Annotated in this window: 55 protein-coding genes (1 of these 55 cut by a window edge); 26 read left to right on the forward strand and 29 right to left on the reverse strand. The window is 67.0% G+C overall.

The annotated features are described in order from the left end of the window. Positions 1-211: 211 nt before the first annotated feature. Positions 212-1,831, forward strand: coding sequence for a glutamine-hydrolyzing GMP synthase (gene guaA, locus G3N62_RS10095; RefSeq protein ID WP_124669728.1), 1,620 nt, complete (start codon positions 212-214; stop codon positions 1,829-1,831). Between the two features lie 150 nt (positions 1,832-1,981). Here guaA and G3N62_RS10100 read toward each other — a convergent pair whose 3' ends face one another. Continuing rightward, on the reverse strand, positions 1,982-2,878 hold the full coding sequence (locus G3N62_RS10100) for a LysR family transcriptional regulator (RefSeq protein WP_124669727.1): 897 nt from the start codon (positions 2,876-2,878) through the stop codon (positions 1,982-1,984). A 117-nt stretch (positions 2,879-2,995) separates the two neighbouring features. Here G3N62_RS10100 and G3N62_RS10105 point away from each other — a divergent pair, with 117 nt between their 5' ends. Together G3N62_RS10105 and G3N62_RS10110 are read left to right on the forward strand one after the other, a co-directional pair. Next, positions 2,996-3,925 carry an NmrA family NAD(P)-binding protein gene (locus tag G3N62_RS10105; RefSeq protein ID WP_124669726.1) on the forward strand — a complete coding sequence of 310 codons (930 nt, stop codon included), beginning with the start codon at positions 2,996-2,998 and terminating at the stop codon, positions 3,923-3,925. Next, positions 3,922-5,079, forward strand: coding sequence for an epoxide hydrolase family protein (locus tag G3N62_RS10110; protein ID WP_124608939.1), 1,158 nt, complete (start codon positions 3,922-3,924; stop codon positions 5,077-5,079). Before G3N62_RS10105 ends, G3N62_RS10110 begins: the two co-directional genes overlap by 4 nt. 301 nt (positions 5,080-5,380) lie before the next feature. On the opposite strand, the gene G3N62_RS10115 is transcribed toward G3N62_RS10110, so the two are convergent. Next, positions 5,381-5,944: a TetR/AcrR family transcriptional regulator gene (locus G3N62_RS10115; RefSeq protein WP_124669725.1), complete on the reverse strand. Its 564-nt coding sequence runs from the start codon at positions 5,942-5,944 to the stop codon at positions 5,381-5,383. Positions 5,945-6,103: 159 nt separating this feature from the next. Here G3N62_RS10115 and G3N62_RS10120 point away from each other — a divergent pair, with 159 nt between their 5' ends. Beyond that, a complete protein-coding gene (locus G3N62_RS10120; RefSeq protein WP_069706314.1) occupies positions 6,104-6,541 on the forward strand; it encodes an ester cyclase in 438 nt (145 codons plus the stop codon). Positions 6,542-6,659: 118 nt separating this feature from the next. Here G3N62_RS10120 and G3N62_RS10125 read toward each other — a convergent pair whose 3' ends face one another. The 9 genes from G3N62_RS10125 to G3N62_RS10165 all read right to left on the reverse strand — a co-directional run bounded on the left by G3N62_RS10125 (position 6,660) and on the right by G3N62_RS10165 (position 13,763). Next, positions 6,660-7,277, reverse strand: coding sequence for a 3'-5' exonuclease (locus tag G3N62_RS10125; RefSeq protein WP_049032646.1), 618 nt, complete (start codon positions 7,275-7,277; stop codon positions 6,660-6,662). 390 nt (positions 7,278-7,667) lie between these two features. Further along, positions 7,668-8,117 (reverse strand): acetyltransferase, encoded by a 450-nt coding sequence (locus G3N62_RS10130; protein WP_049032644.1) that lies wholly within the window; start codon positions 8,115-8,117, stop codon positions 7,668-7,670. Between the two features lie 97 nt (positions 8,118-8,214). After that, positions 8,215-8,703, reverse strand: a complete 489-nt coding sequence (locus tag G3N62_RS10135) for an NUDIX hydrolase (RefSeq protein ID WP_049032643.1) — start codon at positions 8,701-8,703, stop codon at positions 8,215-8,217. A gap of 8 nt (positions 8,704-8,711) precedes the next feature. Next, positions 8,712-9,590 (reverse strand): NAD(P)-dependent oxidoreductase, encoded by an 879-nt coding sequence (locus G3N62_RS10140; RefSeq protein WP_049032642.1) that lies wholly within the window; start codon positions 9,588-9,590, stop codon positions 8,712-8,714. Between the two features lie 107 nt (positions 9,591-9,697). Further along, complete coding sequence (locus G3N62_RS10145; protein ID WP_034188815.1) at positions 9,698-9,976, reverse strand: DUF971 domain-containing protein; 279 nt, start codon at positions 9,974-9,976, stop codon at positions 9,698-9,700. Further along, the gene (locus tag G3N62_RS10150; protein ID WP_124669724.1) at positions 9,973-10,968 is read right to left on the reverse strand and encodes a HEAT repeat domain-containing protein; all 996 of its coding nucleotides are present in this window, start codon (positions 10,966-10,968) and stop codon (positions 9,973-9,975) included. Before G3N62_RS10150 ends, G3N62_RS10145 begins: the two co-directional genes overlap by 4 nt. A gap of 31 nt (positions 10,969-10,999) precedes the next feature. Then, positions 11,000-11,245, reverse strand: a complete 246-nt coding sequence (locus G3N62_RS10155) for a ferredoxin family protein (protein WP_034188813.1) — start codon at positions 11,243-11,245, stop codon at positions 11,000-11,002. Positions 11,246-11,256: 11 nt separating this feature from the next. Then, on the reverse strand, positions 11,257-12,996 hold the full coding sequence (locus G3N62_RS10160; protein ID WP_124669723.1) for a fumarate reductase/succinate dehydrogenase flavoprotein subunit: 1,740 nt from the start codon (positions 12,994-12,996) through the stop codon (positions 11,257-11,259). After that, positions 12,993-13,763: a GntR family transcriptional regulator gene (locus G3N62_RS10165; RefSeq protein WP_034188811.1), complete on the reverse strand. Its 771-nt coding sequence runs from the start codon at positions 13,761-13,763 to the stop codon at positions 12,993-12,995. The genes G3N62_RS10160 and G3N62_RS10165 overlap by 4 nt, the downstream gene beginning before the upstream one ends. 289 nt (positions 13,764-14,052) lie before the next feature. Here G3N62_RS10165 and G3N62_RS10170 point away from each other — a divergent pair, with 289 nt between their 5' ends. The 11 genes from G3N62_RS10170 (at position 14,053) to G3N62_RS10220 (ending at position 24,219) form a co-directional block, all read left to right on the forward strand. Continuing rightward, the gene (locus tag G3N62_RS10170; protein WP_059561799.1) at positions 14,053-15,270 is read left to right on the forward strand and encodes an MFS transporter; all 1,218 of its coding nucleotides are present in this window, start codon (positions 14,053-14,055) and stop codon (positions 15,268-15,270) included. Positions 15,271-15,550: 280 nt separating this feature from the next. Continuing rightward, positions 15,551-15,952, forward strand: a complete 402-nt coding sequence (locus G3N62_RS10175; RefSeq protein ID WP_034188809.1) for a DnaJ family domain-containing protein — start codon at positions 15,551-15,553, stop codon at positions 15,950-15,952. Beyond that, entirely contained in the window at positions 15,949-16,545 is a 597-nt protein-coding gene (tadA, locus tag G3N62_RS10180) for a tRNA adenosine(34) deaminase TadA (protein WP_069706307.1), read from the forward strand. The genes G3N62_RS10175 and tadA overlap by 4 nt, the downstream gene beginning before the upstream one ends. An 82-nt stretch (positions 16,546-16,627) precedes the next feature. Next, complete coding sequence (gene ldcA, locus G3N62_RS10185) at positions 16,628-17,566, forward strand: muramoyltetrapeptide carboxypeptidase (protein WP_124669722.1); 939 nt, start codon at positions 16,628-16,630, stop codon at positions 17,564-17,566. 307 nt (positions 17,567-17,873) lie between these two features. After that, a complete protein-coding gene (locus G3N62_RS10190; protein WP_034188807.1) occupies positions 17,874-18,578 on the forward strand; it encodes a GntR family transcriptional regulator in 705 nt (234 codons plus the stop codon). A 149-nt stretch (positions 18,579-18,727) separates the two neighbouring features. Beyond that, the gene (locus G3N62_RS10195) at positions 18,728-20,212 is read left to right on the forward strand and encodes an NCS1 family nucleobase:cation symporter-1 (protein ID WP_034188806.1); all 1,485 of its coding nucleotides are present in this window, start codon (positions 18,728-18,730) and stop codon (positions 20,210-20,212) included. A 10-nt stretch (positions 20,213-20,222) separates the two neighbouring features. Further along, complete coding sequence (locus G3N62_RS10200) at positions 20,223-21,014, forward strand: aspartate/glutamate racemase family protein (RefSeq protein ID WP_124669721.1); 792 nt, start codon at positions 20,223-20,225, stop codon at positions 21,012-21,014. Between the two features lie 148 nt (positions 21,015-21,162). Further along, complete coding sequence (gene puuE / locus G3N62_RS10205; protein WP_034188804.1) at positions 21,163-22,116, forward strand: allantoinase PuuE; 954 nt, start codon at positions 21,163-21,165, stop codon at positions 22,114-22,116. Further along, positions 22,113-22,634, forward strand: coding sequence for a 2-oxo-4-hydroxy-4-carboxy-5-ureidoimidazoline decarboxylase (uraD, locus tag G3N62_RS10210; RefSeq protein WP_124669720.1), 522 nt, complete (start codon positions 22,113-22,115; stop codon positions 22,632-22,634). Before puuE ends, uraD begins: the two co-directional genes overlap by 4 nt. Before the next feature lie 62 nt (positions 22,635-22,696). After that, positions 22,697-23,710: an allantoicase gene (alc, locus tag G3N62_RS10215; RefSeq protein ID WP_034188802.1), complete on the forward strand. Its 1,014-nt coding sequence runs from the start codon at positions 22,697-22,699 to the stop codon at positions 23,708-23,710. Then, positions 23,707-24,219, forward strand: coding sequence for an ureidoglycolate lyase (locus G3N62_RS10220; protein WP_034188801.1), 513 nt, complete (start codon positions 23,707-23,709; stop codon positions 24,217-24,219). Before alc ends, G3N62_RS10220 begins: the two co-directional genes overlap by 4 nt. Positions 24,220-24,301: 82 nt before the next feature. Here G3N62_RS10220 and G3N62_RS10225 read toward each other — a convergent pair whose 3' ends face one another. Next, entirely contained in the window at positions 24,302-25,264 is a 963-nt protein-coding gene (locus G3N62_RS10225) for a LysR family transcriptional regulator (RefSeq protein WP_049032051.1), read from the reverse strand. A 152-nt stretch (positions 25,265-25,416) separates the two neighbouring features. On the opposite strand from G3N62_RS10225, the gene G3N62_RS10230 reads away from it, so the two are divergent. Next, on the forward strand, positions 25,417-25,821 hold the full coding sequence (locus G3N62_RS10230; protein ID WP_124669719.1) for a RidA family protein: 405 nt from the start codon (positions 25,417-25,419) through the stop codon (positions 25,819-25,821). 16 nt (positions 25,822-25,837) lie between these two features. Here G3N62_RS10230 and G3N62_RS10235 read toward each other — a convergent pair whose 3' ends face one another. After that, positions 25,838-26,653: an aminotransferase class IV family protein gene (locus G3N62_RS10235; protein WP_124669718.1), complete on the reverse strand. Its 816-nt coding sequence runs from the start codon at positions 26,651-26,653 to the stop codon at positions 25,838-25,840. A gap of 131 nt (positions 26,654-26,784) precedes the next feature. On the opposite strand from G3N62_RS10235, the gene G3N62_RS10240 reads away from it, so the two are divergent. Together G3N62_RS10240 and G3N62_RS10245 are read left to right on the forward strand one after the other, a co-directional pair. Next, positions 26,785-27,705 carry a LysR substrate-binding domain-containing protein gene (locus tag G3N62_RS10240; RefSeq protein ID WP_124669717.1) on the forward strand — a complete coding sequence of 307 codons (921 nt, stop codon included), beginning with the start codon at positions 26,785-26,787 and terminating at the stop codon, positions 27,703-27,705. Positions 27,706-27,775: 70 nt separating this feature from the next. Beyond that, a complete protein-coding gene (locus G3N62_RS10245) occupies positions 27,776-28,186 on the forward strand; it encodes an ACT domain-containing protein (RefSeq protein ID WP_034188796.1) in 411 nt (136 codons plus the stop codon). A gap of 100 nt (positions 28,187-28,286) precedes the next feature. On the opposite strand, the gene G3N62_RS10250 is transcribed toward G3N62_RS10245, so the two are convergent. Further along, positions 28,287-29,480: a urate hydroxylase PuuD gene (locus G3N62_RS10250; RefSeq protein WP_034188795.1), complete on the reverse strand. Its 1,194-nt coding sequence runs from the start codon at positions 29,478-29,480 to the stop codon at positions 28,287-28,289. 52 nt (positions 29,481-29,532) lie between these two features. Further along, positions 29,533-29,886, reverse strand: a complete 354-nt coding sequence (gene uraH, locus G3N62_RS10255; protein WP_034188794.1) for a hydroxyisourate hydrolase — start codon at positions 29,884-29,886, stop codon at positions 29,533-29,535. A gap of 509 nt (positions 29,887-30,395) precedes the next feature. On the opposite strand from uraH, the gene G3N62_RS10260 reads away from it, so the two are divergent. After that, positions 30,396-31,808, forward strand: coding sequence for an 8-oxoguanine deaminase (locus G3N62_RS10260; RefSeq protein WP_049030961.1), 1,413 nt, complete (start codon positions 30,396-30,398; stop codon positions 31,806-31,808). 106 nt (positions 31,809-31,914) lie between these two features. Here the strand turns inward: G3N62_RS10260 and G3N62_RS10265 are convergent, their stop codons facing one another. Together G3N62_RS10265 and G3N62_RS10270 are read right to left on the reverse strand one after the other, a co-directional pair. Further along, positions 31,915-32,844: a LysR substrate-binding domain-containing protein gene (locus G3N62_RS10265; RefSeq protein ID WP_034188792.1), complete on the reverse strand. Its 930-nt coding sequence runs from the start codon at positions 32,842-32,844 to the stop codon at positions 31,915-31,917. A 221-nt stretch (positions 32,845-33,065) separates the two neighbouring features. Further along, positions 33,066-33,275 carry a dodecin gene (locus tag G3N62_RS10270; RefSeq protein WP_006493215.1) on the reverse strand — a complete coding sequence of 70 codons (210 nt, stop codon included), beginning with the start codon at positions 33,273-33,275 and terminating at the stop codon, positions 33,066-33,068. A gap of 135 nt (positions 33,276-33,410) precedes the next feature. Between G3N62_RS10270 and G3N62_RS10275 the strand changes: the two genes are divergently transcribed. Next, positions 33,411-34,304 (forward strand): NAD(P)-dependent oxidoreductase, encoded by an 894-nt coding sequence (locus tag G3N62_RS10275; protein WP_034188791.1) that lies wholly within the window; start codon positions 33,411-33,413, stop codon positions 34,302-34,304. A 66-nt stretch (positions 34,305-34,370) separates the two neighbouring features. Here G3N62_RS10275 and G3N62_RS10280 read toward each other — a convergent pair whose 3' ends face one another. From G3N62_RS10280 to G3N62_RS10295, 4 genes are all read right to left on the reverse strand, one after another. After that, entirely contained in the window at positions 34,371-34,817 is a 447-nt protein-coding gene (locus tag G3N62_RS10280; RefSeq protein WP_027784713.1) for a hypothetical protein, read from the reverse strand. Between the two features lie 331 nt (positions 34,818-35,148). Beyond that, positions 35,149-35,580, reverse strand: a complete 432-nt coding sequence (gene mscL / locus G3N62_RS10285; protein WP_006487991.1) for a large conductance mechanosensitive channel protein MscL — start codon at positions 35,578-35,580, stop codon at positions 35,149-35,151. 238 nt (positions 35,581-35,818) lie between these two features. Continuing rightward, positions 35,819-37,000: a tetratricopeptide repeat protein gene (locus G3N62_RS10290; RefSeq protein ID WP_034188790.1), complete on the reverse strand. Its 1,182-nt coding sequence runs from the start codon at positions 36,998-37,000 to the stop codon at positions 35,819-35,821. Positions 37,001-37,080: 80 nt separating this feature from the next. Further along, on the reverse strand, positions 37,081-37,761 hold the full coding sequence (locus tag G3N62_RS10295; protein ID WP_034188789.1) for a PspA/IM30 family protein: 681 nt from the start codon (positions 37,759-37,761) through the stop codon (positions 37,081-37,083). A gap of 442 nt (positions 37,762-38,203) precedes the next feature. Between G3N62_RS10295 and G3N62_RS10300 the strand changes: the two genes are divergently transcribed. Further along, positions 38,204-40,720 (forward strand): penicillin-binding protein 1A, encoded by a 2,517-nt coding sequence (locus tag G3N62_RS10300; protein ID WP_124669716.1) that lies wholly within the window; start codon positions 38,204-38,206, stop codon positions 40,718-40,720. Positions 40,721-40,806: 86 nt separating this feature from the next. Here the strand turns inward: G3N62_RS10300 and G3N62_RS10305 are convergent, their stop codons facing one another. From G3N62_RS10305 to mfd, 4 genes are all read right to left on the reverse strand, one after another. After that, positions 40,807-41,334: a DUF3574 domain-containing protein gene (locus G3N62_RS10305; protein WP_124669715.1), complete on the reverse strand. Its 528-nt coding sequence runs from the start codon at positions 41,332-41,334 to the stop codon at positions 40,807-40,809. Between the two features lie 46 nt (positions 41,335-41,380). Continuing rightward, positions 41,381-42,400 carry a threonine/serine dehydratase gene (locus G3N62_RS10310; protein ID WP_034188787.1) on the reverse strand — a complete coding sequence of 340 codons (1,020 nt, stop codon included), beginning with the start codon at positions 42,398-42,400 and terminating at the stop codon, positions 41,381-41,383. A gap of 59 nt (positions 42,401-42,459) precedes the next feature. Next, positions 42,460-43,680, reverse strand: a complete 1,221-nt coding sequence (gene argE, locus G3N62_RS10315; protein ID WP_069706297.1) for an acetylornithine deacetylase — start codon at positions 43,678-43,680, stop codon at positions 42,460-42,462. 105 nt (positions 43,681-43,785) lie between these two features. Further along, positions 43,786-47,256, reverse strand: a complete 3,471-nt coding sequence (gene mfd / locus G3N62_RS10320) for a transcription-repair coupling factor (RefSeq protein WP_124669714.1) — start codon at positions 47,254-47,256, stop codon at positions 43,786-43,788. A 107-nt stretch (positions 47,257-47,363) separates the two neighbouring features. On the opposite strand from mfd, the gene ispD reads away from it, so the two are divergent. Both ispD and ispF read left to right on the forward strand, forming a co-directional pair. Next, a complete protein-coding gene (gene ispD / locus G3N62_RS10325) occupies positions 47,364-48,074 on the forward strand; it encodes a 2-C-methyl-D-erythritol 4-phosphate cytidylyltransferase (RefSeq protein ID WP_059561773.1) in 711 nt (236 codons plus the stop codon). Positions 48,075-48,102: 28 nt separating this feature from the next. Further along, positions 48,103-48,588 (forward strand): 2-C-methyl-D-erythritol 2,4-cyclodiphosphate synthase, encoded by a 486-nt coding sequence (gene ispF, locus G3N62_RS10330; RefSeq protein ID WP_034188783.1) that lies wholly within the window; start codon positions 48,103-48,105, stop codon positions 48,586-48,588. Between the two features lie 96 nt (positions 48,589-48,684). Here ispF and G3N62_RS10335 read toward each other — a convergent pair whose 3' ends face one another. The 4 genes from G3N62_RS10335 to ompR form a co-directional block, all read right to left on the reverse strand. Next, positions 48,685-49,212 carry a carboxymuconolactone decarboxylase family protein gene (locus tag G3N62_RS10335; protein WP_011352388.1) on the reverse strand — a complete coding sequence of 176 codons (528 nt, stop codon included), beginning with the start codon at positions 49,210-49,212 and terminating at the stop codon, positions 48,685-48,687. A 76-nt stretch (positions 49,213-49,288) separates the two neighbouring features. Beyond that, on the reverse strand, positions 49,289-49,837 hold the full coding sequence (locus G3N62_RS10340) for a peroxiredoxin (RefSeq protein ID WP_034188782.1): 549 nt from the start codon (positions 49,835-49,837) through the stop codon (positions 49,289-49,291). Between the two features lie 189 nt (positions 49,838-50,026). Further along, positions 50,027-51,388, reverse strand: a complete 1,362-nt coding sequence (locus G3N62_RS10345) for an ATP-binding protein (RefSeq protein WP_034188781.1) — start codon at positions 51,386-51,388, stop codon at positions 50,027-50,029. A 40-nt stretch (positions 51,389-51,428) separates the two neighbouring features. Continuing rightward, the gene (gene ompR, locus G3N62_RS10350) at positions 51,429-52,154 is read right to left on the reverse strand and encodes a two-component system response regulator OmpR (protein ID WP_004199523.1); all 726 of its coding nucleotides are present in this window, start codon (positions 52,152-52,154) and stop codon (positions 51,429-51,431) included. A gap of 266 nt (positions 52,155-52,420) precedes the next feature. On the opposite strand from ompR, the gene G3N62_RS10355 reads away from it, so the two are divergent. The 3 genes from G3N62_RS10355 to G3N62_RS10365 form a co-directional block, all read left to right on the forward strand. Next, entirely contained in the window at positions 52,421-52,699 is a 279-nt protein-coding gene (locus tag G3N62_RS10355) for a hypothetical protein (RefSeq protein ID WP_069706296.1), read from the forward strand. Positions 52,700-52,834: 135 nt separating this feature from the next. Next, a complete protein-coding gene (locus G3N62_RS10360) occupies positions 52,835-54,337 on the forward strand; it encodes a DUF1800 domain-containing protein (protein WP_034188983.1) in 1,503 nt (500 codons plus the stop codon). Positions 54,338-54,404: 67 nt separating this feature from the next. Then, a protein-coding gene (locus G3N62_RS10365) for a DUF1501 domain-containing protein (protein WP_034188779.1) crosses the window boundary here: on the forward strand, positions 54,405-55,294 show its 5' portion. 331 nt of this gene lie beyond the right edge of the window; 890 of the gene's 1,221 nt are visible here — the first part of the coding sequence; it begins with the start codon at positions 54,405-54,407; the stop codon falls past the right edge of the window.

Below are 55,294 nucleotides of genomic sequence, written 5' to 3' on the forward strand. Positions count from 1 at the left end.
GACGTTCGCGAAGTTCATGGCGAGCTTCTATCTGGCGCTCGCGCTGCTGTGGGGCGTGCTGACGCTCGCCGGCGTGACGTTCCTCGGCAAGCGTGCGTTCACGCTGATCCGGCTGATTCGCGAGCCGCCTGCCGCCCGACGCCGCTGTCCATGCTTTTGACGCAGCGCTCGATGCGCTGCTTTTCTTATTCTCTTCATCCCGTCCGCAGCCATGCACGACAAAATCCTGATTCTCGACTTCGGTTCGCAAGTCACCCAACTGATTGCGCGGCGCGTGCGTGAAGCGCACGTCTACTGCGAAATCCACCCGAACGATGTGTCCGACGACTTCATCCGCGAGTTCGCGCCGAAGGCGGTGATCCTGTCGGGCAGCCACGCGAGCACGTACGAAGACCATCAGCTGCGCGCGCCGCAGGCCGTGTGGGATCTCGGCGTGCCGGTGCTGGGCATCTGCTACGGCATGCAGACGATGGCCGTGCAGCTCGGCGGCAAGGTCGAGTGGAGCGACCATCGCGAATTCGGCTACGCGGAAATGCGTGCGCACGGCCATACGCGCCTGCTCGACGGCATCGAGGATTTCACGACGGCCGAAGGCCACGGGATGCTGAAGGTCTGGATGAGCCACGGCGACAAGGTTGCCGAGCTGCCGCCGGGCTTCGCGCTGATGGCGTCGACGCCGAGCTGCCCGATCGCCGGCATGGCCGACGAGGCGCGCGGCTACTACGCGGTGCAGTTCCACCCGGAAGTCACGCACACGGTGAAGGGCCGCCAGATCATCGAACGCTTCGTGCTGCAGATCGCCGGCGCGAAGCCCGACTGGATCATGAAGAACCACATCGAGGAAGCCGTCGCGAAGATCCGCGAGCAGGTCGGTGACGAGGAAGTGATTCTCGGCCTGTCGGGCGGCGTCGATTCGAGCGTCGCGGCCGCGCTGATTCACCGCGCGATCGGCGACCAGCTCACCTGCGTGTTCGTCGACCACGGCCTGCTGCGCCTGAACGAAGGCAAGATGGTGCTCGACATGTTCGAGGGCCGCCTGCATGCGAAGGTCGTGCACGTCGATGCGTCCGACCAGTTCCTCGGCCACCTGGCCGGCGTGACCGATCCGGAAGCGAAGCGCAAGATCATCGGCCGTGAGTTCGTCGAGGTGTTCCAGGCCGAGGCGAAGAAGCTGTCGAAGGCGAAGTGGCTCGCGCAGGGCACGATCTACCCGGACGTGGTCGAATCGGGCGGCACGAAGACGAAGAAGGCAACGACGATCAAGAGCCACCACAACGTCGGCGGCCTGCCGGAAACGCTCGGCCTGAAGCTGCTCGAGCCGCTGCGCGACCTGTTCAAGGACGAAGTGCGCGAGCTGGGCGTCGCGCTTGGCCTGCCGCCGGAGATGGTGTACCGCCATCCGTTCCCGGGCCCGGGCCTTGGCGTGCGGATTCTCGGCGAAGTGAAGCGCGAGTATGCGGACCTGCTGCGCCGCGCGGACGCGATCTTCATCGAGGAACTGCGCAACACGACCGCGACCGCGCAGGACGCGGCGGCCGGCCTGTGCGGCGAAGCCGATGTCGGCAAGAGCTGGTACGACCTGACGAGCCAGGCGTTCGCGGTGTTCCTGCCGGTCAAGTCGGTCGGCGTGATGGGCGATGGCCGCACGTACGACTATGTGACGTCGCTGCGCGCGGTGCAGACGACCGACTTCATGACCGCGCACTGGGCGCACCTGCCGTACGCGCTGCTCGGCCGTGCGTCGAACCGGATCATCAACGAAGTGCGCGGGATCAATCGGGTCGTGTACGACATTTCGGGCAAGCCGCCGGCGACGATCGAGTGGGAGTGATTCACAATCGGCTCACGTCGTCTCGAGCAGTATCAAAAATCGACCGTGAGCCTTTTGTGTCAAGGGATTGAGTGATTCAGCGCGCATCCTGTTTCACTCAATCCCGGTCATTCGGGCGGTACGAATGACGGTACCGCATGAGACGGCTGGCTAGTCGCGCGAGGACGTTAGCCTGACCGTATCAAGGTGACCGATCAGGGCATCGATGAAAGCCCGGACCTTTGCCGACATGCTGCGGTGCGTCGGATACAACGCGTGAAGCTCGATGGGTTCCCGTCGCAATGACGGAAGGACCCGCACCAGGGTGCCCGCCGTCAAGGCGGGAGCCGCGAGGTAGCTTGGAAGAAAACCAATCCCGCCGCCGCCTTCAAGAACGATCTTCTGCGCAGCCGCGTCCGGGATGATTGCCCTGCCACGCGGCTGTATGGTCAATTCCGCTTTGCCATCCTGAAAAATCCAGTTCGTGGGCGCCTCCCGAACGATGAGCGCATGTCCGTGAAGTTCAGCTGCCTCCATCGGAACGCCCGCTCGCGCCAGGTAGGACGGACTTGCGCATAACCACAATTCAACGGGTGGCAGCCTGCGAGCGATGAGCGACGAGTCAGGCAGTGTGCCGACGCGCACCGCCACGTCGATACCGTCGCGCGCAATGTCGACGTAGTTCGAGTCCGTGGTCAGCTCCACGGCGAGTTCCGGATAGCGGTCGAGAAATTCAGGCAGCATGGGCGCCACGAGTCCCTGCGCGAACGATTGCGTCGTGTTGATCCGTAGAAGCCCGCGCGGTTTTCCCGCGTAGCCATCGATGATCGCCTGCGCTTCCTGTAGGTCCTGAACTGCCCGCGACGCGTAGGGCAGCAGCAGTTTTCCCGCGTCAGTCAGCCGGAAATGTCGTGTGGACCGGTCGAAGAGCGCCGATCCAATCTCCGTCTCCAATCGGACGAGCGCCCGGCTGACGGACGATTTGGGCGTCTTCAGCGCCCGTGCGGTGCCGGAAAGGCTGCCGCTATCGGCTAACCGAAGAAAGATGATGAGGTCGGCCTGATCCATTTCGTATCGTTTTCCGGAACAGCGAGTCGCGATTCAGCCATCTTATATTCAAACCCGGAACAACCTAGACTTCTTCTCAACGACGTACACCGCGCGTCATGACGAACCGAGGAAGTCATGGAGAACACGCAAACGAGCTATCTGGTCGCCGGCGCCGCCGGCAATCTTGGGCGCAGGGTCATTGATGCGTTGCTTCGCACGCGGCCCGCCAGTGAGATCCGTGCGGGTGTTCGCGGCGGTTCGGCAGGCAAACATGCCCATCGTGCAAAGGGGTGGGCAGCGAACGGCGTAACCGTCGTCAATATGGATCTGGACGACCCGCTTAGCCTCAGGCACGCCTGTGCCGGCGTCGGTACCGTCATTTCGGCAGTTCAGGGCGGACCTGACACCATCATTGACGGCCAGTCCCGTTTGCTCGATGCAGCGCTCGCGGCGAACGTCGGGCGATTCGTCCCGTCGGACTTCTCGGAGAACCTGTTCTCGATTCCTGAAGGCATTAACCCTTACCTCGACATGCGGCGGACCTTCGATCGCAAGGTCGCCCCGAGTGGCATCGGCTATACCCACATCCTGAACGGTGGATTCATGGAGGCCGTGTTCTCCCATCCCGGCCTGATCGATGCCAACGCGGGCACGATCACTTATTGGGGTGACGACGAGGTGCCGCTCGATTTCACTTCCATGAGCGACGTCGCGGCCTGGACGGTGGCGGTCGTCGAGGATCCGGCATCGGCCAACCGGGTGGTGTCCGTGGCAGGTGACTGCCGCACCATTGCCCAGATCGCAGGTGACTATGCAGCAGCGACGGGCAGGGCGCTTCATCGGATTCGTCGAGGCTCGATCGCGGACGGATACGCCGAACTACGGCGAATGGCGAAGGCCGGTGCTCATCCGACGGCGATGCTGTCGCTCCAGTATCTGCTACCGATGATGTCGGGCGAAGGGACTTTGCGCGACATCGCGAATGACCGATATCCGGCGGTGCGGCCGACATCGCTCGTCGACTTCATGAAACGTCGCTACGCAACTAAAGGCAGCAAGTCATGAGTGATCTGATCAAGCCGTTTCATCTCGATGTGCCCGAGCACGAATTGTCCGATTTGCGCGAGCGACTGCGGCGGGTGCGCTGGCCCGACCCTGAGACCGTCAATGACACGAGTCAGGGTCCGCGGCTTTCAAAGCTGCAGGCATTGGTCGCGCATTGGATAGAGGGTTACGACTGGCGTCGCTGCGAGTCGATGTTGAATGACTTCGGGCAGTTCAAGACGACCATTGACGGCCTTGACATCCACTTCCTCCACATTCGGTCACCTGAACCCGATGCCGTTCCATTGCTGATGGCGCATGGTTGGCCCGGTTCCGTGCTTGAGTTCCGCAAGGTGATAGGGCCGCTCGGCAATCCCGCCGCACATGGCGGCGATCCGAGGCAGGCGTTTCACCTCGTCATTCCGTCGATGCCGGGATTTGGTTTTTCCGACAAACCTGATGAACCCGGATGGGACATGTCGCGCATTGGGCGCGCTTACGTTCAGCTGATGCACCGACTGGGCTATGACCGTTGGGTCATGCAAGGTGGTGATCTTGGCGCAGGCGTGACGGACGAAGTCGCGTCACTGGCGCTCCCCGAGCTTATGGGTATCCATCTGAACTTCGCGATGTTCATGCCCACGCCGGACGAAATGCGCGACGCGACGCCGGATGAGCAGGGCATGCTCGACAGTGCCCGGTATTTCTGGAGCACGCTATCCGGATACGCTCAACAGCAGCAGACGCGACCGCAGACGATAGGCTACGCGCTCGCGGATTCTCCGGTTGCGCAGGCAGCGTGGATTTACGCGATGTTCCAGGACACGTGCGGCACCGCGGGCAACGCGGAAGCTTCCTTCACGCTCGACGACATGCTCGACGACATCATGTTGTACTGGATACCCAATACGTCGGCTTCGTCAGCACGACTGTATTGGGAACTGAAGCGATCCAGCTGGTCCTCCGCGGCTCGTATCGATCGTCCCATTGCCGTGCCGTCTGGATTCACCATGCTTGCTGGCGAACACGTACGAAAATCGCGGCGGTGGATCGAACGACGCTACCGCGATGTGCGGCACTTCGGCGAGCACGAGCAGGGTGGCCATTTCGCCGCGTTGGAAAATCCGAATGCGCTGGTAAGCGATATTCGCGCGACATTTGCGAGCATCCGTTAAAGAAGAGCCAATGGCACATCTGCTTCCGAACGTTGTTCGGAAGGGATTTAGCTCGGCCGCAAAAGCCTGGACGGCGAACACGATTGCGGCGGACGCAGACGAAGCAGTGGGTTCCTGGCCGGCCGATACCGCAATCGTGCGTCAATCAACGTAGGGGGGGGGCGCCGCACGAATTTCATCCGCCACCTTTGGCGGACTGTCACGCCGTCCAAACCGAGCGGCGTGAACGGCTTGATCGGACCGGCCTGAAATAGCAGGAGGATCGCTCATCCGAACAGGCCTGAAATAGCAGGAGGATCGCTCATCCGAACAGGCCGCGAATAACCAATGCTACCCGCGCCAGCCGCGTGCTGTGCTTGATCCGGCCTGAGCTTTCGAGCTGAACCAGCCCATGAAGGGTTGCCCAAAACGTCTCCGTCGCCACGTCGACATTCAGACTCGACGGCACGACAGCGGCAAGCACCTCGAAGGCTTCTCTCAGTTCAGGCCTGGTGTCGGCCTCTGCGAAAAGCAAGTCGGTCGGCATCGTGAACATCGCCTCGTAGAGCGCGGGATTGTCGCGAGCGAAGTCGAGATAAGCGATCGCAACACTTTCGCACGCCTGGCGGGGATCGGTTGATCGCTGCGCCGCTTGATGAAGCGCCGTCTTGATTTCCCGAAAGCCTTCGAGCGCAACGGCGCCGACGATCGCGTCCCGGTTCTTGAAGTGCGAATAGAGGACGGGCTGGCTGTACTCGATCTCGTCAGCCAGGCGGCGAACGGTAACGGCGCTCCAGCCCTCTGCCTCCGCAATCTGTCGGGCCGCTGCGGTGATGCGCTGCTCGCGTGCGTCCCGGTCCCTGTTCTTGCGCTCGGCGACCCCCATCACTGATTCCCCCAAAAGCCTCTTTGACCCGTAATTATACCGACGCTTGAAGAAATAGCGTTGCTAGACTATGATTCTAGCGTTGCTAGATATTTTTTCTCGGATAGAACTTCGAAGCAGGCAGTGATGTGACTCCCTAACCGCAAAAGGACTTCATCCATGAACAGCGCTCCTTCCCCTGATCTGGCCACGCTCGGCTACCTCTTTGCCGAGATCATGTCCAACCACGATGTATCGCGCCTCGACGAGATCAAGGCCCCGAACTACGTGAACCACAACGCATTCGCTGAACCCGGACGGGAAGGTTCCAAGAAGGTGCTTGGGGCCATCATCGCGGGCGTTCCCGACCTGAAGGTCACCGCGGAGGACGTTTTCGTGTCGGCCGACGGCTCCCGCGTGGTCGGTCGCTATCGTTACGAGGGCACCCACACCGGCAACCTTCTCGGCTACCCCGCGACCGGCAGGCCCTTCGTCATGCGCTCGATCGACATCTGGCGGGTGGAGCACGGCCGCTTCGTCGAACACTGGGACGAACTCAACACCCTCGAGGTCTTCATCCAGATCGGCGCCGTCCAGCCGCCCAAGCAGCCTGCGTAAGCTTCCGGGTCGGGTTCACGTCCGGGCAAAAAAAACGGCTTGGCGCTTGCCAAGCCGTTTTTGCATTCACGCATCGCGTGGAACGGGACGCGTCGTGTCAACGGGCGCGACCGGATGCCTACGCGTGCGCGCACCCGAGCGAACGCAGATACGTCGGCACCTTCGCCTTGCTCGTTGCCTGGACTCGCGACATCAGCGCGTGATCGATGCGATCCAGCCCGTACGTCCGGGCGATGTCGTGCTGCAATCGGCACCACAGATGGCCGGCCATTTCGGCATCGACCATCGCCCGGTGCGCGCGGCCCGATTTCGGTAACCGCAGCATCTCGACCAGGCTCGACAGGCGATGACTGCGAGCGTCCGGGTAGATCCGTCTCGCCACCAGCATCGTGCAGGCGAACGCATGCTCGGCCGGCATGCCGAGCTGCCCGAGCTCCGACTGCCAGAAGCGTTTGTCGAAACCGGCGTTGTGGGCGACGACCGCATGCTTGCCGACGAACGCCGCGGCTTCCTTCATCACTTCGGACGCCGGCGGTGCCGACGCGATCATGTCGTTCGTGATGCCGGTGAGCGCGACGACATCGGACGGGATGCGCCGGCCCGCATTCATCAGGCTCTGGAAGCGGTCGACGATCTGCCCGTCACGCAGAAGGATGACGGCGATTTCGGTCGCGCGGTCGCCCATGTTCGGCGACAGTCCGGTGGTTTCGAAGTCCAGTACCGCGACGGTCTGCATGGTTGAATCCTGCTGCTTCATGGGGTGACGTTTGGGTTGGCCGAGAGAGTAGCATCATCGGGGCGGAGATAGGCTCGTTTGGCCCGAGAAACGCGCGTTCTCGCTATTGCACCGTTTGTGACTGGCTGCGATGCAGGGGCGTGATCCGACTGACGTTGTTCCACGCGTGATCGTCGCGCGGCAAGCTCACCCGGACCTTCGGCCATCCGGATCAAGATCGGATGACGGCAGGAAATCCGGGCTTGCCAGCGCGGCGGCTATCCGTTACCTGCGCTCGAGAACGACATGGCATCGGCGCGATTGGCGTCCGACAGCGGGCCGCGAACGGGAATCGAGATGTCATCGCTCGGATAACGTGCGAATGGATGTCGCACCGGTTCCCGATCCTGCTCAGGATCGTTCGCTACCGCGATAACGAAGGTGAATCAGCGGATACGGCCGCCCTTGTCCGTCGCAGGCCGATCGTCCGCAGCGCTCGAACCCGAGCCGCTCGTAGAATGCCGTGGCCGCTTCGTTCTGCTCGTTGACGTCGGTCGTCAAATCGGGGTGGCGCCCGAGCGCAGCTTCGACAAGCCGCCGACCGACACCCGTCCCATGATGGGCGGGATCGACGAACAGCGCTTCCATGTGACTGCCGTCGAGCAGCATGAAGCCGATCGGCCGATCGTGCGCGTCGACAGCGAGGTCGAGCGGCGCGGCCGGCAGGAACGTGACGACTTCGGCTTCGATGGCGCGGCGGTCGTCGTCGCTCAGGAAGGGGTGGGTTGCGTCGACGGCACGGCGCCAGATATCCAGCACGCGTGTGCCGTCGGCCTCGGTGGATTGGCGAATTCTGATCATGATTGGATAGGTTGTGATCCGGTGCCCGGCGGGTAGCCCGCACCGCGATGGATCGGGCGCATCGTCCGCACGGTAGCGCGGAAACGACGGCGAAGCGTCAAACGGGCGAGCGCCGCGCGTCGCCCAGGGATGCCGACCGTTCGATCGCCCGTCGCGCGACGTCGCGCACGCCCGCACTCATCGGCACGTCATCACGATCGAGCTCGTCGAGGGCGAACCAGCGCGCATCGAGCGCATCGTCGCCGGCGGCGGGCGTGCCGCGCAGCCATCGGCACAGCACCGCGACCATGATGAAATGCTGGCGCACGGCGCCGCCCGCATCGTAATCGAACGCATCGAGCGCGGTAAAGGCGTCGAGTGCATCGACCGCGACGGTCGTCTCTTCGGCGATCTCGCGAACGACCGCGTCCGCGATCGGTTCGCCCGGTTCGATCTTGCCGCCGGGGAACCCCCAGCAGCCCGCGTCGGGCGGATTCGCGCGGCGCACGAGCAAAACGTCGCGTTCGCGCAGCACGATGCCGATCACGGCGGGAACGGGGCGCACGGTTGCGGCGGCGCCGATTGCGGAGGGCTGCGTTCCGGACATGGGCGCGCCTATGCGTCGGTGCGTCGTTCGATCGCGCGAATCACCGCGACCATGTCGTCCGATCCATGTCCGGCTTTTTCGGTCTCGCCGTAAAGCGCGTGACAGACGTCGAGCAGCGGCGACGCGATGCCGGTGCCGCGCGCGGATTCGGCGACGAGGCGCGCGTTCTTCAGCACGTCGGTGATCGCGGCCTGCACGGAGAAATCTTCCGCGACGAGCTTGCCGAGTTTCACGCGCGATACGTCGCTTGCCATCGGGCCGGCGTTCAGCACGTCGGCGAAACGTGCGAGATCGATACCGTGACGTTGTGCGAAATGCGTGGCTTCGGTCAGGCCGGTGACCATCGTGATCAGGAACAGGTTGACGGCCAGCTTCATCGTCAGCGCCGACGGCACGTCGCCGCACACGAAGCTGTCGCGGCACAGCGGCTTGACGAGCGCGCGCACGGCGTCGACGTCGTCCGGCGCACCGGCCAGCATCACGACGAGCTGGCCCGCTTCGGCCGGCTTGCGCGACCCCGATACGGGCGCCTCGACGTAGCGGCCCGACGCGGCGGCGATTTCATCGGCGAGCGCACGCGAATACCCGGGTGCGTTGGTGCCCATGTTCACGATCGTGTGGCCGCCGACGCGCGCGGCAAAACCGGGTGTGCCGCGCGCGAGGACGGCGTCGATCGCCGCGTCGTTCGCGAGCATCAGGATCACGGTGCGGCACGCCGCGAACACGTCGTCGACGTGCTCGGCGATGCGCGCGCCGGCGGCGCGCAGCGCATCGTCGCTGCCGCGCGACCGGCTCCACGCGACGAGCGGCGTGCCGGCACGCGCGAGATTGAGCGCCATCGGCGTGCCCATCACGCCGAGGCCGATGAATCCGACTGCGGTTTGCATGTCCTTGCTCCCACGGTGGGTGGAGACGTTCGTGGGCGTCAGTATCGCAGCGTTTCCACACGCGTGCCATCGCGCCCGCGAACCCGCGGGAAGCCGCACGGCGGCTGCTAGTCGATGTCCGCCAGATAGGGCCACGGATAGATGCCGCGCGCGTGGCCGTCGCCGAACATGAAGCGCACGCCGTAGCCGGCCGGCTCCACGCCTTCGAGCGTCAGGTCGGGCCGGGCATCGATGCGACCGCCGTCACGCCGGATGCGTCGGCATGCCGCGCACGGGCATTCGGAGCGCAATCGCGCATAGCCGATGCGCTGCGTTGCGCCGTCGGGCCAGCGCAGCATGAGCGCGCCTGCCGGATGGTCGAGCGCGATTTCGGTCGGCGCGATCATCGGGGCGCGTCGCCGATTTGCCGGATCGCGATCCGTACGGCCTTGCGGACTTCCGGGTCGCGATCCTCGAGCACATCGTTCAGGGCGGGCAGCGTCGCAGGGTCGCGCAATTCGCCGAGCGCGAGCGCGGCTTCCTTGCGCAGATTGCTGATCGCATGCGAGAGCAGCGCGACGACGGCCGGCGCCGCAGCCGCGTCGCGCAACTGCCCGAGTGCGCGTGCTGCGCGCAGACGCACCTGCCAGTAGTCGTCGTCGAGCGCGGCGACGAGCGGCTCGCGCGCCAGCGTCACGCGCAGCTTGCCGAGCGTGGTGGCTGCTTCCTCGCGTACTTGCCATGCGCGATCGCGCAGCGCGGCGAACAGCGCATCGATGACGGCCGCATCGCCGGCTGCCGCGAAGCCGATCGAGCCGACCGCGGCACGTCGCACGTCCGCATCGGTATCGGCCGTCGCGATGCGCGCGAGCGGCGAAAGCGCGCGCGGATCCTTGAGCCAGCCGAGCACCGTGACGGCTTCGGCGCGCACGGCGGGGGGCTCGGCCTCGAGCGCATGCAGCGCGGGTGCGAACGCACCGGGGTCGCGCAACTCGCGCAATCCGCGCAGCACGGCACGGCGCACGAACGGCTCGGGCCGGCCGGCCCAGCGGCACAGTACGGGACCCGACGCCGGGTCCTTCAGTTCGGACAGGCTCTGGGCGGCGGCGGCGCGCACGTCGTCGTCCGGATCGAGCAGCGCGCCGCACAGCGCCTCGACGACGTCGGGCTGTTCCCACGCACCGAGTACGCGGGCGGCTTCGCCGCGCACGTCGGCCGACGGGTCGGTGCGCAGCGCGGCGACGAACGCCGGCACGCGTTCGGGATCCTCGAGATCCGCGAGTTCGAACAGCGCGACGCGGCGCACGGATGCGTCGGGCGCGGCGAGGCGGGCGACGAGCGCGGCCGGGTCGCGCTCGTGTGCGCCGGGTAGCGGGGCGGCGAAAGGAGAGTCGGTCATGAGCGAAGAAAAAGGGCGTTGACGTACGCGGTCAGCGCAGCAGGTAGGGGATTTCGACCTTGACTGCGCCGGTCGGACAATCGCGCTCGCACGGCATGCAGTACCAGCATTCGTCGAACTGCATGTAGGCCTTGCCCTTGGTCACGTCGATCGCGAGCAGGTCGAGCGGGCACACGTCGACGCAGACGGTGCACCCCTTGTCGGCGATGCAGCGTTCCTCGTCGATCGTCACGGGTGCGCTGCTGCGCAGGAAGATGTCGTGCGGGGTATGGGGCACGGTAGGGCTCCTTAGAGGGCAGTCGCGAGCGCGGCCGGTTCGCGGATGCGCAGATTCGTGTAGGCACCGCGATCGTCGTCGGCCAGCGGCACGACGTACGGTTCGACCGGCCGCTTCTCGCTGCGCATCGCGCCATCGGCATCCTTGCGCAGCCACGTGTGGCAGAACCATTCGGCGTCGTTGCGACGCGGGAAGTCGACGCGATGATGGTACAGCCCCCAGCGGCTCTCGGTGCGGAACAGCGACGCGCGCGCGGCCATTTCCGCGCAGTCGCGGATCGCGCGCACTTCGGCCGCCCGCATCAGTTCGTGCGGATGACCGGCCTTGATCTGTTCGATATCCTCAGTAATATCGTCAAGGCGTTGCAGCCCGATTTCCATCTTGCGCGTCACCTTCGGCGGTTGCAGGTAATCGTTCACCATGCGGCGCAGCTTGTATTCGACCTGCGCCGGCGCGAGGCCGTGTTCGCGCAGAAGCGGTGCCATCACGCGGGCGCGTTCGGCCTCGACCTGTTCGTCGTCCACCGGCGCAAGGTCGCGTCCGGCCACGTCGTCGGCCGCGTTCTGCCCGGCGAACCAGCCGTACGTGAACGCGCCGAGCATGTAGTTGTGCGGGACGGCCGCCATGTCGCCGGCCGCGTAGAGCCCCGGCACGGTCGTCTCCGCGCGCGCGTTCACGTACACGCCCGATGCGCTGTGACCGCTGCAGAAGCCGATCTCGGAGATGTGCATCTCGACCATCTGGCTGCGGTAGTCGGTGCCGCGCCCCGCGTGGAAGCGGCCGCGGCTCGGCCGTTCGTTCGTATGCAGGATCTGCTCGATGGTCTGGATCGTTTCTTCCGCGAGATGGTCGAGCTTCAGGAACACCGGGCCGTTGCCGCTCTGCAGTTCCTGGTAGAACTCCCACATCATCTGGCCGCTCCAGTAGTCGCATTCGATGAAGCGCTCGCCCTTGCCGTTCGCGGTGAAGCCGCCGAGCGGGCCCGTCACGTACGCGCACGCCGGGCCGTTGTAGTCCTTGATCAGCGGATTGATCTGGAAGCATTCGAGATTCGCGAGCGCGGCGCCCGCGTGATAGGCCATTGCGTAACCGTCGCCCGCGTTGGTCGGGTTCTCGTAGGTGCCCATCAGGTAACCCGATGCCGGCAAGCCGAGGCGGCCGGCCGCGCCGCAGCAGAGGATCACGGCCTTCGCGCGGATCACGTGAAACTCGGCGGTGCGGCAGTCGAAACCGAGCACGCCGCTTGCGCGGCCCTGCGTATCGGTCAGCACGCGCGTCGCGACGATCCGGTTCGTGATCGCGATGCGCGCGCGCTTCAGTTGCCGGTACAGCACCTTCTTGATGTCGTGCCCCTCCGGCATCGGCAGCACGTACGAGCCCATGTGATGGACCTTCTTCACCGCGTAGTCGCCGGTGCCGTCCTTCTCGAACTTCACGCCCCAGCGGTCGAGCTGCTCGATCGTCGTGAAGCTGTGCGCCGCGTACGCGTACACGGCTTCCTGGTCGACGATGCCGTCGTTGGCGATCGTGATTTCGCGCGTGTACTGTTCGGGCGTCGCATGACCGGGGATCACCGCGTTGTTCAGGCCGTCCATGCCCATCGAGATCGCGCCGCTGCGCTTCACGTGGGCCTTCTCGAGCAGCAGCACACGCAGGGACGGGTCGCGCTCCTTCGCCTTGATCGCCGCCATCGGCCCGGCCGTGCCGCCGCCGACCACGACGACGTCGTATTCGTGAACCTGGGTTGTCATCGCTGTTTCCTTGCAGATTTGCGTGGTTTTTGCCGGTCGATGCGCAGCCGGTACTGGAATGCGTCGCCACGGAAGTAGAGGTATTCGTAGTCGATCGGGGCGCCCGACGCGTCGTGCGTGAGGCGCTCGATGCGCAGCACGGGGCTGCCGTCCTCGACGTGCAGCGCATCGACGATCTCGTCGTCGGCGAGGATCGCGTCGATCGACACGTCGGCATGGCCGAGCGGGATGCCGCAGTCGTTTTCCAGCACGAGGAAGATGTCGCGGGTCGCGAGATCGGCGCCCGCGAGGCGCTTGCCGAGCGCTTCCGGCACCCAGGTCTGTTCGAGCGACACCGGTTCGCGGTTCAGCAGCCGCACGCGGTGGATCTCGACGAGCGGCGCGCCTTCCGGCACGTTCAGCTTGGTCGCGAGATGGCGGTCGGCTTTCACGGTGCGCAAGCTGCGCAACTGGTTGACGATCTCGTAACCCATCGACGACATCGCCTCGGCGAAGCCCTGCAGCGACGTCACGTTCTGGAACGCCTTCGGCTTCGACACGAACGTGCCCTTGCCGTGCAGCTTGAACAGCAGTCCTTCCTTCTGCAGGTCGCCGAGCGCCTGGCGCACCGTGATGCGGCTGACGTCGAACATCGCGCACAGCTCGTGCTCGGACGGCATCCGGCTGTGCGGCGCATAGGTGCCGTCGAGAATGCGCGCGCGCAGCATGTCCTTGATCTGTACGTAGAGCGGGGCCGCCGACAGCGGCACGACGTTGGATGCGGTCATCGATCAACTTGTTATGACAAGATGGACCGAGTGTAGTCAGCGTGGCCGCGCGGCCAAACCAACCATTTCCGATAACGAATTTCCGATTCCGGCAAAGCGGGGCGAACGCGTGACCGGTTCGTTGCCGGCCGCGCGGATTGGCCGACAATGAAAAATCGCCGGCCCGTGACCCGCGGATGTCGATTTCCCGATGATTCGCCCGTCGTATCCATGTCGACCGGGTATGGCGCCGCACATGCGGCCTGTACCCGGTTTCCGAGGATGGCCGAAACGGACAAGGAGACGCCAAATGACGGATTCCCGTTACCGCTGGGTGATCGTCGCCGCGGGCGGCCTGATGGGCTGCGTCGCGATCGGCGCGATGTTTTCCCTGCCGGTGTTCCTGCGCGCGATTGCGCGCGACACGGGCTGGTCGATGACCGGCATTTCCACGGCGATGACGCTCGGCTTCATTGCGATGGCCTTCGCGAGCATGGCGTGGGGCAGCCTGTCGGACCGGATCGGCACGCGGCCGGTCGTCCTCGCGGGCGCGGTGCTGCTGTCGGCGAGCCTCGCGCTGGCGAGCCGCGCGCCGTCGCTGTTCGCGTTCCAGCTGACCTTCGGCCTGGCCGTCGGCGGCGCGACCGCCGCGATATTCGCGCCGATGATGGCGTGCGTGACGGGCTGGTTCGACACGCACCGCAGCCTCGCGGTGTCGCTCGTGTCGGCCGGCATGGGAATGGCGCCGATGACGATGGCGCCGCTCGCCGCGTGGCTCGTGTCGGTGCGCGACTGGCGCACGTCGATGCTGCTGATCGCCGGGTTGGCGGCCGTCGTGATGATTCCGGTGTCGCTCCTGGTACGGCGGCCGCCCGCGCTCGACCCTGCCTCCGCGCACGCCGCGCCTTCGGCTGCCGGCGCTCCGGCGGCGATGTCGGTCGCGGATGCGCTGCGCTCGCCGCAGTTCATGATCCTGCTGCTGACCAACTTCTTCTGCTGCGCGACGCACTCGGGCCCGATCTTCCACACGGTCAGCTACGCGGTCACGTGCGGCATCCCGCTGATCGTCGCGGTGTCGATCTACAGCGTCGAGGGGCTCGCCGGGATGGGCGGCCGGATCGCGTTCGGCATGCTCGGCGACCGCCTCGGCGCGAAGCGCATGCTGGTGGCGGGGCTGCTCGCGCAGGCGCTCGGCGCGCTCGGCTATTACTTCGTGCGCTCGCTCGACGGGTTCTACGCGGTCGCGACGCTGTTCGGCTTCATCTATGCGGGCGTGATGCCGTTGTATGCGGTGCTCGCGCGCGAGAACTTCCCGCTGCGGATGATGGGCACCGTGATCGGCGGTTGCGCGATGGCCGGCAGCCTCGGGATGGCCGCGGGCCCGGTCGCCGGCGGCCTGATCGTCGATACGTTCGGCAGTTACGGCTGGCTGTACCTCGGTTCGTTCGCGATCGGCCTCGGCGCGTTCCTGATCGCGATGATGTTTCGCCCGTTCGCGAAAACGCGGCCGGAAACGGCGGCCGCTTGATGCGGCGGCGGAAACGGAACGGCTGCCGTTTCGTCGGACCGGCGCGGTCCGGCGCGCCTCGTCACGAATAGAAAACAGGGCCCGACGCCGTTTGCGTCGGGAGCGGCCCGCACGGCGCTCGGCCCGCTGCGGCGCAGCAGAGCGGCATTTGACGGTGATCGGCGTGCATGCGTGGCGATTCGGCCCCTAAAAAGCACAATATCGAGCATATATTCGAAGGGCCTGTCATAGCCGCGTCACCCTGCTAGAATTCGGCCTGCCGCATTGTTCCGATTGACTGATGAGATTGCTTGACGCCCTGGTCGAACAACGTATCGCCGCCGCCGCCGCGCGGGGCGAGTTCGACGATTTGCCGGGTACCGGCGCGCCGCAGGCGCTGGATGACGACCTGCTCGTGCCCGAGGAGGTGCGGGTGGCCAACCGTATCCTGAAGAACGCGGGCTTCGTGCCGCCGGCCGTCGAACAATTGCGCGCGCTGCGCAACCTGCATGACGAAGTGCAGGCGGTCAGCGACCGTGCCGCGCGCTGCCGGCTGCAGGCGAAGATCCTCGCGCTCGACATGGCGCTCGAATCGCTGCGCGGCGGCCCGATGGTGATGCCGCGCGACTACTGCCGGCGCATCGCGGAGCGCCTGTGCGAGCGCGGGCTCGATGAAGCGCCCGCCGACACGGGGCCGATGTGACGTCCGACGCGCTGCACGACGCAGCCCGGTCGGCAACCGCTCCGACGGCCGAACCGGCCACCGATACACCTGTTCCCGAAGCCACGCCCGTGTCGGCGCGCGACCTGCATTTCATGCGGCTCGCGCAGGCCGCCGCCGAAGAGGCGCGCGCGGCCGGCGAGGTGCCGGTCGGCGCGGTGCTCGTGCGCGGCGACGAAGTGATCGCGCGCGGTTTCAACCATCCGATCGGCGGGCACGACCCGTCCGCGCATGCGGAAATGGCCGCGCTGCGGATGGCCGCGCAGCATCTGCGGAATTACCGGATGCCCGGCTGCGAGTTGTACGTGACGCTGGAGCCGTGCCTGATGTGCGCGGGCGCGATCATGCATGCGCGCATCGCGCGGGTCGTCTACGGCGCCGCCGATCCGAAGACGGGCGCGTGCGGCAGCGTGATCGACGCGTTCGCGAATCCGCAGCTCAACCACCATACCGAAGTGACGGGCGGCGTGCTCGCCGACGAGTGCGGCGCCGCGCTGAAGTCGTTCTTCGCCGAGCGCCGTCGCGCGCTGCGCGAGGCGCGGCTCGCCCGCGATGCCGCACCCGGCGCGTCATAAGCCCACCCGTCAGGCACGACGCCGTGAACCGGAGACGGTTCGGACCCTCTAAGCAGGTTTGACGACCCGACACCTTTCCCCCATGTCCTTCCAGCCCGCCGCGTCCTATACCATCCGCCTGCTGGCGCCGTCCGGTTATCCGCACGACCCGGACGCGATCAATCGCGCGCTCGAACGCCTCAGCACCGCGCAGCATCGCATCGAGAACATCGAGGCGACGCAGCGGCGCTACCAGCGGTTCGGCGGTACCGACGGGGAGCGGGCAGGCGACCTGAACCGCCTCGCCGATCCCGAGCGGCCGCTGCCGGACATCGCGCTCGCGGTGCGCGGCGGCTACGGCGCCGCGCGGATCCTGCACGGGCTTGACTACCGCGGGCTCGAGCGCCGGCTGCGCGACCAGCCGGTCGCGCTCGTCGGCCACAGCGACTTCACCGCGATCCAGCTCGCGCTGTATGCGAAGGCGCGCATCAAGACGTTCGGCGGCCCGATGCTGTCCGCCGACTTCGGCGCGGAAACGCCGAGCGACTTCACGATGCAGCACTTCTGGCAGACGCTGACGCAGCCGGGCGCGACGATCGTCACCGAGGCGCCGCAGGTGCAGGCGGCGAACGTGACGGGCACGCTGTGGGGCGGCAACCTCGCGATCCTGACGTCGCTGATCGGCACGCCGTACATGCCCGACATCGAAGGCGGCATCCTGTTCATCGAGGACGTCAACGAGCAGCCGTTCCGGATCGAGCGGATGATCTACCAGTTGCACCTGTCGGGGCTGCTCGCGCGCCAGCAGGCGCTCGTGCTCGGCCAGTTCACCGGCGCGCGGCCGTTCGAGTACGACAACGGCTACGACATGCAGGCCATGATCGACCAGGTCCGAGCGGTGATCGGGATCCCGGTCGTCACGGGGCTCCAGTTCGGCCATGTGCCCGACCTGCTGACGCTGCCGTTCGGCGCGCAGGCGCAACTGGTCGCGAATGCGCACGGCTTCCGGCTGACCTTGTCGGACTACCCGCATCTCGGCTGATGCAGGCGCGATCGATCGAAAGGCGGGTTTTCCGCCTTTTTCTTTATGTAAATGCGCAACTAACGGTCGAAAATTTTCGTCGACGCACGACCGATTGTTGCCCGCGTATGCACCAGTTTTGTCAACAAAATGGCCGGTCGGGTATACGACAGGAAAGGCCTCAGACAGGCATGTGAGGCTTGTCTTGCATGGAATGAGCGCATCCTGCACCGAACCGGGTCGCGTCGATGCACGCCGATTGTGCGAAATCCCGGAAAAGAATTGTTGACAATCTTTATGTCCGCCCTAGGATGAGGACCATCACACGATGCAGATCATGAACGAGCCCGATTCCCAGCCGTCCGGCGCAGCCGGTCCCGAAGCGATCGCCGAGCGGATCCGCACCGCGATCCTCGAGCATCGGCTCGCGCCCGGCGCGAAGCTGACGGAGGCGCAGCTCTGCGACGTGTTCGGCGTGAAGCGCGGGACGATCCGCCAGGCGCTCGCGCAGCTCGCGACCGACAAGCTGGTCGATCTCGAGCCGAACCGCGGCGCGTTCGTCGCGAGCCCGACGCTGCAGGACGTGCACGAGGTGTTCGAGATGCGCCGGATCATCGAGCTGGCGGTGGTCGAGCGGCTGGCAACCGGGCCCGGCGCGAAGCGGCTGAAGGGCGTCGCTGCGCTGATCGACAAGGAGCGCAAGGCGTTCGAGCGGCACGACTTCGCGGCGTGGATCCGGCTGTCGGGCGAATTCCACACGGCGCTCGCCACGCTGATGGGCAATGCGACGCTCAGCGCGTGCCTCGAAGGGCTCGTCGCACGCTCGACGCTGATGTCGGCGCTGTACGAATCGCACGGGCGCAGCCCGTGCTCGTGCGACGACCACGACGAGATCCTCGCCGCGCTGGAGGCGGGAGACCCGAAGCAGGCGGTGACGCTGATGGCGCGCCACCTGCAGCATGTCGAACTGAAGATGCTGGACCGGCCCGCGCAAGGGCAGGTCGATTTGCGCGAAGTGTTCGGCGGCGCCTGAGCGGCGACGCGAACCCGGCCGCGCGCCACAGAACGAGCGAAATGCAGGCCCGCGGTATTTGCCGCGGGCCGCTGGTCCGACTCCGGGCGACGATCCGGAGCGATATCGATGACGGTGGAGCGGCCGCCCGGCCGCGTCAAGGAGAAGTCATGGCTCAGTTCAGTGTGGCGCACGAGAGCGCCTTTCCGGCGAAAGAAGGCGGCGAGGGCGGTGATCCGACGCTGCCGGATGGTTACAGCGAACGTCTGTACAACGAAGATTTGGCACCCCTGAAGAATCAGACGTGGGGCGCGTACAACATCTTCGCGTTCTGGATGTCGGACGTGCACAGCGTCGGCGGCTACGTGTTCGCGGGCAGCCTGTTCGCGCTCGGGCTGACGAGCTGGCAGGTGCTGATCGCGCTGATCGTCGGCATCGGCCTCGTGAACGCGCTGTGCAACCTGATCGCGCGGCCGAGCCAGCAGATCGGCGTGCCGTATCCGGTCGCGTGCCGCGCGACCTTCGGCGTGCTCGGCGCGAACGTGCCGGCGGTGATCCGCGGGCTGATCGCGATCGCGTGGTACGGCATCCAGACCTATCTCGCGTCGAGCGCGCTCGTGATCGTCGTGCTGAAGTTCTTCCCGCAATGGCTGCCGTACGCGGACGTCCATCGCTACGGCTTCCTCGGGCTGTCGGCGGTCGGCTGGGCCGGCTTCATGCTGCTGTGGGTGCTTCAGGCGTTCGTGTTCTGGAACGGGATGGAGACGATCAAGAAGTTCATCGACTTCGCCGGCCCGGCGGTCTACGTCGTGATGTTCATCCTCGCCGGCTACATGGTGTGGCGCGCGGGCTGGCGCAACATCGGCATCAACCTCGGCGGCGTCAAGTATCACGGCGCGGAAGTGATCCCGGTGATGATCACGGCGGTGTCGCTGGTCGTGTCGTACTTCTCCGGGCCGATGCTGAACTTCGGCGACTTCTCGCGCTACTGCCGCTCGTTCGGCGACGTGAAGCGCGGCAATTTCTGGGGGCTGCCCGTCAACTTCCTCGCGTTCTCGCTCGTCACGGTGATCACGACGGCGGCGACCTTGCCGGTGTTCGGCGAACTGATCACCGACCCGGTCGAGACGGTCGGCCGCATCGACCATCCGACCGCGGTGATCCTCGGCGCGCTGACGTTCACGATCGCGACGATCGGCATCAACATCGTCGCGAACTTCGTGTCGCCCGCGTTCGACTTCTCGAACGTCGCGCCGCGGCTGATCAGCTGGCGTGCGGGCGGGATGCTCGCGGCCGTCGCGTCGATCTTCATCACGCCGTGGAACCTGTTCAACAACCCGGCCGTGATCCACTACACGCTCGACGTGCTCGGCGCGTTCATCGGCCCGCTGTACGGCGTGCTGATCGCCGACTTCTATCTCGTCAAGCGCGGCCGGCTCGTGCGCGACGACCTGTACACGATGTCGGAGAGCGGCAGCTACTGGTATACGGGCGGCGTGAACCGCCGCGCGCTCGCCGCGCTGCTGCCGGCGGCCGTGATCGCGGTCGTCTGCGTGATGGTGCCGGGCTGGCAGGCCGCCGCGAATTTTTCCTGGTTCATCGGCGCGGGGCTCGGCTTTGTGTTCTACCGGCTGCTCGTGAGCGCGAAGGCGTGAGGAGCGTGCGATGAAGATCCGACTGATCAATCCGAATACGACGCAGCGGATGACCGACGCGATGGGGTGCTGCGCACGCGAGGTCGCGGCCGCGGGCACGGAGATCGTCGCGGTGAGCCCGCCGATGGGGCCGCCGTCGATCGAAGGTTATTACGACGAGGCGCTCGCGACGCCGGGGCTGCTCGCCGAGATCGCGCAGGGCGAGCGCGACGGCTGCGACGCCTACGTGATCGCGTGCTTCGGCGACCCGGGCCTGTACGCGGCGCGCGAACTCGCGCACGGGCCGGTGATCGGCATCGCCGAGGCCGCGATGCATGCGGCGAGCGTGCTCGCGCCGGGCTTCTCGGTCGTCACGACGCTCGCGCGCACCTGCGGGATGGCGTGGCACCTCGCGGAGCGCTACGGGATGAAGCGCTTCTGCCGCAACGTGCGCGCGACCGACGTCGCGGTGCTCGAACTCGACCGGCCGGGCTCGGCCGCGCGCCGGATCATCGTCGACGAATGCCGGCGCGCGCTCGACGAGGACGGCGCCGACGCGATCGTGCTCGGCTGCGCGGGGATGGCCGAGTTCGCGCACGAGATCGAGCAGCAGATCGGCGCGCCGGTGGTCGAAGGCGTCACGGCGGCCGTCAAGTGGGCCGAGGCGCTCGTCGCGCTGCGCCTCGCGACCGCGAAACGCGGCGATTACGCGCGGCCGCTGGCGAAGCGCTACGACGGCGCATTCGCCCGCTTCAGCCCGCCGGACGGGGAGGCGGCGGAGCCGGTCCCGAATTTGCCGCAACCGCACATACACACCGTCTGACACGCACTATCTGCGTCGCTGTATGGGCGCGTATGAACGTTTTCGCTACACTGGGCCGTCATCGCATCGGCTCGTGCGGCCGGCTTCCGGCGCCGCGCGGTCGATGCGAACCCATTATTTCAGCCCGCTTTCGCCGTACTTCGAACCCATGTCACTCGATCCCAACTATCCTCGCGACCTGATCGGCTACGGCCGCCATCCCGTTCAGGCGAACTGGCCGGGGCGCGCCCGCGTCGCCGTGCAATTCGTGCTGAACTACGAGGAGGGCGGCGAGAACTGCGTGCTGCACGGCGATCCGGGCTCCGAGCAGTTCCTGTCCGAAATCGTCGGCGCGGCCGCGTATCCGGACCGCCACATGAGCATGGAGTCGATCTACGAATACGGTTCGCGGGCCGGCGTGTGGCGCATCCTGCGCGAATTCGAGAAGCGCGGGATGCCGCTGACGGTCTTCGGCGTCGGCATGGCGATCGAGCGTCATCCGGAGCTCGCGCGCGCCTTCGTCGAGCTCGGCCATGAAATCGCGTGCCACGGCTGGCGCTGGATCCACTACCAGAGCATGACGCCGGAACTCGAAGCGGAGCACATGCGCCTCGGGATGGAAGCGATCGAGCGCGTGACGGGCGAGCGTCCGCTCGGCTGGTATACCGGCCGCGACAGCCCCAATACGCACCGCCTGGTCGCGGAATACGGCGGCTTCCTGTACGACTCCGACAACTACGGCGACGACCTGCCGTTCTGGATGGACGTCAAGGTGTCGGGCGGCGGCACGTCGCCGCAACTGATCGTGCCGTACACGCTCGACACGAACGACATGCGCTTCGCGACGCCGCAGGGTTTCAACACCGGCGATCACTTCTTCGACTACCTGCGCGACGCATTCGACGTGCTGTACGCGGAGGGCGACGAGGCGCCGAAGATGCTGTCGATCGGCATGCATTGCCGGCTGCTCGGCCGGCCGGGCCGGTTCCGCGGGCTGCAGCGTTTCCTCGATCACCTCGAGAAGCACGATCGCGTTTGGGTGACGCGCCGTGTCGATATCGCGCGTCACTGGCGTGAACATCATCCGTATCAGCCCAATCATCAAGACGAAGGGAAAGCATGAAGGCGATGCGCTACACGTTGGAACAACTGAACACGATGGCGCCGAGCGCATTTGTCGCGGCGCTGTCGGGGATCTTCGAACATTCGCCGTGGGTGGCCGAGGTCGCCGCGGGCGAGCGGCCGTTCGCGAGCATCGACGCGCTGCACAAGACGATGGCGGACGCGGTGGAAACGGGCGGCGAAGCGCGCCAGCTCGCGCTGATCAACGCTCACCCGGAATTGGCCGGCAAGGCCGCCGTGCGCGGCGAGCTGACGGCCGAGTCGACGCGCGAGCAGAGCGGTGCGGGCCTCGACCAGTGCACGCAGGAAGAATTCGACAAGCTGCTGACGCTGAACCGCACGTATCGCGAGAAGTTCGGCTTCCCGTTCATCCTCGCGGTGCGCGGTTATGACCGGCACGGCATCATCGCGAACTTCGAGTCGCGCGTGAATCATTCGCGCGCCGAGGAACTGCGCGCGAGCCTCGACCAGATCTACCGGATCGCGCGCTTTCGCCTCGACGACCTGATCGACGCCTGACACCGCGCACGGCCCGCTGCGTCGCGGCGGCCGGATCGCAATCACTGAAACAAGGAAACATCATGGCTGTTCCGCTTCTCGATCCCAACGCACCCGAATTCACGCGGCGCTACGTGAATCTTGCCGACCCGCGTCTCGGTGCGCAGGCGCTCGAGGCCAGCGACGATTTCTTCGCGCCGAAGGACCGGATGCTGAACCCCGAGCCGGCCGTCTTCATCCCCGGCAAGTACGACGACCACGGCAAGTGGATGGACGGTTGGGAAACGCGCCGCAAGCGCACGACGGGGTACGACTGGTGCATCGTCAAGCTCGCGCGCCCGGGCGTGATCAAGGGCTTCGACATCGACACGAGCCACTTCACCGGCAACTTCCCGCCGGCCGCGTCGATCGAGGCCGCGTTCGTGGCCGACGGCGCGCCGACGCATGCGACCGAGTGGGTCGAGATCGTGCCGTCGACGACGCTGCAGGGCAACAGCCATCACTACGTCGAAGCGAGCGACGCACGCGCGTTCACGCACCTGCGCGTGAACATCTACCCGGACGGCGGTATCGCGCGCCTGCGCGTGTACGGCCAGCCGCAGCTCGACTGGGCCGGCGCGAGCGCGACCGAGCAGTTCGACCTCGCGGCGATGGAAAACGGCGGTTACGTCGTGGCCGCGAACAACCAGCACTTCGGCGTCGCGTCGAACCTGCTGCTGCCGGGCCGCGGCGTGAACATGGGCGACGGCTGGGAAACCCGCCGCCGCCGCGAGCCGGGCAACGACTGGGCGATCATCGCGCTCGCGCAGCCGGGCGTGATCCGCAAGATCGAAGTCGATACCGCGTTCTTCAAGGGCAACTACCCGGACCGCTGCTCGATCCAGGCCGCGTACGTGTCGGGCGGCACGGACAGCTCGCTGATCACGCAGTCGATGTTCTGGCCGGTGCTGCTCGGCGAACAGAAACTGCAGATGGACAAGCAGCACTATTTCGAACAGGACATCGCGTCGCTTGGCCCCGTCACGCACGTGCGACTGAACATCATTCCGGACGGCGGCGTGTCGCGCCTGCGCCTGTGGGGAACGCTCGACAAATGAAGACGCTCGTTATCGAACCGCTGACCAGGGAAGCCTTCGCGCCGTTCGGCGACGTGATCGAAACGGACGGGGCGAAGCAGATCCCGATCAACCTCGGCACGACGATCCGTTTTCACGATCTCGCGAAAGTCGACGTGACGGACGAGGGCGGCCGCACGCTCGTCAACCTGTTCCGCGGCCAGCCGCGCACGCTGCCGTTCGAAGTGAAGATGCTGGAGCGGCACCCGCTCGGCAGCCAGGCGTTCGTGCCGCTGAACGACCAGCCGTATCTCGTCGTCGTCGCGCCCGCGGGCGATCTCGATCCGGCGAAGATCCGTGCGTTCGTGACGAGCGGCTGGCAGGGCGTCAACTACGCGAAGGGGGTGTGGCATCATCCGCTGATCGCGCTCGGCGGCGTCAGCGATTTCATCGTCGTCGATCGCGGCGGTGACGGCCTGAACCTGAACGAGCAGGATCTGCAGGAATCGCTTTGGCTCACCGACGAGGCGCTGCATGCGCTGACCGCCTGAGTCGTCGACGCTTCCGTTGCCTGCCCGCCGAAACCCGCGCAAGATGCGCGGGTTTTTTTATGTGCGCTCGCTTTGTCGCGACTCAGGTCAACACGGCCTTGCGCGCGTCGCGCGAACCGCCGCCGCGACGACGGTTCGCGACCGGCGCATGCTCGGCCATCAGGTCGGCGACCCAGTCGACGAACACGCGCAGCTTTGCGCTGACGTGGCGGTTCGGCGGGAATGCGACGTACATCGGCATCGGTTCGAGTTGCCATGGCTCGAACAGCGGTACGAGTTCGCCCCGCGTGCGATACGCGGCGGCCATGTAGTCGGGCAGCCACAGGATGCCGAGCCCGGCGAGGCCGGCTTCGAGGTACGCATTGCCGTCGTCGACGGCGAGCACGTAGCGGCCGCGTACGGTGATCTGCTCGCCGTCGCGCGCCATCGCAAACGGCAGTGCCTTGCCGGTGCGCGCCCACAGAAAGCCGACGATGCGGTGATGCGTGCCTTCGAGTTCGCCCGGGTGCGTCGGTGTGCCGGCGCGCGCGAGGTAAGCGGGCGATGCGTATACGCCGAGCCGCAGGTCGCCGATGCGGCGCGCGATCAGCGAGCGGTCGGCCGGCTCGCCGCCGCGCACGACGCAGTCGACGTTCTCGCCGATCACGTCGACCACGCGGTCGCTCACGCCCATGTCGAGCTGGATGTCCGGATAGCGCGCGTGGAACGCGGGCAGCGCGGGGATCAGGATCAGGCGCGCGAGCGGGGTCGGCACGTCCACGCGCAGCCGCCCCGTCGGCGACGCCGACGCGGCGGACAGGCTCGTTTCGGCATCGTTCATGTCGGCCAGCAGCCGCACGACGCGCTCGTAGTACGCGGCACCGTCGGCCGTGACGACGACCTTGCGGGTCGTGCGGTGGAACAGCTTCACGCGCAGCCGCGCCTCGAGTTGCTGCACCAGTTGCGTGACGGTGGTGCGGCTCATGTGCAGCGTGTCGGCTGCCTTCGTGAAGCTGCCGGCCTCCACCACGCGGGCGAACGCCTGCATTGCGTCGAATCGATCCATCGGGTCAGGACTCCGCGGCGCCCGGACATTGTTTGGCGCGCGCAAACAGTGTTGGACAAGGTTGCCGGTTTATCCGCCGTGCAACGGTCCTTAAAGTGCCTTCATCGTTGAGACCGGGGCGGCGACGCCCCACCGACCGATGGAGGGGTTGAATGGCAAAGCGTAGCGTAGTTTTTCCGCCCGGTCGCCGGGCGCTGTATGACCGCAATCGCTATTCGCCGGCGGTGCGCGCGAACGGCTTCCTGTTCGTGTCCGGGCAGGTCGGCAGCCGCGACGACGGTTCGCCCGAGCCGGAGCTGGGCGCGCAGGTCCGCCGCGCGTTCGACAACCTGAATGCGGTGCTGCGCGCGGCCGGCTGCACGTTCGACGACGTCGTCGACGTGACGGTGTTCCTCGTCGATCCCGAGGAGACGTTCGAACGGATCTGGACGATCGTCCCCGAATACTGGGGCGATGCACCGCATCCGGCGCTGACCGCCGTCGGCGTGACCTGGCTGTACGGTTTCCAGTTCGAGATCAAGGCGATCGCACGGCTGCCGGAGTCGGCCGATGCGTGAGCGGGGCGCGTGCGTATCACGGCGCGACGGGCGGCTCCTGTTCATACGCGCGATGCAGTCGTGCGGCCAGCGACGGCGAATCGGGCAGCGTCGCCGTGCCGAACCGGCGCACGGCGATGCCCGGCGTCCACGAATTCATCACGACGGCGCCGGCCATCGACGGCAGGTCGGCCGGCGTCACTTCACGGTCGTGCTGTACGATGCCCAGACGTGCCAGCTGCCGCCGCAGGATGCCCATCGTGACACCGCCGAGCATGCCGGCCACCGGCCACACGAGCGCGTCGCCGGTCCAGAACGCGATGTTCCAGATCGAGCCTTCGCTGATGCGTCCACGGCGATCGATGAACGCCGCGTCGTCGAACCCTTGCGCCGCCGCACGGCGCAGGAAGTGCGTTTTCGCGACTTCGCCGACGTGCTTGATGTCCGGCAGCACGCGCTCGTGTTCGAACAGCGCGAGATCGAGCGGGCCGGCCGGCCCCGACGACGGCGCGGCGGTGCGGATCAGCACGTCGAGCGCTTCGTCGTCGCGCGGCGCGGCGAATTCGCCGGTCGTCGCATGGACGGTCGCGCTCAGCGACAGCGCCGACGGCGCACGATCGAGCGCGGCGCGCAGGAACGCGCGAATCCGTGCATCGGGCAGCGCATGCCCGAACAGCGCGTTCGATGCATCGCGCAGCCGTGCAAGGTGCAGGTCAAGGCCGCGTACGCGGCCGTCGCGAACCTGCATCGCGGTGAAATGTGCGTGGCCCGCGAAAGCCAGCGCGGCAAGCGCATCGGGTGTGGCGGCCACGCCGTTGATGTGGGCGACGGACGGGAACGGTGCAGCGGTCATCGGCGAATCTCCAGGTTGGCCGCGGGCGCGGGGCGGCGCGGCATCTTCAAGAAAACCTATTGTTTGCCGATTGATGGTGTCGTGAAAAACGAGTAGTTTTGGAACGGTCGTCAAATTCTGTTTGAAGATCGATGGAACGCATGTGGCCTGGCACGCGCGCGCTGAGGACGTTCGAGGCGGCGGCGCGGCACCTGAATTTTTCGCGGGCGGCCGACGAGGTCGGGCTGACGCCGGCCGCCGTCAGTCACCAGATCAAGGAAATCGAGGCGCAACTCGGCCTGGAACTGTTCGTCCGGACGAGCCGCAGCATCCGGCTGACGCCGGCCGGCGCGGTGCTGGTTGCGGCCGCCGCCGATGCGCTGGCGGGCCTGCGGCACGCGACCGCGCGGGCACGGCGCATCGCGCGCGAGCGGGCGGAGCTGCGCGTGTCGGTCGGCGCGCGCTTCGCGACGCACTGGCTGCTGCCGCGCCTGCCGCGCTTCAAGGCCGCGCATCCGGCGCTCGAACTGACGTTCGACATCACCGACCGGCTGCGCGATTTCGACGGCGACGACGTGGATGTCGCGATCCGCTTCGGCACCGGGCGTTATCGCGACGCGTGCGTGCAGCGCCTGTTCGGCACATCGGTCGTCGCGGTCTGCAGCCCCGCGCTGGTGTCGGCCGGCCCCGCGTTGCGCAAGCCGCGCGACCTGCTGCGCCACACGCTTTGCCACGCCGACTGCGAAGTCGACGGCGTGACCTGGCCGCGCTGGTCGGCGTGGATGGCCGCCGCCGGCGTCGACGGTTTCGACGACAGCCGGTGCGTTGCGTTTCCGGATTCGAGCCACGTCGTGCAGGCCGTGATCGACGGTACGACGATCGGCCTGGCGGAGCCGCACATGATTGCGCGCGATCTCGCGGACGGGCGCCTCGTCCGGCTGTTCGACGTGAACGTCGAGGTGGCGCCGGGGCTCGCGTATCACGTCGTGTATCCGGCGCACACGCAGGACGATCCGCGCATCGTCGCGTTGCGCGACTGGCTCGCGGACGAAGCGGCGATGGAGCACGCGTAGCGCGTCGTCGTGCGTGCTATCGTGCCCGGATTACCACCGCACGACGTCCGGCGCCGGACGTGCCCCTTCGATGAGCCAACCTGAAAACGACCTCAGGGTCCTGCTACGGACGATGCAACCCGAACTGCATCCGGGCGCGTTCGCCTTCGTGTCGCTGCCGACCGGTGCGGACGTATCGTTATCCGAAGTCATCGCGACGTTCCGCGAAGCGGAAGGGCTGACGGTCGTGGTCGAAGAGGCAACGGCAGCACGTCGCGGCTGGCCCGTGCTGTTCCGCGCCGCATGGATCACGCTCACCGTCCATTCCGATCTCGCGGCCGTCGGTCTCACGGCCGCCTTCGCGCGGGCGCTCGGCGCGGCCGGCATCAGCTGCAACGTGATGGCCGCCGCATGCCACGATCACATCTTCGTACCGGTCGACGACGGCCCGCGCGCGCGCGATGCGCTCGTTGCCCTGCAGCGCGACGCGATGCGCGGCTAGTGCCCGAAGTGCATGCGGCGCACGCGGCGCATGAAAAAAACGGGCCCGTCACCGGGCCCGCGAACGGAGAGGATCGCGCCGGCGACCGGCGCACGGCGGCTTACTTGACCGCGCCACCCTCGAACCAGGCGGCGAGCTTGGTCCGCTCGTCATCGGTCATGTGCGTGACGTTGCCGATCGGCATCGCCTTCAGGCGCACGGCCTGTTCGTAGATACGCTGCGCGTTCTTCGACACTTCGTCCGGCGTGTCGAACATCACGCCTGCGGGAGCGCTGCCCATCAGCGTCGGCTTCGACGAGTGGCACTCGACGCAGCGCTGCTGCAGGATCGGCATGATGTCGTTGATCGCGATCTTCGGCGCGTTCGCGGCCTGCGCTTCCGGTGCGACCGGCTTCGGCATCGTCCACACCAGCGCGCCCGACAGCAGCGCGACGCCGCCGATCGGCAGGTACCACAACTGCTTGCCGCGGTGGCGCATCACGAAGAACTGGCGGATCAGCGCGCCGGCCAGCATGATCAGCACGAGCACGACCCAGTTGAACTTGTTCGTGTACGTCATCGCATAGTGGTTCGACAGCATCGCGAACACGACCGGCAGCGTGAAGTACGTGTTGTGCACCGAACGCTGCTTGCCGCGCTTGCCGTAGATCGGGTTCGGTTCCTCGCCCTTGAGCATCTTGTCGACCATCTTGCGCTGGCCGGGGATGATCACGAAGAACACGTTCGCCGACATGATCGTCGCGAGCATCGCGCCGACGATCAGGTAGGCGGCACGGCCCGAGAAGATGTGGCACGCGAGGTACGCGGCGACGACGACGTAGAGGCCGACGCAGATGCCGAGCACGCGGTCGTTGGTGCCGAGGATGCGGCACAGCGAGTCGTAGACGATCCAGCCGGCCGCGAGGAAGCCGAGCGCGGAGGCGACGGCGACCACCGGGCCCATGTCGAGCACGCTCTTGTCGATCAGGTACGTGTTCGGCGCGAGCAGGTACAGCACGAAGAACAGCGAGAAGCCCGACAGCCAGGTGGTGTACGACGGCCACTTCGACCAGTGCAGGTCATCGGGCATTTCCGGCGGGGCCACCGTGTACTTCTGCATGTTGTAGAACCCGCCGCCGTGGACGTGCCACAGCTCGCCGAACACGCCGCGCTTGCGCTGGTTCGCGTCGGTCGGCGGTTTCAGGCTGTTGTCGAGCGCGACGAAATAGAAGGACTCGCCGATCCACGCAATGGCGACGATGACGTGCAGCCATCGCAGCGCGAGGTTCAGCCAGTCGGTGATGAAGCCTTCCATGAAACTCCTCCAGACTCAATTCGTTTGTTCGATGCGGGCGCTGATTCGTCTGTCAGCTGCCGCGATAGGTGCTGTACGACCACGGCGACACGAGCAGCGGCACGTGGTAGTGCGAGCCGGCGTCGGCGATGCCGAAGCGGAGCACGACGCGGTCGACGAAGCGGGGTTCGGGCACCTTCACGCCGAGCGCCGCGAAGTAGTCGCCGGCATGGAACACGAGTTCGTATTCGCCGGTGGCGAGCGCGGCGCCTTCGAGCAGGGGTTCGTCGCAGCGACCGTCGCTATTGGTCAGCACGGTCTTGATCGCGCGGCGCGATTCGCCGTCGAGCGCGTAGAGGTCCACCTTGATGGCCGCGCCGGGACGGCCGTGCGCCGTATCGAGTACGTGGGTAGTGAGCTTTCCCATTCGTTGTGTCCTTGTGTGAATGCGAGGTTCGGCGGCGACCCGATCCATTGACTATGCGGCGGATCGAGGCTCCACGTCACACGTGGCTACATACCCGTCGGCGAGATTGAAGCGAGCGCCGTGCAGGCATTGTAAAAAGGTTCCCCGTGCAAATACGTGCGCGATATCGAAGATAATGCGCCGAGCATGAGCGGCTGTCGACGGCCCGCCGGGCAAGGCTGCCGGCCCGGTTTCGGGCGCCGGGCGGCGCCGCGGGCGGCGTACCATATCGAAACCCTGAGGTACGGTATTCCGGTTCGCGCATTGTGCGCGGCGCGCGCGTGGGCGATCCTCCCGCCGTGCGCGTCGGCCCGTGGCCCGCGCGTACCCCGAAGACGGCGAGCACGCCGGGTAACCGGGCCAGGGCGTTCGAACGGACGCAGGCACCGGGGCGTGCCGCGATTCAGCGTTCGAACGGCTGTGTGACCGCCTCCAGGCAGCGCCTGGAGGCAGACCGACGCGGAGAACGCATGAACCTCGAGCAGCACGCTGGCGCACGCGCGCCGAACCCCACCTCATCCCGCCCGACCACCCTGCTGGTCAAGCACGCCGACGTGCTCGTGACCATGGACGACACGCGCCGCGAACTGCGCGATGCCGGGCTCTACATCGAAGACAACCGGATCGTCGCGGTCGGCCCGACCGCCGAGCTGCCCGACACGGCCGACGAAGTGCTCGACCTGCGCGGCCACCTCGTGATCCCGGGGCTCGTGAACACGCATCACCACATGTACCAGAGCCTCACGCGCGCGGTGCCCGCGGCGCAGAACGCCGAACTGTTCGGCTGGCTCACGAACCTGTACCGGATCTGGGCGCACCTGACGCCCGAGATGATCGAGGTGTCGACGCTGACCGCGATGGCCGAGCTGCTGCAGTCGGGCTGCACGACGTCGAGCGATCACCTGTACATCTACCCGAACGGCAGCCGGCTCGACGACAGCATCGGCGCCGCGCGGCGGATCGGCATGCGTTTTCACGCGAGCCGCGGCGCGATGAGCGTCGGGCAACGCGACGGCGGGCTGCCGCCCGATTCGGTCGTCGAGCGCGAGCCCGACATCCTGCGCGACACGCAGCGCCTGATCGAAACCTATCACGACGAAGGCCGCTACGCGATGCTGCGCGTGGTGGTCGCGCCGTGCTCGCCGTTCTCCGTGAGCCGCGACCTGATGCGCGATGCGGCCGTGCTCGCGCGCGAATACGGTGTGTCGCTGCACACGCACCTCGCGGAGAACGTCAACGACATTGCTTACAGCCGCGAGAAGTTCGGGATGACGCCGGCCGAATATGCGGAGGATCTGGGCTGGGTCGGCCACGATGTGTGGCATGCGCACTGCGTGCAGCTGGACGACGCGGGCATCGGCCTGTTCGCGCGCACCGGCACGGGCGTCGCGCACTGTCCGTGCTCGAACATGCGGCTCGCGTCGGGCATCGCGCCGGTGAAGAAGATGCGTCTCGCGGGCGTGCCGGTCGGCCTCGGCGTCGACGGCTCCGCGTCGAACGACGGCGCGCAGATGGTCGCGGAAGTGCGGCAGGCGCTGCTGCTGCAGCGGGTCGGGTTCGGGCCCGACGCGATGACCGCGCGCGAAGCGCTCGAGATCGCGACGCTCGGCGGGGCGAAGGTGCTGAACCGCGACGACATCGGCGCGCTGAAGCCCGGCATGGCCGCGGACTTCGCCGCGTTCGACCTGCGCCAGCCGCTGTTCGCGGGCGCGCTGCACGATCCGGTCGCGGCGCTCGTGTTCTGCGCGCCGTCGCAGACGGCCTACACGGTGGTGAACGGGAAGGTGGTGGTGCGGGAAGGGCGGTTGGCGACGCTCGATCTGCCGCCCGTCATCGAGCGCCACAACGCGCTGGCGCACGCGCTCGTCGAGGCCTCGCGCTGACGCGGGACCGACGTCGGGCGGCCGCCGCCCGACGGGGCGTGCCGCCGGCCGTCGTCGCGCCCTGAGCGGCCGCGGCGCGCGACGGCGGCGCGTGCCGCGCGTGCCGTTACGGCTCGATCAGCGTGCGGGTGGCTTCGGCGACGAGGCCGCGCAGCCAGCGCACTTCGTCGGAGTAATGGCAGCGTTCGTGCCACAGCTGGTAGTACTGCATCGGCGGGAAGTCGAGCGGCGCAGGCACGACCGACAGCGGCAGGAACTTCGCATAGTGATCGGCGAACAGGCGCGTGGTCGTGAAGATCAGGTCCGACTTCACGAGCACGTACGGCGCGAGGTTGAAGTACGGCAGCGTGACGACCACGTGGCGCTTGAGCCGCTCGCGCGCGAGATGCACGTCGATCGCGCCGCGCTGGCCGACCGAGTACGGCGTCGGCGCCAGATGCGGCGCGTTCAGGTACTGGTCGAGCGTGAGCCCGCCGCGCTTCGCGAACGGGTGCGTGTTGCTCATCAGGCAGACGATTTCGTCGACGAACAGGTTCGACAGGTGCAGCTGCTCGGGCGGCTCGGGCCAGTTGCCGACGACGATGTCGAGCTTGCCGTCTTCCAGCGCGAGCTCGTAGTCGAACGCCGGGCCGAGCGAATGGAACTCGAGCGTCGCGTTCGGCGCGGCCAGGCGGAAACGCTCGACGACGGTCGGCACGAACAGCACGTTGAGGTAGTCGGGGCAGCCGATCCGGTAGCAGCGGATCGACGTGGCCGGGTCGAAGTTGTGCTGCTGGAACTTGATGCGCTCGATTTCACGCAACGCGTTCTGCACGGGCTCGAGCAGGCGCAGCCCGTATTCGGTCGGCACCATGCCGGATTTGCCGCGCACCAGCAGCGGATCGCCGGTGATGTCGCGCAGGCGTCGCAGCGCGGCGCTGATCGCCGGTTGCGACTGGTTCAGTTTGACGGCCGCGCGCGTGACGCTGCGCTCCATCAACAAGGTGTGCAAGACGCGCAAGAGGTACGTGTCGATCGCCTCGCGTTGCTGACTCATGTTATCTCCGGTTTATATGGCTGGGCTGATCGAGGGATGGGGTGGGTATATCGTTTTTAATATGAACGAAAAGCAGCGTCAAGAGATGGATACCCGCGGCTACCCGCCGGTCGGGCCGCGACAAGGGGCCCGAACGAGGTGAAATGCGGGACGCGCCGCGCCGCGCGGGTCTGTATTGCGCGGATCCGGATCGCGACGCGGCGGGTGAGGCGACGGATGCGTCAGTCGTCGATGCGCATGCCGACCTTCAGCGTGACCTGCCAGTGCACGACCTGGTCGCCTTCGATGTGGCCGCGCGTTTCGGTCACCTGGAACCAGTGCAGGTTGTGCAGCGTCTTGCCGGCTTTCGAGATCGCGTTGCGGATCGCGTCGTCGCTCGATTGCCGCGACGAACCGGTCAGCTCGATCATCTTGTACACGTGGTCGCTCATGATGCGCTCCCTGGGATATCGGTCCGTATTGCCGGTGCAAGCCGCGGTCCCGAAGCGGTGCCGCGCGTGCCCGGCTTCTTGAGTGATAGGTATGATGGGCGGCAAGTGCAACCCGTATTGGAGACGAGGAACATCGTGGAAGTCGGATTTTGCGGACCGGGATTGATGGGCGCGCCGATGATTCGGCATTTGCTGGCGGCGGGGCACCGCGTCAGCGTGTGGAACCGCTCGCGCGACAAGGCCGAGGCGCTGGTCGGGGACGGTGCGCAGGTGGCCGGCACGCCGCGCGAACTGGCCGAACGTGTCGAGACGGTATTCGTGTGCGTGCTCGACGGCCGTGCGGTCGGCGACGTCGTGTTCGGCGAGCACGGGCTGCTCTCCGGTGACGCGGCGGCGCGCCGCCTGCTGCGCATCGTCGATCATTCGAGCATTCCGCCCGCGGCGACGCGCGACTACGCGGCGCGCGCGGCCGCGCTTGGGGTCGGCTGGGTCGATGCGCCGGTGTCCGGCGGCGTGCCGGGCGCGCAGGCCGGCACGCTCGCGGTGATGGCGGGCGGCCGCGCGGCCGATCTCGACGCGGTGCGGCCGCTGATCGACTCGTACGCGTCGCGTGTCACGCACATGGGCGACGCGGGCGCGGGCCAGACGGCGAAGCTGTGCAACCAGGCGATCGTCACCGCGACGGTCACGGCGATCGCCGAGGCCGTCGGTCTCGCACAGGCGAGCGGCATCGACGCCGCTCGCCTGGCCGAGGCGCTGGCCGGCGGCTGGGCCGACTCGGTGCTGCTGCAGACGTTCGTGCCGCGCATGACGTCGGGCGGTCATCCGCCGATCGGCGCGCTCGGCACGTTCCAGAAGGATGTCGATGCGATTGCCGATGCCGCGCGCGACACGGGCGCGGTGATGCCCGTGTCGGCCACCGTCCAGCAGGTGCTGCGGCTCGGTGCCGCGCAGGGGCTCGCGGGCGCGGATTTCGCCGCGTTCATCGACATCGTGCGGCCGGGCAACGGCCGCGGCCAGGCATCGTGACGGGCAAGCGGAGCGCGTGAATGACAGATGGGCCGCCCGGAGGCGGCCCATCGAATGGCTGGCGAATCAGCCGAGCGAGCGGGGTGTCGTGTCGCCGGCGTTCTGGCGGCCGAGCCCGCCGCGCAGGCTCGCTTTCGTGCCTGCACCAAACTCGGGCAGGATGCGCGCTCGCGCGCGGCTCGCGAATACGAGGAAGCCGAAGCCGTTCGCCTCGTACCAGTAGCCGCCGTTTTCGAGGCCGTCGAGCGGCTGCTCGAGCGCGTTGGCGATCGATTCGATGCAGCGCTTGCGCAGCTCCGCGATCGCCGGATAGGGCGGCTGGGCACCGCGCACGCTGCACAAGAGCACGTCGAGACCGGGCAGCACGTGCGCATAGAGGACGGGTTCGTCCTGCGCACGGGCGCGGGCAATCTTGGTGTCGAGTTGCGCAAACGGTTTCGAGTGGCGCAAGACCGCGAGGAACGACTCCTGGCCATCCTGTTGCGCACGCCGACGTTTTTTCGGGAAGGACATAAACACTCGCCTCAAAAACAATTGCAAGAAATGCGGCACTTTCATGCGACCCACTCCCGGCTATGTACGCCGCATGTCGATCCTTTATAGCACACGAAAATGCTGCATTCGTGCAGTACGACGATCAATGTCTCCCGTCGACCTGCTCGCCATGATCGACACAGCCAGCGTCTTGGCGCCCGTACTGTCGTTTAGTCTCCATCATAGACCTGCTTTTCCCGCGCGTGCATTCGCCCGTCACAAAAAAGTGAGATAGGCCGCTTGCGGCGGTGCGACGCGCGCAATAAAAAGGCCCGCACGCGGCGGGCCTGGCGGGCGGAGCGCTCGGCGCTCAGCGTTGCTTGAGCGAATCGCGGATCTCGCGCAGCAGCACGGTGTCTTCCGGCGTCGCGGCCGGCGCGGCTTCTTCCGGCTTGCGCAGCTTGTTGATGAATTTCACCATCAGGAAAATGATGAACGCGAGGATGACGAAATTGATCGCCACGGTGATGAACGAGCCGTAACCGAATGCGGCGACACCGGCGGCCTGCAGGTCCTTGAACGAATCGGGATTACCCTTGAACGTCGGGGGGATGGTGCCGAGCAGAACGAACTTGTTCGAGAAATCCAGACCGCCGGTCAGCACGCCGATGACCGGCATGATGAGGTCTTTCACGACCGAGTCGACGATCTTCGAGAATGCGCCGCCGATGATCACGCCGACGGCGAGATCCATCACGTTGCCCTTGACGGCGAACTCCTTGAATTCCTTGATGATGCTCATGAGCGGCTTTCTCCTGGTTGGGGCGAGGGGAGGCGTGCCGCGACGCGCAGGATTGCTTTGCGTCGAATGAGGGTCGGTGGCACGCCGATGGCCGCATGATAACGAACGCTCCCCATTGCCGGTAGTCCATCTTGAAATGATTGACAAATCCGCGCGTGGGCGCGGCCGGCCGTGCAGCGGAGCATGGCGTGCGTGACGGAGCGCCGGCATGCGCGCCGGCGCCCGGTGCGTGGGTGGCTCAGGTGTTGTCGTCGGTCCAGCCGTCGTCGTTGCTGCCGAGGTCCATGCCGCCGCCGCTACCGCTGCCGTCGCTCCAGTTCGAATCGTCGCCGCGGCCGAGGTCGAAGCCCGGGTCGGCTTCCTGCCGGCGGCGCTCGCCGTCGACGATCACGTCGCGTTCGACGACGCGCTCGCGGCCGCCCGACATCGCCTCGCCGAGCAGCACGCCGGTCAGCAGCCCGCCCATCCCGCCGCCGAAACCGCCGCCGCCTTGCTGGATCACGACGGGCGGCTGCTGTTGCGGATACGGCTGTTGCGGCGGGTAGGGCTGCTGATACGGCTGGCCCTGCGCGCCCGTCATGCGATCGGCTTCCTGCGCGTACACGGAGCCGCTGCCGTTCGCCGGTGCCGCGGGTTGCGCGGCCGGGTCGGGCCGGCCTTCGACGCGGGCCTTCACGCTCGCATGGCGTTGCTCGAGTTCATCGACGCGATACGGCGGCACCGGATTCTTGCCGTTCGACAGCGTCTCGACGAGCGTGCGCGCGTCGGCCTCGATCGTTTCGAGTTCGCCCGTGAGCGCCGCGGCGCCGGGCGCCGTCGACAGCTTCGCGTCGAGTTTCAGCGGACGGATGTCGTTCAGCACGTCGGTCGCGCGCTTGAGCTGCGTGCGGCGTTCGTCGTCGGCGCGGCCGTTGTCGGCGGTGCGTGCGCGCCGCAGCGTCCAGCGCAGCACCAGCGCGATCACGGCGACGATCAGCCCGAGGCCGATCCACATGCCGGTCGACGGACCGTGTTTTTCGGCCGGCGCGACGGCCGGGGCGAGCCCCGGCTGCAGCGTGCCGGCCTGCGTGGCCGACGGCACGTTGCCGCTCACGCGCGCGGCGTCGGCGCGAATGCGCGACTCCGTCTGTGCGAACCGCGACGCGTCGGTGAAGCGCAGTTGCGGATCGAGCGATTTCGCGCGCTGCAGCTGCGCGAGCGCGTCGGACGCGCGGCCCTCGCGGTCCAGCACCTGCGCATACAGGTAGCGCGCGTGCGCGTTGTTCGGATGGGCGTCGATGACTTGCGACAGCTGCGCGTCGGCTTGTTGCCAGTTGCGCTGCGCGATCGATTGCTCGACCTGCTGCAGCGACGGGACCGCGAACGCGGCGGACGACAGCAACATCAGCGAGAGGCCGAGTGCGGCGAGAGATTTCTTCATGGTCGAACCGGGCGCAGGCGCCCGTCTCCTGACGATCGGTTCGCGCCGCGCACCCGGGCCGGGGCGCGGCACGTTTGCCGTTACTGCGCGGGCGTGTCGAGCTGCTTCTTCAGCGCGGCGAGGCGATCCTCGACCGACGGGCCCTTGTTCAGCGCGGCGAGCTTGTCGTCGAGCGCCTTGCCGCTCGACGTGTCGGCCGAATTCAGGCGTGCGTCCGAACGCGCGTTCTGCAGCGCGACCTTGTCCTCGAGCTTCTGGAAATCCTCGGACAGGTTCTTGCCGCCGATGCCGCCCAGCGCGCTGGCCGCGACGTCCTTCGCCTGCGCGATTTCCTGCTTGGCCTGCAGGATGTTCGAGCGCGCATTCAGGTCGTTGCGGCGCTGACGCATGTCGGCGATCTGCCCCTTCAGCTTGTCGACCGACGGCTCGAGCGTCGTCAGCTCGGCCGCGAGCGCATCGCGCTCGGCTTCCGCGTTCGACTGCGCGGCGAGGGCCTCGCGGGCGAGCGCTTCGTCGCCGGACTGCAGCGCACGTTTTGCGCCGTCCTCGTACTTCTTCACCTTGTCGTCGGCCGCATCGCGCTTGCTGCGCTGGGTCGCGACCTGTGCCTCGATCTCGATCAGCGAGTTCTCGGCGCGGCCGATGCTGTCGTCGAGCTCCCGCACGATCTGCCGTGCGTCGCGCGACGGATCCTGTACCGAATCGGCCGCATCGTTCAGCAGGCCTTTGATCGTGCGCGAAATAGAGTCGAAAAGCGACATGAAATCCTCCGTGGTTAAAGGCGCCGCGCATTCGCGGCCGTGCCCGCCGCGGGCCGGTTCCGACCCGCGTGAGCCGGCGGATATTACACCACCGGTTCACTTAAATACGGCTTAAACGCGTGAGTTCAAGCGGCGTGCGCATCAGGATGCCAAACCTTTCGCGGTTGAAAGAAAAAGCCGGCGACACGCCCCATTGCGTGTCCATCATAGGCCGAGGAGGCCGACAATACGTTCCGCAAATCACGGCATTGCGGGAATTTTTACAAAAAATCGCGAAGGCGCCCGGTCGATTTCATTAAAATGCGCTGTCACGTCGCGGGAACGGATCGCCGCGCGGCGGGGTCTGTCGACGTGACAGCCGCATCTCGATGCACCCACTCTGATTCATCCGCTTGCATTTCCGCATGCGTTCGAGGGCGCCACGACCGCCCGCCATTCCGACATGCCAATTATCAAACGACCGCCTTCTTCTTCCGACAGGAACGAACCCCACTACACGCTGCGCCGTTCGCCGTCCGGGGCCTATTACCCCGATGACGACGATCGTGACGACCGCCGCGCGCAGCAGCGCAGCGGCGGCGGCGGGCGGCGCCGCACGTTCGGCTCGCGCGTCGCGCTGTGGTTCGCCGGCCTGTTCGCGACGCTGGCGATCGTCGGCGCGCTGATCGTCGGCTATGCGCTGGTCGTGATGGCGCCGCAGCTGCCGTCGCTCGACGCGCTGACCAACTACCAGCCGAAGGTGCCGCTGCGCGTGTTCACGGCCGATCACGTGCTGATCGGCGAGTTCGGCGAGGAGCGCCGCAGCCTCGTGCGCTTCCAGGACATTCCCGACGTGATGAAGAAGGCCGTGCTCGCGATCGAGGACTACCGCTTCTACGAACACGGCGGCGTCGACTTCGTCGGCATCCTGCGGGCGGGCGTGGCCGACCTGATGCACGGCGGCGCGCGGCAGGGGGCGAGCACGATCACGATGCAGGTCGCGCGCAACTTCTTCCTGTCGAGCGAGAAGACCTACACGCGCAAGATCTACGAAATGCTGCTCGCGTACAAGATCGAGAAGGCCCTGACGAAGGACCAGATCCTCGAGCTGTACATGAACCAGATCTATCTCGGCCAGCGCGCATACGGCTTCGCGGCCGCCGCGCGCGTGTACTTCGGCAAGGACCTGAAGGACATCACCCTTGCCGAGGCGGCGATGCTCGCGGGGCTGCCGAAGGCGCCGTCCGCGTACAACCCGGTCGTCAATCCGAAGCGCGCGAAGGTGCGCCAGGAGTACATCCTGAAGCGCATGCTCGAGGTCGGCTACATCACGCAGCCGCAGTACGACGAAGCGATCAAGGAAGAGATCCACGTGCGCACGCCGGGCAACCAGTATGCGGTGCACGGCGAATACGTCGCCGAGATGGTGCGGCAGATGATGTACCAGCAGTACAAGGACGAAACCTATACGCGCGGGCTGACCGTCACGACGACGATCAACTCGGCCGACCAGGAAGCCGCGTACCAGGCCGTGCGCCGCGGCATTCTCGACTACGAGCGCCGCCACGGCTACCGTGGGCCGGAAGCGTCGATCAACCTGCCCGCGGCCGGCGACGACCGCGACGAGGCGATCGACGACGCGCTCGCCGATCATCCGGACAACGGCGACCTGCAATCGGCGGTCGTGCTGTCGGCGTCGCCGAACGCGGTCGAGGTGCAGTTCGTCGGCGGCGCGACCACCACGATCGGCCCGGCCGGGCTGCGCTTCGTGTCGGCCGCGCTCGGCCCGCGCGCGAACAACGCGCTGCGCATCAAGCCGGGCTCGGTCGTGCGCGTGCTGAAGGACGGCAAGACGGGCTGGCAGGTCGTGCAGCTGCCGCAGGTCGAAGGCGCGCTCGTCGCGATTGCGCCGCAGGACGGCGCGATCCGCTCGCTCGTGGGCGGCTTCGACTTCAACAAGAGCAAGTTCAACCACGTGACGCAGGCATGGCGGCAGCCGGGCTCGTCGTTCAAGCCGTTCATCTACTCGGCGTCGCTCGACAAGGGGCTCGGGCCGGCGACGATGATCAACGACGCGCCGCTGTACTTCCCGCCGAGCGTGCCGGGCGGCACCGCGTGGGAGCCGAAGGACGATGACCAGCCGGACGGCCCGATGACGATGCGCACCGGCCTGCAGCGTTCGAAGAACCTCGTGTCGATCCGGATCCTCGCGTCGATCGGCACGCAGTATGCGCAGCAGTACGTGACGCAGCGCTTCGGCTTCGATCCGGCGAAGACGCCGCCTTACCTGCCGATGGCGCTCGGCGCGGGTCTCGTCACGCCGCTGCAGCTCGCGACCGGCTACGCGGTATTCGCGAACGGCGGCTACAAGGTCGATCCGTACCTGATCGCCGAAGTCGACGACGCGCGCGGCCAGCCGCTGCAGAAGTCGCAGCCGGTGATCGCGGGCGGCACGGCACCGCGTACGATCGAAGGCCGCAACGCGTACGTGATGAACAGCCTGCTGCACTCGGTCGCGACGGCCGGCACGGGGGCCGGCACCAACGTGCTGGGCCGCAGCGACCTGCAGGGCAAGACGGGTACGACGAACGACGCGAAGGACGGCTGGTTCGCCGGCTACCAGCAGTCGCTCGTCGCGGTCGCATGGATGGGTTTCGACCAGCCGAAGAGCCTCGGCAGCCGCGAATTCGGCGCGCAGCTCGCGTTGCCGATCTGGGTGAACTACATGCGCACCGCGCTGAACGGCGTGCCCGAGCAGCAGATGCCGATGCCGGACGGCCTGACCACGATCGACGGCGAGCTGTACTACGCCGATCGCACGCCGGGCAACGGCTTCGTCGCGAACGTCGACATCAACCCGGCCGAGAACGCGATCAGCGCGAACGACGCGCTCGGTTCGGCCGGCGCGGCCGGTCTGGCACCGCCGCCCGTCACGCCGCAGGAGAAGCAGCAGATCATGGACATGTTCGAGAACAAGTAAGCGATACGCGGTGCTTCAGACATGCGACGGGCGCCTTCGGGCGCCCGTTTTTCTTGTGCGAGTCGCGAGCAGCAGGAGAAGGTGAATCAGAACGATACGCAGGCCGGCACGATCGTCACGCCGACCGATTGCTGGTGAAATCGCTGCATGTACGCCAGCCGGATCGCCGCGAGCCGTGTGCGCGTGTCGGGTGTATCGTCGGCGATGATACGGATCACGAAGCTGTCTTCACGCGTGACGCCGCCGGTCGCGCGGTCGCGCCACTGGCCGTGCGTGTCCCAGTAGGTGAGGCCGTCGGGGAAGCGCGGCGTGACCGTGTCGGCGAGAAACGTCGCGCGTTCCGCATCGGTGACGGGACCGCGCCCCGTGACGTCGCGCCCGAACAGCAGGTCGGCCTGCAGCATCCGGCTTTCGCCCGGTTGCCTGCAGGACACCGGTTGCGCGACGGGCGACGGCGCCGTCGCGCAACCGGCGAGCAGCGTGAGCGCCGCCGCGCATGCGACCAGCGTCCGTGTCTGCCCATTTCGTGACGATCGACCTTCGCGCGCGCAAAACGCTGCGCGCTCAACCACTTGCGTGCGTGTCCGGCGGGTTATCAACAGGGCTGTCAACATAATCTGGGGATAACCCTAGGGTGGTTCGTCGGTGCCCGATGTGGGGTCAGTGCTGCAGTTTCGCGTGCGCGAGGTGCATGCCGAGCGTGGCGGGATCGGTATTCGTGCCCGACAGCAGCACGCCGACGCGCTTGCCCTGCAGCGTTTCGCGCAGCGGGCCGAGCAGCGCGGCGAGCGCGGCCGCGCAGGCCGGTTCGACCGACAGCTTCAGGTGCGAGAACAGGAACAGCATCGCGGCGCGCAGCGCGTCGTCGGACACGGTGACGATGCGGTCGACGTGGCGCCGGCACAGCTGGTAGCTGTATTCCTCGGTATGCGGCGCCATCAGCGAATCGGCGATGGTCTGCATCGCGCTCATCTTGATCGTGTGATTCGCCGCGAAACTGCGGCTCATCGCGTCGGCGCCTTCCGGCTCGACGCCGTACACGTGCACGCGCGGGTTCGCGAGCCGCAGCGCGGTCGCCATGCCGGCCGCGAGCCCGCCGCCGCCGATCGGCACGATCACCGCGTCGAGGTCGGGCGTCTGCGTCGCCCATTCGTAGCCGAGCGTCGCGGTGCCGAGGATCGTGTGATAGCCGTTGAACGGATGGATGAAGAAGCGGCCTTCCTCGGCCTCGATGCGGCGCACGAGATCGAAGGCCTGCGACGCGCTGCCCGCGAGCACGACTTCCGCGCGGTACTGCTTGCATTGCGCGATGCGCGACGGGCTCGCGGTGTGGAACATCACGACCTTCGCGCTGCTGCCGAGCCGCATGGCCGCATACGCGACGGCCGCCGCGTGATTGCCGGCCGACACGCAGGTGACGCCCGCGTTCTTGCGCGCCTCGTCCAGCGAGAGCAGGTGCGTGAACGCGCCGCGCGCCTTGAAGCTGCCGCTCGCCTGCAGCAGCTCGAACTTGAAGTTGACGTGCGTGCCCTCGAGGGACGGCAGGTCGGCGCGCTCGAACACGGGCGTGCGCGCGACCCACGGCGACAAAGCGAAATGCTGCGCGGCGATTTCGTCGAGCGTCGGAATCGGCTCGCCGTCGATCGTCGTATGGGCGGTGCCCTGTTGTTCGGTCGGCATGACGTGGCGGTGGCGGAGTGGGCCGGCCCGCACACGCGGGCCGGCGTGGCGGGAGGCAGTCAGTGCGCGTCGACCGACATGCTGCGGATGAACTTGCGCAGGAACTGCTCGCAGCCGGCGAGCTGCGCGAGCTCGACATACTCGTTCGGCTTGTGCGCCTGCTCGATGTTGCCGGGCCCGCACACGACGCTCGGGATGCCCGCGCGCTCGAACAGGCCGGCCTCGGTGCCGTACGCGACCTTGCGCTTGTCCTGGTCGGCCGTCAGCGCGCGCACGAGCTGCGTGATCGCGGCCTGTTCGGTTGCATCGAGGCCGGGCGCCGCGGCGATCTTCGAGAACTCGATCGCGGCGTTCGGATGCTCGCGCAGCATCTGCGGCAGCAGCGTTTCCTGCGCATACGCCTCGATGCGCGTGAAGATCTGCTCGGGGTCGAGCGTGGGCAGGTTGCGGAATTCGAAATCGAAGCGGCACTCGGCCGGCACCGTGTTGATCGCGTTGCCGCCCTGGATCGTACTCGTCTGCGCGGTCGTGAACGGCACGTCGTACAGTTCGTCGAACGGGCCTTCGGCACGGAAGCGGTCGGCGATGTCGCGGATATGGCAGATCAGGCGTGCCGCATATTCGATCGCGTTGAGCCCCTTCGGCGTCAGCGACGAATGGGCCGCGTGGCCGCGCACGCAGCAGCGGTACGCGTTGATGCCCTTGTGCGCGATGATCGGCCGCATGCTGGTCGGCTCGCCGACGATGCAGCCCGACGGCTGCACGCCGCGCTTCACGAGGTCGGCGATCATCAGCGGCGCGCCTGCGCAGCCGATTTCCTCATCGTAGGACAGCGCGAAATGGATCGGCTTCGCGAGCTTCGTCGCCTGCATCTCGGGCAGCAGCGCGAGCGCCGCGCCGATGAAGCCCTTCATGTCGCAGGTACCGCGGCCGTACAGGCGGCCGTCGCGGATCTCCGGCGCGAACGGGTTGCTGTCCCATTGCTGGCCGTCGACCGGCACGACGTCGGTATGCCCCGACAGCACGATGCCGCCGTTCGTCGCGCCGTCGTGCGCGGGCACGGTGGCAAACAGGTTCGCCCAGCCTTCGCGCGGATCGTGCGTGATCGTCGAAGCGATGCCCTTCGCGGCGAGTGCGTCGCGTACCGTCTCGATCAGGCCGAGGTTCGGCACGCGGCTCGTCGTGTCCATCGACACCAGTTGCTTGACCCAGGGCAGGCTGACGAGCGATTCGTCGCCCCGGGTTGCGGCGGAAGGCGCCGTCGCGTCGAGAGTGGACATGGCAAAACTCCGTCTGATGAATGGGAAAATCATACTCAAAAACGCGCCGGCCCGCCTTCGTCGGGCGCGATGCGGTGCAGCAACGTCGCGCCCGCCGGTATCGCGTCAGCGCGCCGCGGCGGCCGCGCCCTGTTTCGGGCCGAGCGCGCGCAGCGTTTCCTTGATCGTCGACACGCGGATCGCGAGATCGGGCGAGCGCGTCTCGATGCGCAGCTTGTCCTGGCCCGCGAGCTTGATGTGCCGGTGCTTCTGCACCATCTCGATGATCCGCATCGGATCGATCGGCGGATTCGGCTCGAACTGCAGCCCGATCGCGGCCTCGCTCGCGTCGATCTTCACGATGCCGAGCGGCTTCGCGGCGATCCGCAGCCGATGCGTCTCGACGAGCGCGTGCGCCTGCGGCGGCAGCTTGCCGAAGCGGTCGATCAACTCCTCCTGGATGCCGTCGATCGCGTCGCCGTGCTCGCAGTTCGCGAGCCGCTTGTACAGCGACAGCCGCTCCTGCACGTCCGCGCAGTAGTCGGCCGGCAGGATCGCGGGCGCATGCAGGTTGATTTCCGTCGTCGCGGCGAGCGGGGCGGTGAGGTCGGGCTCCTTGCCGTTCTTCAGCGCCTTCACCGCGTCGTTCAGCATGTCCGTGTAGAGCTGGAAGCCGATCTCGTGGATCTCGCCCGACTGCTTGTCGCCGAGCACCTCGCCGGTGCCGCGGATCTCGAGGTCGTGCATCGCGAGATAGAAACCCGAGCCGAGTTCCTCCATCTGCTGGATCGCCTCGAGCCGGCGCTGCGCCTGCTTGGTCAGCGACTGCGGATCGTGGACCAGCAGGTACGCATAGGCCTGGTGATGCGAGCGGCCGACGCGGCCGCGCAGCTGGTGCAGCTGCGCGAGGCCGAACTTGTCCGCGCGGTGCATGATGATCGTGTTTGCGCTCGGCACGTCGATGCCGGTCTCGATGATGGTCGTGCACAGCAGCACGTTCGCGCGCTGCGCGACGAAATCGCGCATCACGCGTTCGAGCTCGCGCTCGTGCATCTGGCCGTGCGCGATCACGATCCGCGCCTCGGGCACGAGCGCCTCGAGCATCGCCTTGCGGTTCTCGATCGTCTCGACTTCGTTGTGCAGGAAGTACACCTGGCCGCCGCGCTTCAGCTCGCGCAGCATTGCCTCGCGGATCACGCTTTCCTCCTCGCGGCGCACGAAGGTCTTGATCGCGAGCCGCTTTTGCGGCGCGGTCGCGATGACCGAGAAATCGCGCAGCCCTTCGAGCGCCATCCCGAGCGTGCGCGGGATCGGCGTCGCGGTGAGCGTCAGCACGTCGACTTCCGCGCGCAGCGCCTTCAGCGCTTCCTTCTGGCGCACGCCGAAGCGGTGTTCCTCGTCGATGATCACGAGGCCGAGGCGCTTGAACTGCACGTCCGACGACAGCAGCTTGTGCGTGCCGATCACGATGTCGACGCTGCCTTCGTTGATCTGCGCGATCGCCGCGTTCACTTCCTTCGTGGTCTTGAAGCGCGACAGCTCGACGATCCGCACCGGCCAGTCCGCGAAGCGGTCGGCGAAGGTCTGCGTGTGCTGCTCGGCGAGCAGCGTGGTCGGCGACAGCAGCGCGACCTGCTTGCCGCCCAGCACCGCGATGAACGCGGCGCGCAGCGCGACCTCGGTCTTGCCGAAGCCGACGTCGCCGCACACGAGGCGGTCCATCGGCTTGCCGCTCGTCATGTCGCCGATCACGGCCGCGATCGCCGCGGCCTGGTCGGGCGTTTCCTCGAAGCCGAAGCTTTCCGCGAATTTCACGTAGTCGCGCGGGTCGAGCGTGAACGCGTGGCCTTCGCGGGCCGCGCGACGCGCGTACAGGTTCAGCAGCTCGGCGGCCGTATCGCGGATCTGCTGCGCGGCCTTGCGCTTCGCGCGTTCCCACTGGCCGGAGCCGAGCGCGTGCAACGGCGCGCTGTCGGGGTCGGCGCCGCTGTAGCGCGAGATCACGTGCAATTGCGCGACGGGCACGTAGAGCTTGCTTTCGCCCGAGTATTCGAGATGCAGGAATTCGGTCTCGCCTTCGCCGAGATCCATCGAGACGAGGCCCAGGTAGCGGCCGATGCCGTGCTGCGAGTGCACGACCGGATCGCCCACCTTCAGCTCCGACAGGTCGCGCACCATCGCGTCGACGTTGCTCGCCTGTTCCTGCCGGCGGCGGCCCGCGCGGCGGCCGAGCGCGCCGTACAGCTCGGTTTCGGTGACGACCGCGTAGCCTTCGCCCGGCACCGCGAAGCCGTTCGCGAGCGGCGCGACGCCGAGCGCGAAACGTTCGTCGCTCGCGAGCCAGCCCGCGAAGTGGTCGTTCGACGCGGGGCGCAGGTGATGCTCGGCGAGCAGTTGCAGGATCGTCTCGCGGCGGCCGGCCGATTCGACGGTCAGCAGCACGCGCTTGCCGGACGTTTCGACGAAGGTGCGCAGCGACGCGAGCGGGTCGTCCGCATGGCGGTCGACGGTCAGCTCGGGCAGTGCGGTCGCCCAGCCGCCGGCCGGCTGCGCGGGCAGCACGACGCGCGCGAACGGCTTCGCGAACGCGAAGAAATCCTCGTCGGACAGGAACAGCCGCTGCGGCTCGAGGATCGGCCGCTCGCGATCGTGCGAGAGGAACGCATGGCGCTGCTTCGTGTCGGCGGTGAAGCGGCGGATCGACGCCTCGAGATCGCCGGTGAACACGAGGTGCGCGTCCGGCGGCAGGTAGTGGAACAGCGTGGCGGTTTCGTCGAAGAACAGCGGCAGGTAGTACTCGATGCCGGCCGACGGCACGCCGTTGCCGATGTCCTTGTAGATCGGCGCGCGGCTCGGGTCGCCTTCGAAGGTTTCGCGCCAGCGGCTGCGGAAGGCCGTGCGCGCGGCTTCGTCGAACGGAAACTCGCGGCCGGGCAGCAGGCGCACGTCGCGCACCGGGTAGAGGCTGCGCTGCGTGTCGGGGTCGAACGCGCGGATCGAGTCGACCTGGTCGTCGAACAGGTCGATCCGGTACGGCAGCGGCGAGCCCATCGGGTACAGGTCGATCAGCGAGCCGCGCACGCAGTATTCGCCGGGCCGCACGACCTGGCTCACGTGCTCGTAGCCGGCCAGCGTCAACTGTGCCTTCAGCTTCGCCTCGTCGAGCCGCTCGCCCTGCGCGAACGCGAACGTGTACGCGGCCATGAACGACGCGGGCGGCATCCGGTACAGCGCGGTGGTCGCGGGCACGAGCAGGATGTCGCAGCGGCCCTCGCCGAGGTCGTGCAGCGTCGCGAGCCGCTCGGACACGAGGTCCTGGTGCGGCGAAAAGGTGTCGTACGGCAGCGTTTCCCAGTCCGGGAGCAGGCGCACGCGCGCGTCGGGCGAGAAATAGCGGATTTCCTGCGACAGCCGCTGCGCGTCGACCGCATTCGCGCAGATCACCGCGAGGAGCGGCACGTCCTGACGGTTGTCGGCGAGATAACGGGCGATGGCGAGCGCGTCGGCGGAGCCGTGCGCGCCGTCGAAGGCGAAGCGCTGGCCGGGCTTGACGCGGGCAACGGGGGAGGCTGACGGGTTGGAAGCGTTATCTGGCATAGGGACGACAGGGGTGGCGTGCACGGGCGCATCGCGGTGCGCCGGTCGAGACGAAAGACCTATTATAAAATCCGCTTCTCGATTTCATCTTTCCGGCGTTTCCCTTCGTGACTCCCCGACTTTTCGCCCTGATTCCCTGTGCCGGCACGGGCAGCCGTTCCGGCTCGGCCGTGCCGAAGCAATACCGCACGCTGGCCGGCCGCGCGCTGCTGCACTACACGCTCGCCGCGTTCGACGCGTGCAGCGAGTTCGCGCAGACGCTCGTCGTGCTCGCGCCCGACGATTCCCATTTCGACGCGCGCCGCTTCGCGGGCCTGCGTTTCGCGGTGCGCCGCTGCGGCGGCGGCTCGCGGCAGGCGTCGGTGCTGAACGGGCTGCTCGAACTGGCCGAATTCGGCGCGACCGACCAGGACTGGGTGCTCGTGCACGACGCGGCGCGCCCGGGCATCACGCCGGCGCTGATCCGCACGCTCGTCGCGACGCTGAAGGACGACCCCGTCGGCGGCATCGTCGCGCTGCCGGTGGCCGATACGCTCAAGCGCGTGCCAGCCGGCGGCGACGCGATCGCGCGCACGGAATCGCGCGACGCGCTGTGGCAGGCGCAGACGCCGCAGATGTTCCGCATCGGCATGCTGCGCGAGGCGATCCTGCGCGCGCAGCGCGAAGGGCACGACCTGACCGACGAGGCCAGCGCGATCGAATGGGCGGGCCACACGCCGCGCGTCGTCCAGGGCAGCCTGCGCAATTTCAAGGTCACGTACCCGGAAGATTTCGCGCTCGCGGAAGCGATCCTCGCGCGTGCCGCGAACGCTTCCTGACATTCACCCCCTCTCAATCGGAACACGCATGGATTTCAGAATCGGACAAGGCTACGACGTGCACCAGCTCGTCGAAGGACGCCCCCTCATCATCGGTGGCGTGACGATTCCGTACGAGCGCGGCCTGCTCGGCCACTCGGACGCGGACGTGCTGCTGCACGCGATCACCGACGCGCTGTTCGGCGCGGCGGCGCTCGGCGACATCGGCCGTCATTTCTCCGACACGGACGCGGCGTTCAAGGGCGCGGACAGCCGCGTGCTGCTGCGTGCGTGCGCCGAGCGCGTGAAGGCGGCGGGTTTCACGATCCAGAACGTCGACAGCACCGTGATCGCGCAGGCGCCGAAGCTCGCGCCGCATATCGACGGGATGCGCGCGAACATCGCGGCCGATCTCGGGCTGCCGCTCGATCGCGTGAACGTGAAGGCGAAGACCAACGAGAAGCTCGGTTATCTCGGCCGCGGCGAAGGCATCGAGGCGCAGGCCGCCGCGCTGCTGGTGAAGCAGGGCGGCTGACGGCTGCCGGTGCAATGAAAAATGCCACGCGTCGGCGTGGCATCGTCGTTTGAAGCGGGCGCCACGCGGCATGGCTGCCGCACGGCACGCGACCGCTTATTCGCCTTCGGCGGCGATCACCTGCGCGGCGGCGTTGATCACCGACGCGATGCGGCCGACGTCGCGCAGCTGCGTGACGGTCATGCCTTGCTCGTTCTTCAGCAGCGCATAGTGCGACTTCACGCAGAAGTGGCACTTGCCGACGATCGACGCGGCGAGCGCGTACATCTCGAACTTGCGCTTGTCGACACCCCCGTGCGTCGCATACGCGCCCATCCGCAGCTCGGCGCGCTGCGTCTTCAGGTCGGCGTCGTCGGCCATCTCGACATACGGATACCAGGTGTTGTTCATCCCCATCAGCGCGGCCGCCGTCAGCACGGCGTTCGTCTCTTCGGGCGACAGGACGCCGGCTTCGCGGATCGTCTTGATGAGCACGGTGCTCTTCGCCGCGATGGCCGCCGCCAGCGCGACGCCCACCGCGTCGGTGCCTTCGAGCGACGAGCGCGAGATCGTGCCGTCGAGGTTCAGGCGAATGTCCTTCGCGTAATCGGGGATACGTGCCTTAATCGAGTCGATGAATTCCATTGATATCTCCTATGGGTTGGCCGTTAAAAAAGCCCGCAGGCAGGACGTGCGCCGCGGGCTTCGTGCATCGATGCGCTTACAGCGTTGCGCCGCCGACTGCACGGTTGCACGGGCACAGTTCGTCCGTCTGCAGGCCGTCCAGAATGCGCAGGACTTCTTCCGGGCTGCGGCCGACGTTCAGGTTGTTCACCGAAACGTGCTGGATCGTGTTGTCCGGATCGACGATGAACGTTGCACGCAGGGCCACGCCGGCTTCCTTGTCGCGCACGCCGAGCTGGTCGATCAGCTCGCCCTTGACGTCGCCGAACGAGTAGTGGTTCAGCTTGTCGAGGTCCTTGTGCTCACGGCGCCATGCGAGCTTGACGAATTCGTTGTCCGAGCTGCCGCCGAGCAGGACGGCATCGCGCTCTTCGAACTGCTTCGTCAGCTTCGCGAACTCGACGATTTCCGTCGGGCACACGAACGTGAAATCCTTCGGATAGAAGTAGATGATCTTCCACTTGCCCGGGAACGACGCTTCGGTGACGGTCTCGAACGCCGACTGGCCGTTTTCCTCGTGATGGTTGAAGCCCGGCTTCGCGGCTACGACGGTGAAAGCTTCGAGTTTATCGCCCACGGTTTTCATGCGGATACTCCTGTGTGAATGGGGAAGAAGACTGAGTCAAGCTACCTCGGTGCTGCAACGATGATGTGACAGCATGAGGCAAACTATAACACTATTAGTAAAACACTTCAATAGATTTTGACTAACGATCCTCATAGCTTTTTTCAACCGGATCGATAGTGTGGCGCGCGGGAGGCAGGCGCGAGCGTGTCACGCGGTCGCACGCGCCTTGCCGGCGCCGGGGAATTCGAGCGTGACTTCGAGGCCCGCGTCGGGGTTCCGGTTGCGCAGGCGCAGCGCGCCGCGATAGCGGCCGACGAGCCGCAGCACGATCGCCATCCCGAGGCCCGTGCCGTCCGCCTTGGTGCGTGCGGTGTCGACGCGGTAGAACGGGCGCATCACGAGCGGCAGCTGATCCTCGGGGATGCCGGGGCCTTCGTCGCTCACCGACAGCTCGACGCGCGCATGCGACACGCGGGTCTCGACCGTGATGCGCGAGACGCCGTCCTGCTTGCTCTGGCCATACTTGCGCGCATTCTCGACGAGGTTGCCGATCACGCGGCGCATGTCGGTCTCGTCCGCTTCGATGATCGCGCTCGGCGCGAGCCGCGTGCGGATCTCGACGCCGTCCTCGCCCGAGACGCGCGCGGCGACTTCCTGCGCGATCGACGACAGGTCGACCGGCTCGGGCTTGCGCTGCGACGGGCGCGCGTAGTCGATGAAGGCCGCGATGATGCGGTCCATCTGCTCGATGTCGTCGACCATCGCGTCCTTGGTCGCCTGGTCGGACGGGCTCATCTCGGTTTCGAGCCGCAGCCGCGCGAGCGGCGTGCGCAGGTCGTGCGAGATACCCGCGAGCATCAGCGCACGGTCGGCCTCGAGCTGTTCGAGGTCGCGCACCATCTGGTTGAAGCTGCGGTTGGTGTCGGCCGCGACGCCCATCCCGCGCTCGGGCAGCGGTTCGGGCGCCTGGCCCGAACCGACCTGGCGCGCGGCGAGCGCGAGCCGCGAGAACGGCCGGTTCACGAGGCTGGTGATGAACGCGGAGCCGAACAGCGACAGCGCGAGCGCGAACAGCCCCCAGCCGGCCCATTGCAGGCCCGTGACGTTGTCGAGCTGGTCGCGGTCGAGCGCGACCCAGTAATCGTCGTCGTCGATCTTGAAGCTGATCCACACGCCGGGAATGTCGTTGACCGACTGCGCGATCACGGTATCGTCGCCGAGGCGGCTGCGGATGTCGTGTTCGATCAGGCGGTTCAGCGATTCGTCGGGCTGCAGCTTGAACTTGTCGGTCTTTTCGCGCGGGTAGACGCGCACGCCCTCGTTGCTCTCTAGATCCTGCAGCAGCGCGCGCCGCAGATCGGGATCGGAATAGAGCAGGGCGGTGCGCGTGAGCTTGACGACCGCGACGAGCTGCAGCGCGACGCGCTGCGCGCGCGGCTCGCGCTCGATCACGCGAAAGCTCTGGAACCACGCGGCGAGACTGACCGAGATCAGCAGCGCGATCAGCAGGAAGGTGCGCCAGAACAGCCCGCCGAACGCGAGCTGCAGGAGGCGCCGGTCGATACGCATGGGACGGGCCGTGGACGGGCGAAACCGGGAGGGAGAAAGGTCAGGCGGCGCCGTCCGGGATGAACACGTAGCCGAGGCCCCAGACGGTCTGGATGAAGCGCGGGCTGCCCGGATCCGGTTCGATCAGCTTGCGCAGGCGCGAGATCTGCACGTCGAGGCTGCGGTCGAACACTTCGTATTCGCGGCCGCGCGCGAGCTCCATCAGCTTTTCGCGCGACAGCGGCTGGCGCGGATGACGCGCGAACACTTTCAGCACCGAGAATTCGCCGGTCGTCAGCGGGATTTCCTGGCCGGACTTCGTCAGCGTGCGCGTGGCGAGATTCAGCGAGAATTCGCCGAACTCGAACACCTCGGTGGTTTCCGACGGTGCGCCCGGCAGTTCGGCCGGCGCCTGGCGGCGCAGCACCGCATGAATGCGCGCGACGAGTTCGCGCGGATTGAACGGCTTCGGCAGGTAGTCGTCGGCGCCCATCTCGAGGCCGACGATGCGGTCGACGTCCTCGCCCTTCGCGGTGAGCATGATGATCGGCGTGCGGTCGTTGCTGCCGCGCAGGCGGCGGCAGATCGACAGGCCGTCCTCGCCCGGCAGCATCAGGTCGAGCACGAGCAGGTCGAAACGCTCGCGTACCCAGAGCTTGTTCATCGCGGTCGCGTTTTCGGCGACGTATACGTTGAAACCCTGTTCGCCGAGATAGCGGCGCAGCAGATCGCGCAGGCGAGGGTCGTCGTCAACGACGAGAATCTTGGAGGGGTTTTTCGTTTCCATGATCGGCATCTTATCGCGAATGGGAATTGACGCACGGCCACGTATTTTCGTGCGTTACAGTCGGTTACAAAATTTACCCGTAGTGTCGCGCCGAGTAAAGGCAGGCTATATAGATTCCTTTACTCGAGGCCGAAATTCGGTAGATACTCCCTGCACTCCATCTTTCATCTTTGTACACCCGATTTCCGCAGGGTTTTTCAAGTACCAGAGGTAGCCGGTTGCCGCGTGACGAAGGGAACAAATCGACCAAAGAAGCGAGGACGGTCATGCGATCTTTCCGGATTGCACTGACGCTGACGATCGCGCTCGCCGGTCCGTATGCGTCGAACTTCGCGTATGCGCAGCGCCCCGAGCAGGGCGCACCGTCGCGCAAGCTGCCGCGCGGCAAAGCGCCGCAGCCCGACCGTGCCGCCGAGGCGGCGGTTCGTTCCGCCGTGCCCCCCGATCTCGAACAGCGCCGCCGCGACGGGCACATGACGCCCGAAGAGCGGCACCTGTTGCGCCAGCACATCGAAGACGCCGTTCGCGAGTTGTACAAGCGCTGACACGTGCCGTCCTTGCCCTGCGCGGCCCGCCCCGCGCAGAAAGAATTCGTAGCACTTTTTCGGTCAACTTTCGCGTGCCGAATGCCGTTGTACCGGCATCCGCACCGCCGGTGCGTTCCGGGAGAGTCCATGACGATGAAAGCGAACGCTGCCATACCGGCGTCGTCGCCTGCCATGCAGTCGCCGCTCGATGCCGACGACGCGCTGTTTTTCCTCAGTCGCACCGGTTTCTCTCCCGCGCCCGCCGACGTCGCGCGTGTCGTCGGCATGACGCGCGCGCAGATCGTGGCCGACACGCTCGGCAGCGTGCGCCGCGAACCCGTGACGACATGGCCCGACTGGATCGCCGAGCCGCCGCCGACGCGCGCGCAGCGCCAGGCGCTGACGCCCGACATGCGGCGCGACGAGCAGCGCGAGCGCAACCGCCGCTACGATGAATTGCGTGCCGCCTGGGTCAACGAGATGGTCGTCACGCCGTCGCCGCTGACCGAGCGCATGACGCTGTTCTGGCACGGGCACTTCACGTCGGGCCAGGACAAGGTGCCTTACCCGCAGACGATGGCCGCGCAGAACGCGCTGTTTCGCCGCGAGGCGCTCGGCAACTTCGGCACGCTGCTGCATGCGGTCGCGAAGGATCCGGCGATGCTGCAGTATCTCGACGGCGCGAGCAATCGCAAGGGGCGTCCGAACGAGAATTTCGCGCGCGAGGTGATGGAGCTGTTCACGCTCGGCGAAGGGCATTACACGCAGGTCGACGTGACCGAGGCCGCGCGCGCGATGACGGGCTGGACGATCGATCCCGATACGCTGCGCTTCGAGGTGCGGCCCGACACCCACGACGCCGGCGAGAAGACGATTCTCGGCGAAACGGGGCCGTTCGACGGCGACGGCTTTCTCGACATCCTGCTGAAGCGGCCGGGCACCGCGCGTTTCATCGCCGCCAAGTTGTGGCGCGAGTTCGTGTCCGACACGCCCGATCCGGGGGCGCTCGATACGGTCGCCGACCGGTTCCGCGCGAGCGGTTACGACATTCGCGCGGCGCTCGCCGCGCTGTGGTCGACCGACGCGTTCTGGGATCCGCGCAACCGCGGCGTGCTCGTCAAGTCGCCGGCCGAGTTCGTCGTCGGGTCGGTGCGGCTGTTCGACGTGGCGTACGGCGATCCGCAGATGCTCGCGAACACCGTGCGCACGCTCGGGCAGAACCTGTTCTATCCGCCGAACGTCAAAGGCTGGCCGGGCGGCGCGCTGTGGATCAACAGCACCACGCTGCTGTCGCGCAAGCAGTTCGTCGAGCAGTTGTTCCGCGCGACGGAGACGGCCGGCATGCGCGTGCCCGCGCATCCGATGGCGCCGCCGCCGAATGCGCGGACGCATGCGATGCCGGTGGCCGACATGGCGTCCGCGGCCGGCATGCGCGGCACGCCGGCCAGGCCCGCGCGCGGCGGGTTGCGGTTCGACCTCGAACGCTGGCTCGCGCAATATCGCGCGCGGCCGCAGGCAATCGCCGGATTGTCGACCGAGCTTCAGTTGCAGCACGCGGTGCTGCAACTGTCGCCGGTCGCGGCGATCGACACGGATTCGACCGGCAGCGCGTATCTCGAGGCGCTGCTGATGGATCCGGCCTATCAGCTGAAATGATGCAAACGACGACGAAGCGGGGCGCCGCCGCGGCAAACGTGCCGGACGGCGAACCAAAGGATGCGCGATGAACCGACGTGATTTTCTGACGCTGACCGGCGCCGCGGCCGCGGCCGGCGTGTCGATGTGGCAAGCGCCCGCGATCGCCGCTTCCGCGGCGCAGGCGGGGCGGCAACCGGCGGCCGGGTACGCGAACGTGCTGATTCTCGTCGAGCTGAAGGGCGGCAACGACGGCCTCAATACGGTGGTGCCGTACGCGGACCCGCTGTACTACCAGTTCCGGCGCAGCATCGGCATCAAGCGCGAGCAGGTGCTGCAGCTCGACGCGCACACGGGGCTGCACCCGTCGCTCGCGGCGTTGATGCCGCTGTGGCGTGACGGGCAGATCGCGGTCGTGCAAGGCGTCGGTTATCCGCAGCCGAACCTGTCGCATTTCCGTTCGATCGAGATCTGGGATACCGCATCGCGCTCCGACCAGTATCTGCATGAAGGGTGGCTGACGCGCACGTTCGCGCAGGCGCCCGTGCCGCCCGGTTTCGCGGCGGACGGCGTCGTCCTCGGCAGCGCGGAGATGGGGCCGCTGTCGAACGGCGCGCGTGCGATCGCGCTCGTCAACCCCGCGCAGTTCATCCGGGCGGCGCGGCTCGCCGAGCCGTCGTCGCTGCGCGAGCAGAACCCGGCGCTCGCGCACATCATCGACGTCGAGAACGACATCGTGAAGGCGGCCGACCGGCTGCGGCCGCGCGGCGGCATGCGCGAGTTCAGGACGGCCTTCCCGGCCGGCGCGTTCGGCACGTCGGTGAAGACCGCGATGCAGGTGCTGGCCGCGTGCGAGGCGTCCGGGCCCGGCGCGCAGGATGGCGTCGCGGTGCTGCGTCTGACGCTCAACGGTTTCGACACGCACCAGAACCAGCCGGGGCAGCAGGCTGCGTTGCTCAAGCAGTTCGCGGAAGGGAT

It is taken from the genome of Burkholderia sp. Tr-20355 (genome assembly GCF_017104685.1).
GTDB classification, from domain to species: Bacteria; Pseudomonadota; Gammaproteobacteria; order Burkholderiales; family Burkholderiaceae; genus Burkholderia; species Burkholderia seminalis.

Excerpts from the sequence above, each read along its gene's own strand:
- G3N62_RS10150 (WP_124669724.1), bottom strand. The coding sequence starts at position 10,968 with ATGACCGACTCTCCTTTCGCCGCCCCGCTACCCGGCGCACACGAGCGC.
- G3N62_RS10230 (WP_124669719.1), top strand. The coding sequence starts at position 25,417 with ATGGCAAAGCGTAGCGTAGTTTTTCCGCCCGGTCGCCGGGCGCTGTAT.
- G3N62_RS10300 (WP_124669716.1), top strand. The coding sequence starts at position 38,204 with ATGCCAATTATCAAACGACCGCCTTCTTCTTCCGACAGGAACGAACCC.
- G3N62_RS10110 (WP_124608939.1), top strand. The coding sequence starts at position 3,922 with ATGAGTGATCTGATCAAGCCGTTTCATCTCGATGTGCCCGAGCACGAA.
- G3N62_RS10280 (WP_027784713.1), bottom strand. The coding sequence starts at position 34,817 with ATGTCCTTCCCGAAAAAACGTCGGCGTGCGCAACAGGATGGCCAGGAG.
- ispF (WP_034188783.1), top strand. The coding sequence starts at position 48,103 with ATGGATTTCAGAATCGGACAAGGCTACGACGTGCACCAGCTCGTCGAA.
- G3N62_RS10335 (WP_011352388.1), bottom strand. The coding sequence starts at position 49,212 with ATGGAATTCATCGACTCGATTAAGGCACGTATCCCCGATTACGCGAAG.
- guaA (WP_124669728.1), top strand. The coding sequence starts at position 212 with ATGCACGACAAAATCCTGATTCTCGACTTCGGTTCGCAAGTCACCCAA.
- mfd (WP_124669714.1), bottom strand. The coding sequence starts at position 47,256 with ATGCCAGATAACGCTTCCAACCCGTCAGCCTCCCCCGTTGCCCGCGTC.
- G3N62_RS10130 (WP_049032644.1), bottom strand. The coding sequence starts at position 8,117 with ATGATCAGAATTCGCCAATCCACCGAGGCCGACGGCACACGCGTGCTG.
- G3N62_RS10290 (WP_034188790.1), bottom strand. The coding sequence starts at position 37,000 with ATGAAGAAATCTCTCGCCGCACTCGGCCTCTCGCTGATGTTGCTGTCG.
- G3N62_RS10235 (WP_124669718.1), bottom strand. The coding sequence starts at position 26,653 with ATGACCGCTGCACCGTTCCCGTCCGTCGCCCACATCAACGGCGTGGCC.
- G3N62_RS10220 (WP_034188801.1), top strand. The coding sequence starts at position 23,707 with ATGAAGACGCTCGTTATCGAACCGCTGACCAGGGAAGCCTTCGCGCCG.
- G3N62_RS10145 (WP_034188815.1), bottom strand. The coding sequence starts at position 9,976 with ATGATCGCGCCGACCGAAATCGCGCTCGACCATCCGGCAGGCGCGCTC.
- G3N62_RS10175 (WP_034188809.1), top strand. The coding sequence starts at position 15,551 with ATGAGATTGCTTGACGCCCTGGTCGAACAACGTATCGCCGCCGCCGCC.
- G3N62_RS10125 (WP_049032646.1), bottom strand. The coding sequence starts at position 7,277 with ATGCAGACCGTCGCGGTACTGGACTTCGAAACCACCGGACTGTCGCCG.
- G3N62_RS10270 (WP_006493215.1), bottom strand. The coding sequence starts at position 33,275 with ATGAGCGACCACGTGTACAAGATGATCGAGCTGACCGGTTCGTCGCGG.
- G3N62_RS10190 (WP_034188807.1), top strand. The coding sequence starts at position 17,874 with ATGCAGATCATGAACGAGCCCGATTCCCAGCCGTCCGGCGCAGCCGGT.
- uraH (WP_034188794.1), bottom strand. The coding sequence starts at position 29,886 with ATGGGAAAGCTCACTACCCACGTACTCGATACGGCGCACGGCCGTCCC.
- G3N62_RS10240 (WP_124669717.1), top strand. The coding sequence starts at position 26,785 with ATGGAACGCATGTGGCCTGGCACGCGCGCGCTGAGGACGTTCGAGGCG.
- G3N62_RS10340 (WP_034188782.1), bottom strand. The coding sequence starts at position 49,837 with ATGAAAACCGTGGGCGATAAACTCGAAGCTTTCACCGTCGTAGCCGCG.
- alc (WP_034188802.1), top strand. The coding sequence starts at position 22,697 with ATGGCTGTTCCGCTTCTCGATCCCAACGCACCCGAATTCACGCGGCGC.
- G3N62_RS10265 (WP_034188792.1), bottom strand. The coding sequence starts at position 32,844 with ATGAGTCAGCAACGCGAGGCGATCGACACGTACCTCTTGCGCGTCTTG.
- uraD (WP_124669720.1), top strand. The coding sequence starts at position 22,113 with ATGAAGGCGATGCGCTACACGTTGGAACAACTGAACACGATGGCGCCG.
- G3N62_RS10195 (WP_034188806.1), top strand. The coding sequence starts at position 18,728 with ATGGCTCAGTTCAGTGTGGCGCACGAGAGCGCCTTTCCGGCGAAAGAA.
- G3N62_RS10170 (WP_059561799.1), top strand. The coding sequence starts at position 14,053 with ATGACGGATTCCCGTTACCGCTGGGTGATCGTCGCCGCGGGCGGCCTG.
- G3N62_RS10355 (WP_069706296.1), top strand. The coding sequence starts at position 52,421 with ATGCGATCTTTCCGGATTGCACTGACGCTGACGATCGCGCTCGCCGGT.
- G3N62_RS10100 (WP_124669727.1), bottom strand. The coding sequence starts at position 2,878 with ATGGATCAGGCCGACCTCATCATCTTTCTTCGGTTAGCCGATAGCGGC.
- ompR (WP_004199523.1), bottom strand. The coding sequence starts at position 52,154 with ATGGAAACGAAAAACCCCTCCAAGATTCTCGTCGTTGACGACGACCCT.
- G3N62_RS10245 (WP_034188796.1), top strand. The coding sequence starts at position 27,776 with ATGAGCCAACCTGAAAACGACCTCAGGGTCCTGCTACGGACGATGCAA.
- G3N62_RS10165 (WP_034188811.1), bottom strand. The coding sequence starts at position 13,763 with ATGACCGCATCCAACGTCGTGCCGCTGTCGGCGGCCCCGCTCTACGTA.
- mscL (WP_006487991.1), bottom strand. The coding sequence starts at position 35,580 with ATGAGCATCATCAAGGAATTCAAGGAGTTCGCCGTCAAGGGCAACGTG.
- G3N62_RS10200 (WP_124669721.1), top strand. The coding sequence starts at position 20,223 with ATGAAGATCCGACTGATCAATCCGAATACGACGCAGCGGATGACCGAC.
- G3N62_RS10310 (WP_034188787.1), bottom strand. The coding sequence starts at position 42,400 with ATGCCGACCGAACAACAGGGCACCGCCCATACGACGATCGACGGCGAG.
- G3N62_RS10345 (WP_034188781.1), bottom strand. The coding sequence starts at position 51,388 with ATGCGTATCGACCGGCGCCTCCTGCAGCTCGCGTTCGGCGGGCTGTTC.
- G3N62_RS10360 (WP_034188983.1), top strand. The coding sequence starts at position 52,835 with ATGAAAGCGAACGCTGCCATACCGGCGTCGTCGCCTGCCATGCAGTCG.
- G3N62_RS10160 (WP_124669723.1), bottom strand. The coding sequence starts at position 12,996 with ATGACAACCCAGGTTCACGAATACGACGTCGTCGTGGTCGGCGGCGGC.
- G3N62_RS10250 (WP_034188795.1), bottom strand. The coding sequence starts at position 29,480 with ATGGAAGGCTTCATCACCGACTGGCTGAACCTCGCGCTGCGATGGCTG.
- G3N62_RS10120 (WP_069706314.1), top strand. The coding sequence starts at position 6,104 with ATGAACAGCGCTCCTTCCCCTGATCTGGCCACGCTCGGCTACCTCTTT.
- G3N62_RS10135 (WP_049032643.1), bottom strand. The coding sequence starts at position 8,703 with ATGTCCGGAACGCAGCCCTCCGCAATCGGCGCCGCCGCAACCGTGCGC.
- G3N62_RS10225 (WP_049032051.1), bottom strand. The coding sequence starts at position 25,264 with ATGGATCGATTCGACGCAATGCAGGCGTTCGCCCGCGTGGTGGAGGCC.
- puuE (WP_034188804.1), top strand. The coding sequence starts at position 21,163 with ATGTCACTCGATCCCAACTATCCTCGCGACCTGATCGGCTACGGCCGC.
- G3N62_RS10105 (WP_124669726.1), top strand. The coding sequence starts at position 2,996 with ATGGAGAACACGCAAACGAGCTATCTGGTCGCCGGCGCCGCCGGCAAT.
- G3N62_RS10140 (WP_049032642.1), bottom strand. The coding sequence starts at position 9,590 with ATGCAAACCGCAGTCGGATTCATCGGCCTCGGCGTGATGGGCACGCCG.
- ldcA (WP_124669722.1), top strand. The coding sequence starts at position 16,628 with ATGTCCTTCCAGCCCGCCGCGTCCTATACCATCCGCCTGCTGGCGCCG.
- G3N62_RS10305 (WP_124669715.1), bottom strand. The coding sequence starts at position 41,334 with ATGTTGACAGCCCTGTTGATAACCCGCCGGACACGCACGCAAGTGGTT.
- argE (WP_069706297.1), bottom strand. The coding sequence starts at position 43,680 with ATGTCCACTCTCGACGCGACGGCGCCTTCCGCCGCAACCCGGGGCGAC.
- G3N62_RS10260 (WP_049030961.1), top strand. The coding sequence starts at position 30,396 with ATGAACCTCGAGCAGCACGCTGGCGCACGCGCGCCGAACCCCACCTCA.
- G3N62_RS10295 (WP_034188789.1), bottom strand. The coding sequence starts at position 37,761 with ATGTCGCTTTTCGACTCTATTTCGCGCACGATCAAAGGCCTGCTGAAC.
- G3N62_RS10115 (WP_124669725.1), bottom strand. The coding sequence starts at position 5,944 with ATGGGGGTCGCCGAGCGCAAGAACAGGGACCGGGACGCACGCGAGCAG.